Source organism: Streptomyces sp. NBC_01498, from assembly GCF_036327775.1.
GTDB lineage: Bacteria > Actinomycetota > Actinomycetes > Streptomycetales > Streptomycetaceae > Streptomyces.
Genome location: NZ_CP109598.1, coordinates 1,951,293 through 2,008,963, shown reverse-complemented (window position 1 = coordinate 2,008,963; position 57,671 = coordinate 1,951,293). Strand labels below are relative to the sequence as shown.

Sequence of the window (57,671 nt, the reverse complement as noted above, 5' to 3'; positions counted from 1 at the left end):
GCGGGTCGCCGGCCGCGGGTCGCCGGCCGCGGGTCGGGGGGCCTTGTTGCCCGCCGGGCTGTTACGGGGCCCGCCCCGCCGCCGGCACGCGGTGCCTGAACCTGTGTCCTGGGTGCTGCTCCGTCGCGCGCGGTGCGGGTGTCCTGTCGGCTGCCCGGCCTCCGGGGTTTCCCCGGCGCCGGTCGCGTGGCCGCGCGCCGCCCGTCGTATGGCCACCGGGCCCCGTTGCCCGCCGGGCCGCCGTTCGCGCCGCGTCCCGCCGCGTGGCCGCCGGGTTGCGGGTGTCCCGCCGCCCCGCCGCCGGCGCGGTGCCTGATCAGCCGCCCCGGGCGCTGCCCCGTCCCGCCCGGTGCGGGGTTTCTCGCCGACCACCCCGCCGCCCGGCCTCCGGTGTCTCCTGCCGTGAGGTCCGTACGCCCACCGGCGGCGCCGGTGCCGCCCGAGAGGCGGCCCACGGCCACCCGACCACGGCCACCCGCCCCCGGCCCGGCCCACCGGGCGGGGTTCCGGCTCTGGGTCGGCCCGGCCCCGCCGCGATCCGGCGTCACGTCCCGGGCGGCGGCCCCGCGCCCCGCCACCCTCCGCGCTGCCGCCGGGTCCCGCCACCCCCTGCCCGATTCCGCGTCAGATGCGCTCCCGTCGGGGTCTCTTCCCCCGCCCCTACCGCCACTCGCACGGCCGTCTCCAGTCGACACGCCGATGAATCTCCACTTTTCTGGGCATATCGACCTCGCTCATCGGCTGGAGGTACCGTGCGGCCCGAAGGCTACGACTACGACACCCACAGCTGCCTCGCCGGTCCGCTCACCGAGCCGGACCGGACGGGCGCCTACCGGGTGCGTTATCGGAGCCTGCTCGCCGAGGAGCCCCACCGGGTGCGGGCCGTCGTCCTGATGGTCATGGCGCCGCTCCTTTCCGCCGTCCTGATGGTCTATCTCGTCTGGCCGACCCACTGGACCGAGCGCGAGGGCGGCGCCCGCTGGCTCGTCGCCTTCGACACGGTGATGCTCGTGTCCATCGGGCTCATCGCCCTCTTCATGCTGGTCAACGTCGCGTCCATCGCGCACGCGACCCTCGTCGCCCGCGACCCCGTCCCCGTCGTCGCCGAGGCCGGCACCCGCGTCGCCTTCGTCACCACGTACGTCCCCGGCAAGGAACCCCTCGCCATGCTGCGGGCCACCCTCGAAGGAGCCGCGCGGCTGCGCCACCGGGGGCCCCTCGACCTCTGGCTCCTCGACGAGGGCGACGACCCGGCCGCCCGGCTGCTCTGCCGCGAACTGGGCGTCCGCCACTTCAGCCGCCTCGGCGTACCGGAGTGGAACCGCCGGTCGGGCGCCCACAAGGCCCGTACCAAACACGGCAACTACAACGCCTGGCTGGCGATGTACGGCGACGACTACGACTACTTCGCCTCCGTCGACACCGACCACGTGCCGCTGCCCAACTTCCTGGAGAGGATGCTGGGCTTCTTCCGCGACCCGGACGTCGCCTTCGTCGTCGGCCCGCAGGTCTACGGCAACTACGACACGGCCGTCACCAAGGCGGCGGAGTCGCAGCAGTTCCTCTTCCACGCGCTGATCCAGCGGGCCGGGAACCGCTACCACGCGCCCATGTTCGTCGGCACCAACAACGCCGTACGCGTCAGCGCCCTCAAGCAGGTCGGCGGCCTCTACGACTCCATCACCGAGGACATGGCCACCGGCTTCGAACTGCACCGGGCGCGGAACCCGCTCACCGGACGGTTCTGGCGGTCCGTCTACACCCCCGACGTGCTCGCCGTCGGCGAGGGCCCGTCGTCCTGGACCGACTTCTTCACCCAGCAGCTCCGCTGGTCGCGCGGCACGTACGAGACGATCATCAGGCAGTACGGCAAGGCGCTGTTCCGGGTGCCGCCCGGCCGGCTCCTCAGCTACACCCTCATGCTCGTCTACTACCCGATGACCGCGATCAACTGGCTCCTCGGCATCCTCAGCTGCGTCCTGTTCCTCTGGCTCGGCGCCTCCGGCACCCAGGTCTCGTCCTCGCTCTGGCTGATGCTCTACAGCGACGCCGCCGCCTTCCAGATCGGCCTCTACCTCTGGAACCGCCGCCACAACGTCTCCCCGCACGAGCCCCGCGGCTCCGGCGGGCTCGCCGGCATGGCCATGTCGGCGCTCTGCGCCCCCGTCTACCTCATGTCGCTGGGCGCGGCCGTGCTGCGCACCAGCGGCCGGTTCGTGGTCACCCCGAAAGGCGGCCAGACCAGCGCCGACCGGTTGCCGACCTTCCGGCTGCACCTGTTCTGGGCCGCCGTACTGACGGTCTCCCTCGCCGCGTCCGTGTACTTCGGCCACACGCACGCCGCGATGCGCACCTGGGCCGTCCTGGCCCTGCTCATCTCGCTCGCCCCGGTCGCCGTCTGGGGCTGGACCACCCTGCGCGGGCGCCGCCGCGCCGTCCGCCTCCCGGCGCCGCAGGTCCAGGACGGGCCGGAGCAGCCGGAGCCCGCGCTCGCCACGACGACAGGAGGGAACTGACCCATGGCCTACCGGCCCTCGCACAAGTTCAAGAAGACGCTGCTCGGCGGCGGCGCCGTCGTGGTGCTGATGTCGCTGAACGCGCCGGCCGCCATCTCCTTCGCCGAGGACAAGTACCACGCGTACCGGATCGCGCAGCCCGGCTACAAGGCGGCGTACGGCTCCTGGGAGGTGCTGGACGTCCCCGAGGAGTACCGCACCAACGCCATCCACGCCGCGCTGCTGCACACCGGCAAGGTGCTGCTCATCGCCGGGTCGGGCAACAACCAGAAGAAGTTCGACGCGGGTACCTTCGACACCGTCCTGTGGGACCCGGCGGACAACTCGTACCGGAAGATCCCCACCCCCGAGGACTTCTTCTGCGCGGGCCACTCCCAACTGCCCGACGGGCGGCTGCTGGTGGCGGGCGGCACCGCGCGCTACGAGGTGCTCGACGGGAAGGTCGACCGGGCCGGCGGCGGGATGCGGGTCAAGAACGAGAGCCCCGACAAGGCGCGCACCTTCAAGAAGGGCACCCGCTTCCGGTCGCCGTCGGGCGTGGAGTACGTCAGCAAGTTCGACGTCACGGTGCCCAAGGCGAAGCGGGACTTCAGCATCTCGTACGCCGCGGGCGGCCGGATGCTGCCCTGGAGGACGAAGGTCACGGCGGGCGAGGCGCGGGTCTTCGTGGAGGCCGTACGGAAGGGCCCGGAGGCGCTGACGACGCAGGCCGCGCAGTACGAGATCGTCGGCCTCAAGGGCAAGGACGCGGACAACACCTACGGCCTGGCGCAGAAGCTGACCACGGAGAAGCAGGACTTCCAGGGCATCAAGGCGGCGTACGAGTTCGACCCGGTCGCGGAGAGGTACATCCGGGTCGACCCGATGCGGGAGGCCCGCTGGTACCCGACGCTGGTCACCCTCCAGGACGGCAAGGTGCTCGCCGTGTCGGGACTGGACGACGTCGGCGCGGTGCTCACCGGGGACAACGAGCTGTACGACCCCGCGACCAAGAAGTGGTCCAAGGGCCCCACACGCTACTTCCCGACGTACCCCGCCCTCTTCCTCACCAAGGGCGGCAAGGTCTTCTACTCCGGCTCGAACGCGGGCTACGGCCCCGCCACGGCCGGGCGCCAGCCGGGTCTGTGGGACCTGCGGACGAACGTCTTCACCAAGGTCGGCGGGCTCTCCCAGCTCGACCGGACGGAGACCTCGGCCTCGCTGGTGCTGCCGCCCGCGCAGGACCAGAAGGTGATGCTCCTCGGCGGCGGCGGGGTCGGCGAGTCGTCCAAGTCGACGGCCCGCACCGCGATCGTGGACCTCAAGGCGGACAGCCCCGCCTTCCGGCCTGGGCCGGACCTGCCGCAGGGCACGCGCTATCTGAGCAGCGTGATCATGCCCGACGACACGGTCTTCACCAGCGGCGGCTCCTCCGACTACCGGGGGCGCGGCGCCAGCGACATCCTCAAGGCGCAGTTCTACGATCCGAGGACCAACACCTTCAGCAAGGCGGCCGACCCGACCGTGGGCCGCAACTACCACTCCGAGGCGCTGCTGCTGCCCGACGGGCGGGTGGCGACCTTCGGCTCCGACCCGCTCTTCGACGACCCGGACAACACCAAGCTCGGCACGTTCGAGCAGCGCGTGGAGGTCTTCACACCCCCGTCCCTCCAGGGCGACCGTGCCAAGGGGCGGCCGGTGCTGGGGGAGGGGCCGGCGGAGCTTGACCAGAACGGGCGGGCCACCTTCCGTACGGAGGACCCCGAGCGGATCGCGACGGCCCGGCTGATGCGGCCCAGCGCCGTCACGCACAGCACGGACGTGGAGCAGCGCTCGATCGACCTCGGGATCACGCGGCGGGACGGCTCGGTGACGGTGGACGTGCCGTCGGACCCGACGCTGGTGCCGCCGGGCTGGTACATGCTCTTCGTGACGGACGAGGACGGGGTGCCGTCCGAGGCGAAGTGGATCCAGGTACGGAACGACCTGAAGGCCCGGAACTGAAGGCCCGGAACCGACGGACCGAAGGCCCGGAACCGAAGGCCCGGAACTGAACGCCCGCGCCCGCCACGGCGCGCACCGTCGCGTCCCTGCGCGTCCGCCCGCCGAACCCGCCCGCCGAACCCGTACGCCGGGCCCGCCGCAAAGGCGTCAGGCGTCCGCCCGCCGGGCCAGGCCCAGCGCGTACTCCGGCCACCACGTACCGGCCGCAGGTCCGCCCCGGCAGGGACCGTCCGAGTCGCCCGGCCGCTTGATCCACAGATACGCGTCGACCAGGGCATCACCGGTCTCGGCGGTCGGCGGCGTACCGAGCGATCTGCCCGGCGGATTGCACCACGCCTCCTCCCGGTCACCCGGGAGGGGGCCCTCGCCGTTGCGGCTGGTGTCGACGGTGAAGTGGGCGCCGTCGAGGAGGCCCGACAGCCGGGTCCCGAAGTCCTTGACGGCCTCGTCCGTCTGGAAGTTGGAGACGTTGAGCGAGAAGCCGTCCGCGCCGCCGACCCCCGCCGCGCGCAGCGGCTCGGCGATCCGCGCCGGGTCCTTGATCCAGGCCGGGTTCCCGGCGTCCAGATAGACCTTGGTGTGCGGCTGCCGCTTCAGCCGGCCGATCGCCTCCCCCAGCAGCTGGTTGCGCTCCGCGTGATGCTCGGCGGGGGTGCAGCCGTCCACGAGGTGCGAGACGGCGTCCGGTTCCAGGACGACCAGGGCGCGGGCGTCGCCGATCGCCCCGGCGAAGGCGTCGATCCAGTCGAGATAGGCGCGCCCGTCGCGGGCGCCGCCCGCCGAGTAGAGACCGCAGTCCCGGTGCGGGATGTTGTACGCGACGAGGACCACCGTGCGCTTGCCGCCCGCGCCCCGTACCGCCCCGCGGATCTCGGGCACCGGGTCGTCCCCGGCGGGCCAGTCGGCGACCGGGCGCTCGGAGATCCGCCGGAGTACCCGGGCGTCGTCGGTACGGCCCTGGGCCTCCCACTCCTCGACCTGCCGGGCGGCGTCGCTCCGGGGGTCCACCCAGAACGGCGAACCGGCGGAGGGAGCGGCCTCGCCCCGGACGCCCCCGTCCCGCACGTCCCGCGCGGGGGTGCCGGACCCGTCACCGGACCCTCCCGAGCAGCCGGTGAGCGCGAGGGCGAGGGCGAGGGGGACGGCGGAGAGCGGGACGCGGCGCGGTGTGCGGCTGGACATCCAGCCCTCCTTGAACGACCGAAGAAGCACAGGACCGGGGCAATCGTGACACAGCGGTCACATTCGGTCGCGTTGCGACACCGACGGGCCGTCCCGGACACCCGGTGGCCCCCACGCCCCGGCCGGAGTACCCCGGTCCCCGCCCACCGCCCCCGCGAATCGGGAGGAGGGGCAGACCGTCCCTCCGTCACTCGATAGGGTCGACGGCGTGTCCAAGCCGCTCAGCCTCGCCTTCGATCCCATCGCCCGAGCCGACGAGCTGTGGCGGCGCCGCTGGGGGCCCGTGCCGTCCATGGGCGCGATCACCTCGATCATGCGGGCCCACCAGATCCTGCTCGCCGAGGTCGACGCGGTCGTCAAACCGTACGGACTGACCTTCGCCCGCTACGAGGCCCTCGTGCTGCTCACCTTCTCCAAGGCCGGTGAGCTGACCATGTCCAAGATCGGCGAGCGGCTGATGGTCCACCCGACGTCCGTCACCAACACCGTCGACCGGCTGGTCAGGTCCGGTCTGGTCGACAAGCGCCCCAACCCCAACGACGGCCGGGGCACCCTCGCCTCCATCACCGACAAGGGCCGCGAGGTCGTGGAGGCGGCGACCCGGGACCTGATGGAGATGGAGTTCGGCCTCGGGGCGTACGACGCCGAGGAGTGCGCGGAGATCTTCGCGATGCTGCGCCCGCTGCGGCTCTCCGCGAAGGACTTCGAGGAGAGCTGAGCGGAGAGCCGAGCCCCGGCCCGGCGGCCGTAGGGGCCCCTCGGCGCGGTGGCGTCGGCGCCGCGCGCGGGCCGGGGGCCGGTCGGCACCGGAGCCCCGCCGTCCGCCGGGGTGCCCCGGGTCGTTAGGCTCGTCGCCATGAAACAGAGCATCCTGACCCGCTACCGGGTCATGGCGTACATCACCGCCGTCTGGCTGCTGGTCTTCACCGTCGCCATCGTCCTGAAGTACGGCTTCGACACCGGCGACACCATGGTGATCTCGCAGATCCACGGTGTGCTCTTCATCGTCTACGTCGTCTTCGCCTTCGACCTGGGCTCCAAGGCGAAGTGGCCGTTCGGGAAGCTGCTGTGGGTGCTGGCCGCCGGCTGTATCCCGGTCGCCTCGTTCCTCGTCGAGCCGAAGATCACCCGCGAGGTCCAGCCGCTGATCGTCCGGGACGAGACCGCCCCCGTCGAAGCCTGAGGCCCCTGAGGTCCGCGGTTCGGACCGTGCCGGGCTCGCGTGCCCCGGCGCCACGCCCCGCCGCGTTGTCGGTGCGGGGGGAGCCAGGGCCTCCGCCCTGCCTCACTCCTCCGCCTTGCCTCACTTCTCCGCCTTGTGATTCACGGCACCGACGTCGCGGCAGCCGCTGTCGCGGCGGGCGCTCACCGATCCGGCCTGATCCGAATGACGGACCCCCGCCGCCCCCCGCCACCGCTCGCCGACGGCCGCCGCCCGGCGGTTCCCGGCGTCCGCCGTACGCCGCGAGGAAACTCGTGGCGTTCAGCGTTCGACTTTTACTAGGACGTCCTAGTAAATTCGACAGCATGGACCCTCACGCGCACGCCGACGCCGCAGCCATCGAGGAGGGCCGCCGGCGCTGGCAGGCCCGTTACGACAAGGCCCGCAAGCGGGACGCGGACTTCAGCACGCTCTCCGGCGACCCGGTCGACCCGGTCTACGGGCCGCGGCCCGGTGACACGTACGAGGGATTCGAGCGGATCGGCTGGCCGGGGGAGTACCCCTTCACACGCGGGCTGCACCCGACCGGCTACCGGGGCCGTACGTGGACGATCCGCCAGTTCGCGGGGTTCGGCAACGCGCGCCAGACGAACGAGCGCTACAAGACCATCCTCGCCAACGGCGGCGGCGGTCTCTCCGTCGCCTTCGACATGCCGACCCTGATGGGCCGCGACTCCGACGACCCGCGCTCCCTCGGCGAGGTCGGCCACTGCGGCGTCGCCATCGACTCCGCCGCCGACATGGAGATCCTCTTCGGCGACCTCCCGCTCGGCGACGTCACCACGTCCATGACCATCAGCGGCCCCGCCGTCCCGGTCTTCTGCATGTACCTCGTCGCCGCCGAGCGCCAGGGCATCGACCCCGCCGTCCTGAACGGCACGCTCCAGACCGACATCTTCAAGGAGTACATCGCCCAGAAGGAGTGGCTCTTCCAGCCCGAGCCCCATCTGCGGCTGATCGGCGACCTGATGGAGCACTGCGCGGCGTCCATCCCCGCGTACAAGCCCCTCTCCGTCTCCGGCTACCACATCCGCGAGGCCGGGGCCACGGCCGCGCAGGAGCTCGCCTACACCCTCGCCGACGGCTTCGGCTACGTGGAGCTGGGCCTCTCGCGCGGCATGGACGTCGACGTCTTCGCCCCCGGCCTGTCGTTCTTCTTCGACGCGCATCTCGACTTCTTCGAGGAGATCGCCAAGTTCCGCGCCGCGCGCCGGATCTGGGCCCGCTGGATGAAGGAGGTCTACGGGGCGCAGACCGACAAGGCGCAGTGGCTGCGCTTCCACACCCAGACGGCGGGCGTCTCGCTCACCGCCCAGCAGCCGTACAACAACGTCGTACGGACCGCCGTCGAGGCCCTGTCGGCGATCCTCGGCGGGACCAACTCCCTGCACACCAACGCCCTGGACGAGACCCTGGCGCTGCCCAGCGAGCAGGCCGCCGAGATCGCGCTGCGCACCCAGCAGGTGCTGATGGAGGAGACCGGCGTCGCCAACGTCGCCGACCCGCTGGGCGGTTCCTGGTACGTGGAGCAGCTGACCGACCGTATCGAGGCCGACGCGGAGAAGATCTTCGACCAGATCAGGGAGCGCGGTCTGCGGGCGCACCCCGACGGGCGGCACCCCATCGGGCCGATCACCTCCGGCATTCTGCGCGGCATAGAGGACGGCTGGTTCACCGGCGAGATCGCCGAGTCCGCCTTCCAGTACCAGCGCGCGCTGGAGAAGGGCGAGAAGCGGGTCGTCGGCGTCAACGTCCACCACGGCTCGGTCACCGGTGATCTGGAGATCCTGCGGGTCAGCCACGAGGTCGAGCGCGACCAGGTGCGGGAGCTGGCCGACCGCCGGGCGGCCCGTGACGACGCCAGGGTCCGTACGTCGCTGGACGCGATGCTGGCCGCCGCGCGCGACGGGTCGAACATGATCGGCCCGATGCTGGAGGCCGTACGCGCGGAGGCGACCCTGGGCGAGATCTGCGGGGTGCTGCGCGACGAGTGGGGCACCTACACGGAGCCGCCGGGCTTCTGACCCGGTAAGAGGGCCGGTCCGGGGCCGGGTCCCGGGCCGGACGGTGCACCGGCGGTCCGGGTGCCGGCCGTCCCGGGCCCCGCGCCCAGCCCCGCCACCAGCAGCAGCGTGAAGCCCCGCGCCCACTCCTCGTCCACCGGCTCCGCGCTCACCAGGGTCCGGTGCGTCACGGCCCCCGCGATCACGTCGAAGACCAGGTCGGCGTGGCGCGCGGACGCCGCCGGGTCGCTCTCGTACGGCAACTCGCCCCGTTCCTGGGCCCGTTCACGGCCCCGGAGCACCAGCCCCTTCTGCCGGTCGACGATCGCGGTACGGATCCGGGCCCGCAGCGCGTCGTCCCGCGTCGACTCGGCTACCACCGCCATGAGCGCCGTCTTGGTCTCCGGCCGCTCCAGCAGCGCGGCGAACTGGAGCACCACACCCTCGATGTCGGCCGTCAGGCTGCCCCGGTCATGGATCTCGATCTCGTCGAAGAGCACCGCGACCGCGTCCACGACCAGCTCGCTCTTGTTCGCCCACCGCCGGTAGAGCGTCGTCTTGGCGACGCCCGCGCGCGCGGCGACGTCCCCCATCGACAGCTTGGACCAGCCCAGTTCCACCAGGGCCGCCCGGGTGGCCAGCAGGATCGCGGCGTCGGCCGCGGCGCTGCGGGGGCGGCCGGAGCGAGGGGGAATTCGGTGGCGGCGGCTCAGCATGCGAGCGACCATACCCGTCGGTAGGGAAAACGCCGTGAGTCAGTTCACGGGCTGAAATCTCACCCGCACGGGGCCCCTTCCGGTTACGCTACGACCCGTAGCGAAAGGCCGTCCCCGAGGGGCGGTTCCGGAGCGACAGCCACTGACGCGGGGTGGGGACCCCGTGTCGAACCCCGGTCTCCCACGGGGGACTTGCCCCGCACGTGTTCAGGTCATGCGCGGGGCGCGTACCGGTCCGACGCCCCTGTCCGTCCGTACGCCCCGCTCCCTGCGGGGAACGCGGCGACGGGCGCCGTTCCGCGCGTCCGGCGCGGCGCCGGTCCCGACTGTCCGGTTGCTTTTCACTTGCGGGCGCCGAGAGGGGAGGATGTACGCATGCAGCCTAGGAACATGTCCATGAGCGGTGTCGTCGATCTCGCCGCGGTGAAGGCGGCCGGTGAGGCCAAGGCCAAGGCCGAGCAGGCCCGCGCGGAGGCGGCCCGCCGGGGCGACACCGGTGCCGTGTCCCCCTCCAGCCTGGTGATCGACGTCGACGAGGCGGGCTTCGAGCGCGATGTCCTCCAGCGTTCCACCGAGGTCCCGGTCGTCATCGACTTCTGGGCCGAGTGGTGCGAGCCGTGCAAACAGCTCAGCCCCGTGCTGGAGCGGCTGGCCCGGGAGTACGGCGGCCGGTTCGTTCTGGCCAAGATCGACGTCGACGCCAATCAGATGCTGATGCAGCAGTTCCAGATCCAGGGCATCCCGGCGGTCTTCGCCGTGGTGGCCGGTCAGGCACTGCCCCTCTTCCAGGGCGCCGCCCCCGAGAGCCAGATCCGGGAGACGCTGGACCAGCTGATCCAGGTCGGCGAGCAGCGCTTCGGGCTCACCGGCCTCACCGTCGACGCCGACGCGGAGGACGGCCCGGACGGCGAACGGCCCGAGCCGGTGGAGCAGGCGGGGCCGTACGACGCGCTGCTCGAAGCCGCTGTTCGCGCGCTGGACGCCAACGACTTCGACGGCGCCGCGCAGGCGTACCGGAACGTGCTGGCCGACGACCCCGGCAACACGGAGGCCAAGCTCGGGCTCGCCCAGGCCGAACTCCTCGCCCGGGTCACGGGGATGGACCCGCAGCGGGTCCGCGAGGACGCGGCGAAGCGGCCGGACGACGTGCCCGCGCAGATCGCCGCGGCCGACCTCGATCTGGTCGGCGGTCATGTGGAGGACGCCTTCGGCCGGCTGGTCGAGGCGGTACGGCGCACCGCGGGTGAGGACCGGGACGCGGCCCGGCTGCGGCTGCTCGAACTCTTCGAGGTGATCGGCTCGGACGACCCCCGGGTGACCGCCGCCCGTTCGGCACTTGCCAGGGTCCTTTTCTGATCCTTTCCGGCCCGCCGCGTGTCGGTCGGCGGGCCGGTCGCCGTGCCGGCCCCGCGTTCCGGGGCGGCGTACGGCGATGTGTCGACTCGGCGACAGCGACACCCCCGCTTTGCCAAAACTTGGCAAAGCGGGGATGCTGTTACTGCGAGTAAATCAACAGGCGTGGTCTGCCCGGTTGTTGGTGATATTCGTATTTTTGCCGGGGCGTTTTGAGGCACCCTGTGTGGCCGCCCGGCGCCGCCCCGCCGTGCCCGGACGAACCGCCCGTTACCAGCCAGTAACGAACCCCCTTGTGTCGGGGGCGTGAATACACCACGATCGTCCACGCTCGGTCCAACAACGCACCGGCTCGGCGATCCGGCCGTGACCACCGCCTGTTGGAACCCCACCGGGCGGGTCGGCGGAGCGGTGGCGCCGGCCCACGGGCAGGGGGGTTCCCGCCGACCGGCGGGGCCTGCCCGGCGGCCACGTGAGACGCGTGGTCCAGTGGTTGTCGCTCGGGGGTGATCGTCGGTGAATCCGGCGCGGCTCGTTCCGCGTGAACGCAACGACATTCTCCTTCCCGAGGACATAGCACTTCTCCCGTCCCGGAACGGGTCCACGCCCGGTCCGGAGATGTACGTCCGAGAAGGAGGAAACAATGGAGTCCCAAGCACGTGGCGGGACCAGATGGAAGCGGTTCGCCGTCGTCATGGTGCCGAGCGTGGCCGCGACGGCCGCGATAGGTGTCGCGCTGGCACAGGGCGCGCTCGCCGCGTCGTTCAGTGTGTCGGGGCAGAGCTTCAAGGTCTCGGCCGGTGAACTGGTCGGCCAGGACTTCGTGCAGTACGGAAGCCTCGCCGACGGCACCGACCTCAAGGGCAACAAGACCCTCAACCCGGTGGCCGTTTCCGGGTTCAGCTCCGCCACGATCACCAACATGTGCCAGTCGGTGGTCACTCCGGACGTCCCGGTCTTCGGCAGTATCAGCCTTGAGCTGCGCGCCGGCCGGGGCGACGGCAAACCGGTCCGGGCGACCAATCTGTATCTGGACATCGCCCAGCTCGAAGCCGACGCCAAGTTCAAGAACATCGACATCGGTGTGGCGGCCGGCGACACGAGGATCCAGCCGGGGACCGAGAAGAAGGTCAATCCGTTCGGCTTCGCCCAGCGTGCCGAAGAGGCGACGCTGACCGATGTGAAGCAGACGGCGTGGGCGACCACGGCCGGCACCTTCGAGCTCAGCGGTCTGAGTCTGAAGCTGCACAAGGGCGTCAAGGAGTGCTACTAGACCCTGACCGGGTCCTGAGCACTTCGCCCTCCGGGGCGGGCGCGCCACGTGCGACACGGTCGCGTCCGCCCACTTCCCCCTCTCTCACAGCAACACCGGTACCAGGGAGCTGTTGTCCATGAGCGCCGAGTCTTCGGAGCCGCGCGGCCGATTCACGTACTGGCGGCTGCGGTTCCGCGCCTGGCGGGGTACTCGGCCGTTCTGGGCGGGCCTGTTGACGCTCCTCAGCGGAGTCCCGATCGCCTACTTCCCTTACGCCGAACTGAGGCTGGGCCATCTCTCCCTGACGATGGCCACCACCGCGGGCGCGGGCTCGCTGATCATCGGGGTGCTGCTCGCCACGCTGGGTCTGACGATGTGGTACCAGAGCATCGTGCGGGTCTTCGCCGGTGTCGCCACGATCCTGCTGGCGCTCGTCTCCATCCCCGTGTCCAACCTCGGCGGGCTCGGGATCGGCGCGTTCCTCGCCCTGATAGGCGGCGGGCTCTCCATAGCCTGGGCGCCGGGACTGCCGCCGGCGCCGGAGGACACGCACCCGGACCACGGGCACACCGACCACGGACATCACACCGATCACGGCCACGACGCGGACCACGGACATCACGCCGACCACGGGCACGCCGCCGTACGGCAGCAGACGTTCGTGCCCGGCGACCCCGTCGGCCGGGGGATCCCGGACGGAGGCGGGGACGACCCTTTTCTCCCCGCCCCGCGTGACGGGGAAGCGGAACTGACCGACACGACTGCCCAGTCCAACGGCGGGAGGAACAGTGCGGGGTGACGACACGCGGCTGGACGAGGCCGGAGAGGGGCGGGCCCGCCGGAGAACCGGTCCGCGGCACGCCGCCCCGAGAAAGTCGCTGCTGACCAAGCTCCACATTCCGGCCGGGAAGGCGTTCGCGCTGGCCGCGATGCCGACGGCGGTGTTCGTCGGGATGGGCCTCACGCCCCGGCTCGCCCTCGCCGACGACAACAAGGACATCCCGTTCGCGCCGGGCCCCTGCGTCACCCGTTCCGACGAGCCGCCGGAGGAGTCGGCCTCGCCGTCACCGTCCCAGGAGCCGTCGGGCGGGCCCTCGGACGGCGCGCCCGGTGATCCCTCCGGGGAGCCCACGGACGGGCCGCGCCCGCCCACCGGTGGCGACGGCGGTACGGAACCCTCGCCCGGCGAGACGCCGCCCGCGTCCGACGTGCCCGGCAAGCCCGCGCCCGACAGGCCCGAGCCGGGCCCGTCGGAGACCAGGCATCCGCTGGACCCGCTGGGCCTCGGAGACGTGCTGGGCGGCCTGCTCGGCGTACCGGACAAGGAGACGGCCGAGCCGGCCGACCCGGAGCCCGAGCCGTCCGCGCCGGACACGCCCGCGCCGGACGACCCCGGTGCCGGGAAGCCGACCGGCCCGAAGCCGGAGACCGGCGGGACGGGCGGGACCGGTGGCGGTGACAGCACCGAGGACGCCATCAGGGACGCGGCGGACCAGGCCGGGGCGACCGTCGAGGAACTGGACGAGGACGCCAAGGGCCTGGAGGCGCGCGAGGACGACGACATCCCCGAGGGCGCCGGCGGCAAGCCCCGCTTCCCCTGCCCCGAGGCAGACCCGGAGGCGCTGGCCGCCGCCGAACTGGAGCCCGGTATCCCGCTGTTGCCGGACGACCCGTGGAAGCTGGAGAGCACAATGCTCACGCTGAACGGGCTGAAGTACCACGGCATCGTCGAGGTCAGGACCGCCGGCGGGAAGATCAAGAAGGCCCTGAAGTTCACCGCCTCGGAGGTGGACATCAAGGACCTGCACCAGAAAGTCGTCTACCCGGCGGACCGTACGGCGCACGTGGCCAGCCGTCCCGGCTCGACGTCGACCATCCGCGACGGCCAAGTCACCATGTACACCGAGAAACTGACGGGCAATCTGTTCGGGCTGATCCCGATCACGTTCAGCCCCGAGACCCCGCCGCCGCTCGACATCCCGTTCGCGTTCTTCACGGAGGTGGAGGTCATCCAGGCGGGCCAGTTCGGCGGCACCCTCACCGTCCCGGGACTTCACAACTACCTGACGGCGTAGGCCGTGCGGCGACGGTCCCCGCGCGCCTACGGGAACACGAAGCGGGCCGCACGAGTCGATCGTGCGGCCCGCTCCCCGTTCTCCGTACGGCTCCGGCGGCCCCGGTCCGGCGGATGTCCGCCGACCCGGGAGCCGGCGGGCTCAGCTCTCGTCGTCGGGCGCGGCGCCCAGGTGGTGCACCCGCACCATGTTCGTCGTGCCGGGCACACCCGGCGGGGAACCGGCCGTGATGACCATCGTGTCCGACTCGCCGTAGCGCTTCATCTTCAGCAGCTCCGCGTCCACCAGGTCGACCATGGCGTCCGTGGTGTTCACGTGCGGCACGACGAAGGACTCGACACCCCAGCTCAGCGAGAGCTGGTTGCGTGTCGCCTCGTCCGTCGTGAAGGCCAGGATGGGCTGACAGGCGCGGTAGCGCGACAGGCGGCGGGCCGTGTCGCCGGACTGGGTGAAGGCGATCAGCGCCTTGCCGCCCAGGAAGTCCGCGATCTCGCACGCCGCGCGGGCGACCGAACCACCCTGTGTACGGGGCTTCTTGCCCGGCACCAGCGGCTGGAGGCCCTTCGACAGCAGCTCCTCCTCGGCCGCGACGACGATCTTCGACATCGTCTTGACCGTCTCGATCGGATACGCGCCGACGGACGACTCCGCCGACAGCATGACCGCGTCGGCCCCGTCCAGGATCGCGTTCGCCACGTCCGACGCCTCGGCGCGCGTCGGGCGGGAGTTGGTGATCATCGACTCCATCATCTGGGTCGCCACGATCACCGGCTTGGCGTTGCGGCGGCACAGCTCGATGAGGCGCTTCTGCACCATCGGGACCTTTTCCAGCGGATACTCGACCGCCAGGTCGCCGCGGGCCACCATGACGCTGTCGAACGCCGCGACGACGGCCTCCATGTTGGCGACGGCCTGCGGCTTCTCGACCTTGGCGATGACGGGGACCCGGCGGCCCTCCTCGTCCATGATCTTGTGCACGTCGTTGATGTCGTCCGCGTCCCGCACGAAGGACAGCGCGATCATGTCGCAGCCCATCCGCAGGGCGAAGCGCAGGTCCTCGACGTCCTTCTCCGAGAGCGCGGGCACGTTGACCGCCGTACCCGGCAGGTTGATGCCCTTGTGGTCGGAGATCACGCCGCCCTCGATGACGAGCGTCTTGACCCGGGGGCCCTCGACGTCGGTCACCCGCAGCTCGACGTTGCCGTCGTTGATCAGGATCTGGTCGCCCTTGCCGACATCCCCCGGCAGGCCCTTGTAGGTGGTGCCGCAGATGCCCTTGTCCCCGGCGACATCCTCGGTGGTGATGACGAACTCGTCGCCCCGCACCAGTTCGACGGGGCCCTCGGCGAAGGTCTCCAGCCGGATCTTCGGGCCCTGGAGGTCGACCAGGACGCCCACGGCCCGGCCGGTGGCCTCGGCCGCCTTCCGGACGCGGTGGTACCGCTCCTCGTGCTCGGGGTGGGACCCGTGGCTCATATTCAGTCGGGCCACGTTCATGCCGGCCTCGATGAGCGACTTCAGCTGCTCGTACGAGTCGACCGCGGGGCCTAGGGTGCAGACAATTTTGGAACGGCGCATACGGCGGATCCTATCGGTTTGTTTCGCCTCGGAATATTCCGGCTGGTGGAAAATACAAATGGGCGGGGTGGCGCTCAGGCGTCGACCAACGCGAAGGTCTGGCGGGCGATCTCCATTTCCTCGTCGGTCGGTACGACGGCCACGGCGACCCGCGCGTGCGCCGGCGACACCAGACGCGGCTCCCGGGACCGTACGGCGTTCAGCTCCGGGTCCACGACCAGCCCCAACGCGTCGAGACCGGCCACCGCGGCCTCCCGGACCGGCGCCGCGTTCTCGCCGACACCCGCCGTGAAGACCACCGCGTCCACCCGGCCCAGCACCGCGTAATAGGCGCCGATGTACTTCTTCAGCCGGTGGACATAAATACCGAAGGCCAGTTCCGCCGAGGGATCACCCGCGTCGACCCGCCGCCGGATCTCCCGCATGTCGTTGTCACCGCACAGTCCGGTCAAACCGCTCTTCTTGTTGAGCAGATGGTCGATTTCGTCGGTGCCCATTCCGGCGACCCGTTCCAGATGGAACACCACCGCCGGATCGACGTCTCCCGAGCGCGTACCCATCACCAGCCCCTCCAAGGGGGTCAGCCCCATCGAGGTGTCCACGCACCGGCCGCCCGCGACGGCCGACGCGGACGCCCCGTTGCCCAGATGCAGCACGATCAGGTTCACGTCCTCCGGCGCCCGGCCGAGCAGTTCGGCGGCCCGCCGGGAGACGTACGCGTGCGAGGTGCCGTGGAAGCCGTAGCGCCGGATACGGTGCGCGTCCGCCGTCGCCACGTCGATCGCGTACCGCGCGGCGTGCTCCGGCATCGTCGTGTGGAACGCCGTGTCGAAGACCGCGACCTGCGGCAGATCGGGCCGCAGCGCCCGCGCCGTCCTGATGCCGGTGATGTTCGCCGGATTGTGCAGCGGTGCCAGCGGCACCAGCCGTTCGATCTCCGCCAGGACGTCGTCGTCGATCACCGTCGGCGCGGTGAACACCGGTCCGCCGTGCACGACCCGGTGCCCGATCGCCGCGAGCGCGGGGGAGTCCAACCCCACACCGTCCCGCGCCAGTTCCTCCGCGACGGCCCGCAGCGCCGCGTCGTGGTCGGCGATCCGCCCCGTACGCGACCGCTCCCCGCCGTCCGCCGGGGTGTGCGTCAGCCGGGACGCACTCTCGCCGACGCGTTCGACGAGACCGGCGGCGAGACGGGTGCCGTCCCGCATGTCGAGAAGCTGGTACTTCACCGACGAGGAACCGGAGTTGAGGACGAGGACTCGGGCGGCCTGCGAGGTCACGGGCGAAAAGCCTTTCACGGAAGGGAGGTTGACGGAGCCGCCGCGGAGCTTCCACGGAGCCCCCGCGGCGTCGCGCGCCGCCGCCGCCGCCCCACGGCGTACGGCCGTACGGCGGTGACGGCGACGGTCTTCACGATGTCCTGGACCAGGACTACGCGTCGTCGCCGCGCGCCTGAACAGCCGTGATCGCCACGGTGTTCACGATGTCCTGGACCAGCGCGCCGCGCGACAGGTCGTTCACCGGCTTGCGCAGCCCCTGCATCACCGGGCCCACCGCCACCGCGCCCGCCGAACGCTGCACCGCCTTGTACGTGTTGTTGCCGGTGTTCAGGTCGGGGAAGATCAGCACCGTCGCACGCCCCGCCACCTCCGAGTCCGGCAGCTTCGTCGCCGCGACGCTCGGCTCCACCGCCGCGTCGTACTGGATCGGGCCCTCGACGCTCAGCTCCGGCCGCGCCGCCCGCACCAGCTTCGTCGCCTCGCGCACCTTGTCGACGTCGGCGCCGGAGCCCGAGGTCCCCGTCGAGTACGACAGCATCGCGATCCTCGGCTCCACACCGAACCGGGCGGCGGTCGCCGCTGCCTGGATCGCGATGTCCGCGAGCTGCGCGGCGTCCGGATCCGGGATGACCGCGCAGTCGCCGTACACCAGCACCCGGTCGGCCAGGCACATGAAGAAGACCGACGAGACACTGGTCGACCCGCTCGTCCTGATGATCTCGAACGCCGGGCGGATCGTGGCCGCCGTCGAATGGACGGAGCCCGACACCATGCCGTCGGCCAGCCCCGCGTCGACCATCAGCGTGCCGAAGTAGTTCACGTCGGCCACCACGTCGTACGCCAGCTCCACCGTCACACCCCGGTGCGCGCGCAGTTCCGCGTAACGCTCGGCGAACCGGCGCCGCAGATCGTCCGTGGCCGGATCGATCACCTGGCTGCCCGCCAGGTCGATGCCGAGGTCGGCGGCCTTCTTCAGGATGGTGTCGACGTCCCCGAGCAGCGTCAGGTCGCACACGTCACGCCGGATCAGCACATCGGCCGCGCGCAGCACCCGCTCCTCCGTGCCCTCCGGCAGCACCACCCGGCGGCGTACGGCGCGGGCCTGCTCCAGCAGGTCGTGCTCGAACATCATCGGCGTCACCCGGCCGCTGCGTGCCACCGACATCCGCCGCAGCAGATCGCCGGTGTCCACGTACCGCTCGAAAAGGCCCAGCGCCGTCTCCGCCTTGCGCGGCGTGTCGGCGCCCAACTTCCCCTCCAGCGCGAAGAGTTCACCGGCGGTCGGGAAGGAGCCGGCGGCCACCGAGACGACCGGGGTGCCGGGCGCCAGCCGGTGGGCCAGGGTGAGGACCGAGTCCGCCGGCCGCTCGTCCAGCGTCAGCAGCACCCCCGCGATCGGCGGCGTACCGGCCGAGTGGGCGGCCAGCGCGCCCACCACCAGATCCGCCCGGTCGCCCGGCGTGACCAGCAGACAGCCCGGGGTCAGCGCGCCCAGCAGATTCGGCAGCATCGCGCCGCCGAAGACGAAGTCGAGCGCGTCGCGCGCCAGCCCCGCCTCGTCACCGAGCAGCACCGTGCCGTCCAGCGCGCGGGTGATCTGCGCGACGGTCGGGGCGGCCAGCGCCGCCTCGTCGGGGAGCGTGTAGCAGGGCACCGGCAGCTGCGCGCCGAGCTGCGCGTCGATGGTGTCGCGGTCCTCCGGGGCGACCCGGTTCACCACCGTGGCGAGGATGTCGCAGCCCAGCGCGGCGTAAGCGCGGTGCGCGTTACGGGCCTCGGCCTGGACGGACTCGGCGGGCTGCCCCTTGCCGCCGACCACCGCTATCACCGAGGCACCGAACTCGTTGGCGAGCCGCGCGTTGAGCGACAGCTCGTCGGGCAGCTGGGTGTCGGCGAAGTCGGTCCCGAGCACCAGGACCACCTCGTACTCCCGCGCCACCTCGTGGAAACGCCGGACCAGCCGCTGCACCAGCGCCTCGGTCCCGCCGTCGGCCTGGATGCCGGCGGCCTCCGCGTACCCGAGGCCGTAGACGGACTCCGGGGTCTGCGCGAGCCGGTAGCGGGCGCGCAGCAGGTCGAAGAGGCGGTCGGGGCCGTCGGCGTGCACCAGCGGGCGGAAGACACCGACGCGGTCGACCTGGCGGGTCAGAAGCTCCATGACGCCCAGCTCGACGACCTGGCGGCCGTCACCGCGTTCGATCCCGGTCACGTAGACGCTGCGTGTCACGCGTGCTCTCCTGTTCGACGTAAAGGGGGAGGAGGGGGTGGCGGGGGTCCCCCGGCAGGGTGGGGCGGGGAGAAAATTCCTGTTTCCGCCGGGACGCCCGTTAGGGTGGCAAAGCCCTCTTGACGATACCGGTGGGGGTGGATACGGCGCCTCCGCGACGGGTAGGCGGTACGGCCCCCGGACCACTCCCTTGAACGAGCAGGAGACACAGCGCGATGCGTATCGGAGTCCTCACCGCAGGCGGCGACTGCCCCGGCCTGAACGCCGTGATCCGCTCGGTCGTCCACCGCGCCGTGACCGGTCACGGCGACGAGGTCATCGGTTTCGAGGACGGCTTCAAGGGCCTGCTCGACGGCCACTTCCGCCCGCTGGACCTCGACTCCGTCAGCGGCATCCTGGCCCGCGGCGGCACGATCCTCGGCTCGGCCCGGCTGGAGCGCCGCCGGCTGCGCGAAGCGGCGGAGAGCGCCGACGAGTTGGGCCGTACGTACGGCATCGACGCGCTCATCCCGATCGGCGGCGAAGGCACACTCACGGCGGCCCGGATGCTCTCCGACGCGGGGATGCCGGTGGTCGGCGTACCGAAGACCATCGACAACGACATCTCCTCCACCGACCGCACCTTCGGCTTCGACACGGCCGTCATGGTCGCCACCGAGGCCATCGACCGGCTCAAGACGACGGCCGAGTCGCACCAGCGCGTCATGGTGGTCGAGGTCATGGGCCGGCACGCGGGCTGGATCGCGATGGAGTCCGGCATGGCGGGCGGCGCGCACGGCATCTGCCTGCCGGAGCGGCCGTTCGAGGTCGACAGCCTGGTGAAGATGGTCGAGGAACGGTTCGCGCGGGGCAAGAAGTTCGCGGTCATCTGCGTCGCGGAGGGCGCGCACCCGGCGGAGGGCTCGATGCACTACGCGAAGGGCGCGATCGACCAGTTCGGCCACGAACGCTTCGAGGGCATCGGCAACCGCCTCGCCGGCGAACTGGAACGCCGCCTCGGCAAGGAGGCCCGCCCGGTGATCCTCGGCCACGTCCAGCGCGGCGGCACCCCGACCGCGTACGACCGGGTGCTGGCCACCCGCTTCGGCTGGCACGCGGTGGAGGCGGTCCACAACGGCCGCTTCGGCCGGATGACGGCGCTGCACGGCACCCAGGTGGTGATGGTCCCCCTGGCGGACGCGGTGACCCGCCTCAAGACGGTCCCGGAGAACCGGATGTTCGAGGTGGAGTCGGTCTTCTAGCCCTCCGGCAGCACCTCGTGGTCCCGCGCCGACGGCGCGGGGGCGGGCCCGGTGCGGTGGAGCCCATATCCGGTCGCGTGAGGCGGTCGGACGCTGTCACCCTGCCCCCATGGACGACGTGGAAGTGCTGCTCATCGGGGGCCGGGCCGGGGTCGGGAAGACAACGGTGGGGTGGGAGGTCTCGGCGCAGCTGCGCACGGTGCCGGTCCCGCACGCCGTCATCGAGGGCGACTGCATGGGGCAGGTGCATCCGGCCCCGGAGGGCGACCCGGACCGGTCGGAGATCGCCGAGAGCAACCTGACGGCCGTGTGGGCGAACTTCGCCCGCCGTGGCTACCGTCGACTGATCTACACGAACACCGTGAGCGTGCTCCCCGAGGCGACGGGCATGTTCCGACGCGCCATGGGGACCGGGGTACGGATGACACGGGTCCTGCTCACCGCCACCGACGCCACCGCCCACGAGCGTCTGGTGGGCCGCGAACTGGGCTCCGAGCTGGAGCGGGAGCTGGAGGCCGGCATCCGCAAGGCACGGCTCCTGGACCGGCGAATCCCGGCGGGGACCGTACGCGTGGCGACCGACGGGCGGTCCGTCGCGGACATCGCCCGCGAGGTGGTGACCGCCACCGGCTGGGCCGGGCGGCGGTGAACCGGGGAGCGGCGAGCCGGGCACGACAACCCGGCTCTCCCGCGACCACGACCGGGTGGGTCCGGGCGTGGGCAGCTGCCCCCGCCCGGACCCGGTGGTCCGGCCGGCGTTACGCGGCTCCGGCGGTGGCTTCCAGGCGGGTGCGCAGCAGCTCCGGGTTCACGCCGTTCTCGGTGAGCAGGGCCGTCGTCGCGTCGTCGCCCGTGGCCAGCAGGGCCGTCAGGATGTGGGTGGTGCCGACCGTGCGGTCCTTGCGGTCGGCCGCGAGCAGGCGGGCCGCCGCCACCGTCTTGTCCGTCGCGACCGAGCGCTTCGGGCCGGACGGGACCGCGGCCTGCGGTGACGGGCCGGCCGCCGCCGCTGCCGCGCGGAACAGGTCGGACTCGTGGACACCCGCCGAACGCAGCGCGTCGGCCGCCGAGTTGACCGGGAGCAGGTCTTCCGGCAGGGAGAGACCGGCGACCGTCAGGCCCCGGTCCAGGGCCAGGACGGCGAGCAGCAGGTCCACCGGTTCGGTCTCGGTGCGGCCGTGGCGTACGGACTGGCGCTGGGCCTCGTTGCAGAGCACCAGCACGACCGGGGACCCGTCGCCCGACGTGCGCGCCAGCCACGTCATCATGCCCCGCGTCCACCACACGCCCCGCTCGCCCAGCAGCCCGGCGCTCCGCAGGACCCTGACCGCGCCGCGTGCCCCCGCCGCCTCGGCGGGCCAGGGCTCGCCGCCCGCGCGGACCGCCTCGGCCTGGGCGTCCAGCGCGGCGGCGGACGCCGCCATGTCGACCCGGCGCAGCGACAGCGCCTCCAGTGCCCGGCTCTCACGCACGTCCAGCAGGGCCCGAGCCAGATGCCGCTCATGGGCGTCGGGCGCGCCCTCCTCGCGGGCCAGCCGCAGGGCGCCGAGGAGCGTCCGCCGCAGAGCCTCGGAGGGCCGGGGCGCGGGCGCCGCGTCCTCGCGCCGGGAGCGGTTCGCGCTCCACAGCGCCTCCCGCCAGACGGCCGTCACCTCGACTTCGTCGTCCTCGGGTACGGCACCGACACCCTCGTCACCGGCGTCGTCGCGCGCCCAGTTCTGTTCGTCGCGGGCCCGGATCTGCCCGCGTATCGCGCCGGACTCCCGGCCGCCGGGCACCAGCGCGGCTCCCGGCTCCTCGGTGTCGCCGAGCAGCGCGACCAGCAGATGCTCCGTGCCGACCGCCGGGCTCGGGCGTTCGGCCGCGTGCCGTACCGCGTGGGCCAGCAACTCGACCGCGTCCCAGGCGAATTCGGTCGTCGTGACGGCGGTCCGGCGCTGTTCCATGGTGCTTCTCCCCTTGTTCGACTACGGCGAACTGTGTGGGGAAGGACGTGTTCCACCTGCCTCATGGTTCAGCCGCGTCCGAAATCGGCCCGCGCGCAGCTGAGTTGACTGCCTCAGCCCTTCACCGCACCGCCGAGCGCGAAGCCGCCGCCCAGCCGGCGCGAGATCAGGATGTAGAGCAGCAGTACCGGTGTGGAGTAGAGGATCGAGAACGCCGCGAGCTGGCCGTAGACCACCGACCCGTAGTTGCCGAAGAACGTGAAGATCGAGACGGACGCGGGCAGTTGGTCCGGGGTGAGCAGCAGCATGAAGGGGACGAAGAAGTTTCCCCAGAGCTGGATGAACGTGTAGATCATCACGACCGTCGTCCCCGGCCCCATCAGCGGCAGCACGATCCGGGCCAGCGTCTGGAGCATCGAGGCCCCGTCCGTCCACGCCGCCTCCTCCAGGACCGTCGGGACACCGTCCATGAAGTTCTTCATCAGCCAGATGGAGAAGGGCAGTTGGGACGTCGCGAGGAAGAGCGCCGTGCCGTGCATCGTGTCGACCAGATTGACCTGGACGAACAGCCCGTACACCGGGACCATGATCGCGGTGATCGGCAGACAGGTGGTGAAGAGGATCGTCAGCAGATACGGGCGGCTGAACCGTGAGCGGTAACGGGACAGCGGATACGCCGCCAGCGCCGCGCACGCCACCGTCAGCAGCGTCGCACTGCCGCACAGCAGAAGGCTGTTGAGCATCGGTGTGAACGTGATCTCGTCGGTGAGAACGGCACCGAAGTTCTCCGTCGTCGGCGACGACGGCAGCCGTACCCGCAGATCCGCCTCCGCGTCGAGCGACGACAGCAGCAGCCACAGCAACGGGAGCAGGAAGGCCGCGGCGACCGCGACGAGCGCGGCGTCCGAGGCGAGCCGGACGCGAGTGGCGCGCCTCATCACACCTCCACCTTGAGCAGACGCACATAGACCACCGAGAACAGCGCGCCCACGAGAAGCAGCAGCAGCGCGACCGCCGTGCCGTAACCGATCAGGCTCTTGAGAAACGCCGTGTCGTACATGAACACGGGCAGCGTCTGGCTGCGATTGCCCGGCCCGCCGCGCGTCATCGCCCAGATCAGCCCGAAGACGGACAGCGTGGAGAGCGTGTTGAGCATGAGGTTCGTACCGATGGAGCGCCGGATCATCGGCAGGGTGATGTGCCACAGCCGCCGTGCCCCGCTGGCGCCGTCGACCTCCGCCGCCTCCGTGATGTCCTTCGGGATCTCGGACAGCGCGGCGGAGTAGATCAGCATCGAGAACGCCGTGCCGCGCCACACGTTGGCGAACGACACGGCCAGGATCGGCAGGGTGAACAGCCAGTTCTGGGAGGGCAGTTGGAGCCAGTCCAGGATCGCGTTGAGCGTTCCCTCGCGGCGGAAGAACGCGTACAGCAGGAACGCCGCGACGATCTCCGGCAGGATCCACGCCGCGATCACGACGGCGCCCGTCAGGGTCCGCACCGGCCGTGACGCGGCCCGCATCAGACCGGCCAGGGCCAGCCCGATCGTGTTCTGGCCGAGGATGGACGAGACGACGGTGAAGACCAGCGTCAGCCAGACCGCGTTGCGGAAGTTGTCGTCCGCGAAGGCGCGCCGGAAGTTGTCCAGGCCGACGAAGTCCGACGTGGACGAGCCGGTCAACTGCGTGTTGGTGAAGGCGATCCAGACGCAGTAACCGATCGGCCCGGCGAGGAAGAGGAGCAGCAGGACGGTCGCCGGGGCCAGCGGCAGCCAGCGCAGCGCCCGCGCCCCACGCCCGTACGTCCCGGGTTCGGCCCTCGCCCGCCCGTTCTGTCCGTGCCCGTTCTCTCCGTGTCCGTTCCCCCCGCGGCCTTTCGTTCCGTCCCGGCCGGAGCGGGGCGAACGGCCGCCCACGCGACCGCCGTTGGGAGCCTTCTCCACCCCGCCACCGCCGTGCGCGCCGACCGCGCTCACGGCGTCACGACGCGCGGCGCCGCCGTCACCGCTTTCCCCGAGCCCACCCCGGCCGGGCTCATTTCTCGACCACCGCGCCCTCCGCGATCGTCTTCACCTGCTCGTCGTACGCCTTCGCCGCCTCCGCCGCCGACGCGTCCCCCGTCGTCACCGACTCCATCGCCTCACCGATGGCGGACGACACCTGCGGATACACCGGGAGCGCGGGACGGTAGTGCGTCACCTCGACCAACTGGGTGAAGAAGTCGATCCCGGGCATCGACTTCAGATACCCCGGGTCGGCCGCCACGTCCTTGCGGACGGCGATCTGCGCGCCGACGACGTCCCACTCGACGGCGTTCTCCTTCGTCTGCTGCGTCTTGATGAACTCGAAGGCGAGATCCGGGTTCTGGGACTTCTGCGGGATCGACCACGCCCAGCCGCCGGACATCGACACACTGCCGGGTGCCTGCCCGTTCTGTGTCGGCATCGGCGCCTGCGCCAGCTCGGTGGACCACTCGGGCCACTCCTTGGGGCCCTCGTTGATCCAGTTCTGACCCATCCAGGAACCGTCCAGCGAGATCGCCAGCTTGCCCTCGGGGAAGAACTCCGTCGCCACGCGCGTACCGATGTTGGGATCGAGCGCGTCGGAGACGTCGGGCCCCAACTTCTCGGCGTACACGGTTCGTACGAACTCCAGCGCGTCCTCGAAGCCCTTGCCGCCCGCGACCCACTTCTTCTCCGCCGGGTCGTACAGCGGGTCCGCGCCCGTGCCGTACAGCAGCATCTCGAAGCCCTGCATCACCGCGGCCTCGCCGGGGCCCTTGCCGGTGTAGACGTTGAGCGGGATCGCCTCCGGCACCTCGCGTTTGACGGTGCGCGCGGCGTCCAGGACCTCGGCCCAGTTCCGGGGCCGCCAGTCGGCCGGCAGACCCGCCTCGGCGAAGATCTTTTTGTTGAACCAGAGACCGCGGGTGTCGGTGCCGTCCGGGACGCCGTACGTCTTGCCGTCCTCCGCCTTCGCGGCCGACTTCGCCGTGTCCACGAACTGGTCCCAGGTGTCCCACTTCTCCAAGTACTCGTCCAGCGGCCGGAGATAGCCCGCCTTGATGTCGGAGTTGATCCGGAAGGTGTCCTCGTAGACCACGTCGGGCGCGGTCTTCGGGGAGCGCATCATCTGCTGCGCCTTGGTGGCGTAGTCGTTGTCCGGGGCCTGGATCGGGATCAGTTCGACCTTCTTGCCCGGATTGGCCTTCTCGAACTCCTTCTTCACGGACTCCAGATAGGTGTCCTTGAAGCGGATCTTGTTGTCCGTCGATCTGTTGTAGGCCACCTTGACGGTGTCCGGATCGCTGCCGGAACCGCCACCGCACGCGGTGAGAGCACCGGCGGCGAGGACCGTGACGAGGATCAGTGGGGCGGTGGGGCGCACGGGCACGACCTCCTCGGTTTGCCGCGAAGAGCTGCCCGGCGACCGTAGGACCGGGCCAATCGGAAGGTCAATCCCCGTGCACCGCCCACTCCTACGGGCCACGGCGGATCACTCCGGCGTGTGCTCCGCGCGCGGCACCAGCGGACGGACCTCGGCGGCAGTGAACCGTACGAAGCCCTCCGGGTCCGGTTCGTCGGCCGTCGGCTGGAGCACCACCGTGTCCGCGCCGGCCTCCGCCAAGTCCCGTACGACCCCGGCGATGTCGCCGGCCGAGCCCGCGACCCCGTGCGGACCGTCGGGGCCCCAGACATCGGTCCCCTCGCCCAGGGAGTCCAGTTCGGCGCGCAGCCGCGCGGCGGCGTCCGGGCCGGTCGCCGTGTGGAGATACACGACGACCGGATGGCTGCCGGTGCGTCCGGCCGACTCCCGCCCCTCGGCGATGAGTTGGCGGGCCCGGCGTACCTGGGCGGGCGACGTGCCGCCGGTGAGGATCGTGCCGTCGGCGGCCTCGCCCGTCAGCCGCATCGTGCGCGGCCCGGTGGCACCGGCGAACACGGCGGGAGGGGTGGGGGAGTTGGACGGCGGCCAGTCGAGCGCGACATCCCGCAGTGTCACGTACCGCCCGTCGGTGGTCACCCGCTCACCTGCCAACAGCGCGCGCAGCGCCACGAGATGCTCACGCAGCAACGTCAGGGGCGACTCGACACGGGTGCCGGTCTGCGCCATCCAGTCCTGTACGCCGTGGCCGACGCCGAGCAGGGCCCGCCCCGGGAACAGCCGGTGCAGGGTCGCGGCCTCCATGGCGGTCAGCGCGACGTTGCGCAGGGGTACGGGGAGCAGACCGACCCCGACGCGCAGCCGCTCCGTCCAGGCGAGGGCGGCGGAGGCGCTGGCGATACCGCTCTCCAGGAAGCAGTCCTCCCAGAGCCACAGCTCGTCGAGGCCCGCGTCGTCCGCGACGCGGGCGAGGTCGCGGAGTCGTTCGGGGGGCAGTTGGGGGCGGAAGACGGCGCCGAGAACAGTCATGACGGCATTGTTCACGGCGCGGGGGTCCCGCGCACCGCCGGGCGCCGTGGGCGCGGGTGGGTATGTGGACGGGGACGCGGGGTATGCGGGGGACGCGGGCGGGCGGCACCGTACGCCGGGACCCGTGCGTGGGCGAGACGGGGTCAACGCACTCCATCCGGGGCGTCGTTGACGGGCGTCGTCACCGGGGCGGCGACCGGTGCTCGGTGCCGGGCCGGCTGTCCGGTACCCGCTACCGGCCGGAGGCGATCCACCGGTACTGAAGCTCGGGGCGGCCGATCTGGCCGTACTGGGGGCTGCGGTCCGCCTGACCCGCGCCCACCAGATGCTCCAGGTAGCGGCGCGCGGTGATCCGGGAGATACCGAGACCGGCCGCCGCCGCGGTGGCGGTCAGCCCCTCCGGCGCGTCGCGCAGCGCCCGCGTCACCGACTCCAGCGTCGGGCCGCTGAGCCCCTTCGGCAGCGACGCGGGCTGGGGCGCCCGCAACGCGCCGAGCGCCCGGTCCACCTCGTCCTGCCCGCTGGCCTCACCGGCGGCGGCCCGGAACTCCGCGTAACGGCTGAGCCGGTCCCGGAGGGTCGCGAAGGCGAAGGGCTTCAGTACGTACTGCACGACGCCCAGCGACACCCCTTCGCGTACGACGGTCAGATCGCGCGCCGACGTGACCGCGATGACGTCCGCGTGGTGGCCGGCGGCCCGCAGACCGCGGAGCAGTTGGAGGCCGTGCCCGTCGGGGAGATACAGGTCGAGGAGGATCAGGTCGATGTCCGTGCGCTCCAGCACCCGGCCCGCCTCGACGCGGGAGTGCGCGACCCCGGCCACCTCGAAGCCGGGCACGCGGCCCACGTACAGCTGATGGGCGTCGGCGGCGACCGGGTCGTCCTCGACGACGAGCACACGGATAAGGCGCGGGGCACCGGCGTTCGGAGTGCGGGTCATGATCCGCCGTGCTCCCCACCGTCGGTCGCGGCACCGGTCGTTGTCGGCGGCGCCGGGTTCGCGGTGGCCGCTGTCCCGGCACCGGCCATCGGCGGCGTCGGGTTCGCCGGGGCGGCGTCCGCCTCCGGGGCCGGGTCCGTCGCGCGATCCGCAGCGGAACCGGCGCTCGTACGAGGAGCCGCACCCGTGCTGGTGCCCGCCCCCGTCTCCTTACGCGGATCGCTATCCACACCCGTACCCCTGCGCGTGTCCGTACGCGGGCCGGAACCCGCACCTCTGCCCGTGTCCGTACGAGGTCCGGGATCCACACCCGCCTCCTTGCGCGGGCCGGCCCCCGCCCCCGTCTCCTTACGCGGATCGCTATCCACACCCGCACCCCTGCCCGTGTCCGTACGCGGACCGGGTTCCGCCCCCGTACGCGAAGCCGCACCCGCACCGGTATCCGAGCCCACACCCGCACCGGCCCCCGCCCCCGCACCGGTATCCGTACGCGTACGCGCGCCCAGCGGCAGCCGTACGGTGAACACCGCACCGCCGTCCCGCCCCGGCGTCAGCTCCACCGTGCCGCGCGCCCGGTGCACCGCCTGGCGTACCAGGGCCAGGCCCAGTCCGCGCCCCGCGCCCCGGGTCGACCAGCCGCGCCGGAACACCTCCTCCATGTCACCGGGCGCGACCCCCGGCCCGGTGTCCCGTACCCGCAGCAGCAATTCGCTGTCCCGCACCCGCGCGGTGACCGTGACCCGCGACTCGTCGGTGCCCCGCGCGGCGTCCACCGCGTTGTCGATCAGATTGCCGAGGATCGTCACCAGGTCGCGGGCGGCCAGCGACGGCGGCAGCACCCCGTCGTCCATCCGGCTGTCCTCCGCCAGCACCAGCTCCACGCCCCGCTCGTTGGCCTGCGCCGCCTTTCCCAGCAGCAGCGCCGCCAGCACCGGCTCGGCGACCGCGCCGACGACCCGGTCCGTGAGCACCTGCGCCAGTTCCAGCTCCGCCGTCGCGAACTCCACCGCCTCGTCCACCCGCCCCATCTCGATCAGCGACACGACCGTGTGCAGCCGGTTCGCCGCCTCGTGCGCCTGCGAGCGGAGCGCCTGGGTGAACCCCCGCTCCGAGTCCAACTCGCCCGACAGTGCTTGGAGTTCGGTGTGGTCCCGGAGCGTCGCGACCGTGCCGCGCCGCTCGCCGCCGATCACCGGACGGGTGCTGACGACCACGATCCGGTCGGCCGTCATATGCACCTCGTCCACACGCGGCTCCGACGCGAGGAGCGCGCCGACGAGCGGCGCGGGCAGCCCGAGTTCGTCGATGGTGCGGCCCACGGCGCTGTCGTCCAGACCGAGGAGTTCCTGGCCGCCGTCGTTGATCAGCGCGATCCCGCCCCGCGCGTCCAGCATCAGCAGCCCCTCGCGCACGGCGTGCAGCGCCGCCTCGTGGTAGTCGTGCATCCGGCTCAGCTCGGCGGCGTTCATGCCGTGGGTGTGCCGGCGCAGCCGCGCGTTGATCACGTACGTGCCCACACCGCCCAGCACGAGCGCGCCCCCGGCGGCCAGCGCCAGGACCTGCACCTGCCCCTCCAACTGGCTGGAGATCCGGTCCACGGTGATGCCGACACTGATCAGACCCGTGATCCGCCCGCCGTCCACGATCGGCGTCACGGCGCGGGTGGAGGGCCCGAGGGTGCCGGTGTAGGTCTCGGTGAAGGTCTCGCCGCGCAGCGCGGGCGCCGTGGTGCCGATGAAGGGCAGCCCTATCAGTGCCGGATCGGGATGGGTCCAGCGCGTCCCGTCCGGCCGCATGATCGTCACGAAGTCCACGCCGGTGTCCACACGGACGCGCTCCGCGTACGGCTGGAGGGTGGCCGACGGGTCGGCGGACCTGATCGCCTCCCGTACGGAAGGGGAGTCCGCCATCGCCCGCGCCGTGGCCGTCACCTGGCGCTTCGCGGTCTCCTCGGCCTGCGCCCGGTCGGTGAAGTAGGCGAACAGCGCGCATCCGGCCACGACCGCGGCGACCAGCACGACCTGCATCGCGAAGAGCTGGCCCGCGAGGCTGCGGGGACGGGGTAGCTGCATGGCACAAGTCTGCCTGGCCGAAATCGTATGAACGAAATGCACGTAAGGGTGACCGGGGTCACAGGCTGGTGGATAGTCGCCGGGACCCCCTCGGGACGAGGACGGTCATGTAGGGACAAACGAGTCAAGGAGGACCCGTGGCCGCTACTCGGGACCGTACCCATTATCTGTATCTGGCCGTGATCGCCGCAGTGGTTCTCGGAATCGTGGTCGGATTCGCTGCCCCGGGGGTGGCCGTCGAGCTGAAGCCCATCGGAACGGGCTTCGTCAATCTCATCAAGATGATGATCTCCCCCATCATCTTCTGCACCATCGTGCTGGGCGTCGGATCGGTCCGCAAGGCCGCGAAGGTCGGCGCCGTCGGCGGTCTGGCCCTCGGCTACTTCATGGTCATGTCGACCGTCGCGCTGGCCATCGGCCTCGTCGTCGGCAACATCCTGGAGCCCGGCGCGGGCCTGCACATCACCCAGGCCACGGCCGACGTCGGCGCCGCGCAGGTCAACGGCGACGCCGAGACGACCGCGGAGTTCCTGGTCGGCATCATCCCGACCACGCTCGTCTCCGCCTTCACCGAGGGCGAGGTCCTCCAGACGCTGCTCGTCGCGCTGCTCGCGGGCTTCGCGCTCCAGGCCATGGGCTCCACCGGCGAGCCGATCCTCCGTGGCATCGGGCACATCCAGCGCCTGGTCTTCCGCATCCTCGCGATGATCATGTGGGCGGCCCCGGTCGGCGCGTTCGGCGCCATCGCGGCGGTGGTCGGCGAGACCGGCGTGGACGCGCTGAAGTCGCTCGCGGTCATCATGATCGGCTTCTATGTGACCTGCGCGCTGTTCGTCTTCGTGGTCCTCGGCGCGCTCCTGAAGTTCGTCACCGGCGTCAACCTCTTCGCGCTGCTGAAGTACCTGGGGCGCGAGTTCCTGCTGATCCTGTCCACCTCGTCGTCGGAGTCGGCGCTGCCGCGTCTGATCGCGAAGATGGAGCACCTGGGTGTCAGCAAGCCGGTCGTCGGCATCACCGTGCCGACCGGTTACTCCTTCAACCTCGACGGCACCGCCATCTACCTCACGATGGCCTCGCTCTTCATCGCCGAGGCGATGGGCGACCCGCTCTCCATCGGTGAGCAGATCGGCCTCCTGGTCTTCATGATCATCGCGTCGAAGGGCGCGGCGGGTGTCACCGGCGCCGGCCTGGCGACCCTGGCGGGCGGCCTCCAGTCGCACCGGCCCGAACTGGTCGACGGCGTCGGCCTGATCGTCGGCATCGACCGCTTCATGAGCGAGGCGCGCGCCCTGACGAACTTCGCGGGCAACGCGGTGGCCACGCTCCTCGTCGGTACGTGGACGAAGGAGATCGACCGGGCCAGGGTGGACGAGGTGCTGGCGGGCCGGATTCCGTTCGACGAGAAGACCCTGGTCGACGACCACCACGGGGCGGACGAGCGGCCGAGTCTCACGAAGGAGTCCGACGGGCCGTCGGAGGCCCCGGACCCGCGCGACGAGACACCCGCGAAGGTCTGAGGACCGGCACCACCACGTATCACCGCCCGACCAGGGCCGGGAGCAGATCCCCCTGCTCCCCGGGCCCACGATGACCGGCCCGTACGGAGACGTCCGTACGGGCCGGTCACTTGTGTCTCCTCGTCCCGGGTCCGGGCCTACCGGGCACCGTGGTCGGCGGCATCGAGGCCGGCCTCCGCGCGGTCCAGCCGCCGCAACGTGTCCCGTTGCGCGAAGGGCTGGGCGAACTGCCCCAGCGCGCCCAGCAGAAGCAGCGTTCCGGTCAGGAACTCGCCCTCCAGGAACCTCGGTACGGAATTGAGCAGGAAGACCGCGCCCAGCGCGACGAACATCCAGCGGAACCGCCACAGCCTGGCTGTCGCCGGGCGCTGTTTCGCCAGCAGCCGCCGCATCGCGGTCCGTTCCGACGGGTCCCGGGGGATGTCCCCCTTGCGTATGCGCCGCGACAGGGAAACGAAGCTCGCGTACGGCACCCCGCTCTCGCGTGCGGACCCGCGGTTCACGGCCCGCACCAGGAGGAAGCAGCAGCCGACGATCAGGGGTACCAGCACCCCGGCGACGACGACGGTGGTCGCACCCCCGTCCCCGACACCCAGACCCACTCCGCACAGCACCAGCAGAACCACGAGCAGAGCCCCCGGGAGCGCGGGCCGTTCCGACCACGAGGCCCCGCCCCGGCCGGTCGTGTCGTCGGTGCCGCCCGGGTCGTTGTCGCGGTTCACGGTGCCGCTCATGCCCGGTGCCTCATGTCGTCGTGCCGGGTGCCCGAGGTCGCGCCCAGCCGCTCCGTCAGCCGCGCGTACCGCGCGAAGAGGCGGCGGTTCCACAGCGCCACCAGGACCAACAGGGCGGCGACCACCACGACGACGGCTGCCGCGACCACCTCTCCCAGCAGCAGGAAGAGGACGATGAGCAGGACCGCTCCCACCCCCGTCACCGGGAGACCCCACCGGCCCGTCGGACGCAGCTGCTCCTCACGGCGCCGTACCAGGACCGCCATCTCCCGGCGTTCCTCCGGGTCTTCGGGCACGTCCTCCTTCTGGATGCGCCGGTCGAGGTCGGGCACCCGGTCCGGGTCCGCGCCGAGCGCACGGGCGTCCTTGCGCCGGCGCCAGATGGCTGTCGGCGTGAGCAGCGCCGTGTAGATCAAGGCGCCCATCGCCGCGTCGAACAGGCCGCCGTCCCGGTCGGTCAGCAGACGTATCCCCGTCATGAGGAGGAACGTCAGTGGGACCGCCACCCACCAACGGTCCAGCCACCAGCGCCACCCGTGCCGGTTCTCGTGCGAATGCGTCATCACGACTCCGCCCACCCCAGGTTCGGAGCACTTCTGCCGTCCGCGCTCCCGGACTTGGCGGGTACCCCCGTTTGTCCGGTACGCACGGCAGCGGGCCCCGCACGGAGTGTGCGGAGCCCGCGGCGTGGACCGGTCGGTCGTCTCAGCCGTACGGGATACGGACCACCGACTGGTTGCCGATGCCGAGCGTGCCCGCGCCGTTGCCGATGGCGTTCCAGACCTCGATCCGCACCTTCCCGTTGACCAGGTTCCCGTGCGAACCGGTCGACGCCTTCAGTCCGCCGGCCTGCGTGTAGTGCTCGAAGCCGGGCACCGGGTCCGTCGCGAAGTAGTGGTACGTCTCCGTACGGTCCCAGCTGCCGTCGCCCGTACGGTCGTAACTCACCCGCACCTGCTGGCCGTTGCCCACCGCCGTACCGGAGTCCGCGAAGAGGTCGAACTGGGTCGCCCCGCCGTTGTAGGCGCGGGTGATGCCGCCGGAGGTGAAGACCTGCGGGTTGTACGGCGTCCCGTCGCGGTTGACGCCGCCCGCCGAGACGACGGTGGCGTTCGCGCCGGACGCGGCGGCGTCACCGAGGCCGCCACCGGTGCGCGCGTACAACTGAGAGGAGCCGGACGGCGGGTCGGTGGGCGGGTCGGTCGGGCCGGAGCCGCCGCCACGGGTCCAGACGCCGACGTAGTCGACGAGCATCGGCCGCCCCGGCACGGTGGCCGCCGTCGGTGTCGGCCCGCCGAGCGCGTCGGGGAACGCCCCGCCGATCGCGACGTTGAGCAGGATGAAGTACCCCGCGTGATTGGTCATGTTGGTCCACGTCGTCGCGTCCAGCTGGTTCTGGGTGACGGTGTGGTAGAGCTGGTCGTCCACGTACCAGCGCAGCGCGTTGGGCGAGCTGGAACGGTCCCACTCGAAGCGGTACGTGTGGAAGGCCGACTGGCAACTCGATCCGGGGCAGGGGCGGTTGGCGCCGAGGCCGGTGGTCTCGTTGCACGGGCCGCCGGGGTTGACGCCGCAGTGCAGCACCGCCCAGACGGAGTTGATGCCGTTGACGTTCTCCATGATGTCGAACTCGCCGATGGCGGGCCAGTTCCAGTAGTTGCCCCGGTAGGGCGCGCCGAGGGCCCAGAAGGCGGGCCAGTAGCCGGAGGCGGCGGCGCCGGTCACGTTCGGCATCTGAATCCGGCCCTCGATGCGCAGGGTGCCGCCCGCCGGTGCCTTGAAGTCCGCGCGCTTCGTCTCGACCCGGGCGGACGTCCAGTTGCCCGCACCGTCCCGGAGCGGGGTGATCCGCAGGTTCCCGCCGCCGTCGAGACTCAGGTTCTGGGCGTTCGCGGTGTAGTTCTGGATCTCGCCGGTGCCCCAGTTGCCGGGGCCGCCGGGGTAACCGTGCCCGGTGTCGATCTGCCAGTTCGCGGCGGACGGGGGCGCGCCGCTGCTCCCGTTGAAGTCGTCGCTCCACTGAAGGTTCCAGCCGGGCGCGGGCGGTACGTCGCCCCGCGCCGTCCCGGCGCTGGACAGCCCGACGAGCCCGGCGACGGCGACGGTCATCGCGAGCAGGGCGGCGAGGAGAGGCGTACGGGGTCTTCTTCCGGTGCGGCTGCTGGTGCGGCTCGTTCTCAAGGAACACCTCCGGTGCGGATGGTGCCGAGATGTGTCCGGCTCTGGCTGCGGCGAGAGCCCTGCTGAGAGCGCTCTCACCTTCGTTGTTTAGATGAACCCCGACACCCCGTCAATGTCCCCGGCGCGTTGAATTCCCGAAGCCTCGAACCGGAACTCCCGGACCAGAAGCCCCGGCCGTAGGTCCCTCACCCGGGGCCGGGGCCGGGGCCGTGCCGCGCGGGAGTCTGTCGTCAGACCTCACCGAGCGCCGCCTCGACACGGCGGCGCAGGGCGACGGCACGCGGGTCGTCGTACCTCCGGACCAACTCCCGCGCGCCCGCCCAGTGCCGGGCGGCGGCCTCCGGGTCGTCCGCCGCGACGGCTCCGGCGAGCCCGTCGAGCGCGACGGCCTCCTGCCACCCGTCCCCCAACTCGCGGTGGACCACGGCGGCCCGCCGGTGGAACCGCCCGGCTTCCGCGTGCCGCCCGAGCCCGCGATACGTCAGCCCGGTCCCGTACCAGGCGAGCGCCTCCCGGCTGCGGTTGCCGAGCCTGCGGTGGAGCACGGCCGAGCGCTGGTAGGAGACGAGGGCGTCGTCGTACGTCCCGAGGGAGCGCTGGGCGTCGCCGAGGGCGAGGAGCCAGAAGCCCTCCAGCCGGTCGTCGCGGAGGGCGAGCGCGATGTCCATCGCCCGCTGGGCCGAGCGCAGGGCCTCTTGCGGCTGCCCGTCCTCCAGTTGGAGGCAGCTCACGACCCGCAGGATGTTCCCCTCACCTCGTGGATTGCCCAGTGCACGGTGCGCGGCCAGGGCTTCGCGGGCGACGGACGACGCCTCCACGAGGAGTCCGGCGCTGTTGTGGGCGGATGCCAGGTTGGACAGCGCGATCGCCTCCCACGACGGCGACCCCGCCTGCTGGAAGAGCCGCACTGCCCGTGTGAAGTGCTCAGCCGCCGAGGTGAGTTGGCGGGTGCGCAGGTGGACGAGGCCGATCAGGTTCAGCGCTGTCGCCTCGCCGGCGGCATCGCCCGTCTCATGGCGGATCCGGCGTGCGCGCCGGTGGAACTCCAGCGCCTCGGCCGGCCGGTCCACCCGCACATGGTCCTTGCCCAGCTGGGTGAGGAGCAGGGCTTCGGTGTTCCGGTCGCCCGACCGGCGGGCCGCGTTCAGCGCCAGGTCGCCCACCGTCAGCCACTCGCCGACCGGTGCCGACGAGGGACGGGCGTTCCACGAGGCCACCGCGAGCCGGCAGGTCCTCCGGTCGTCCGTTCCGGCTGCGGCGCGGATCGCCCGAAGGAGGTTGGTGTGTTCGCGTCCGGCCCAGTCGATCGCGGAGCCGTAGTCGGAGAACGCCACGGCGGGCACACCGTCCGACGGCGGGAGGGGCACGTGGCGTTCGTCCGGGTTGATCCAGCTCTGGGCGGCATCCGCGCCGTACAGATACCAGTCCAGCAGGCGGTGCAGCGCGGTCTCCCGCTCCCCGGCCGGGTCCTCGTGGTGGGCCTGGTCGCTCGCGTACGCGCGGAGGAGATCGTGGAACTCGTACCGGTCGGGCGCCCGCTGCTCCAGCAGATGGGCGTTGACCAGCGAGTCGAGCAACTGCCGCGTCCGCGGAACGGGAAGAGCGGCGAGGACGGCGGCGGCCTGGATCCCGAACTCCGGACCGGGATGCAGACCGAGCAGACGGAACAGCCTGGCTGCCTGCTCCGGCAGAGCCCGGTAGGACCAGGCGAAGACGCTGCGGACGGCCTCCGCCTCCTCGTCGTCACCCGTACTCAGCGCGTCCCAGAGGGCCGACTCGTCCCGCAGGTCGTTGATCAGGTCGTCCAGGCGCAGATGTGGCCGACTTGCCGCGCGCTCGGCCGCTATCCGCAGCGCCAGTGGCAACCGGGCGCAGAGATCGGCCAGTTCGGTGAGCTTCTCCAGGTCGTCCGCCGGGCGGTAGCCGGCGGTGACAGTGCGCAGCAGTGCCACCGCCTCCTCCTGGGGGAGTGTCCCGAGCGTGATCCTGCGGGCGCCGTCGCGGACGGCCGGCCCGGAGAGCCGGCTCCTGCTGGTGACGAGGACCAGACAGCCCGCCCCGCCCGGGAGCAGCGGACGGACCTGCCGGACCGTCGCCGCGTTGTCCAGGACCACGAGCATCCGGCGGTCCGCCAGCAGCGAGCGGTAGAGAGCCGCCGCCGCGTCGAGACTCTGCGGCACCGACCCGGCCCGGACACCGAGGGCGGTCAGGAACCGGTGCAGCGCCTCCTGGGCGATCACCGGCTCCCCGGGGTCGTACCCGCGCAGGTTGACGTAGAGCTGCCCGTCCGGAAAACGCTGTCGCACCTGGTGCGCCCAGCGCAGCGCGAGCGAGGTCTTGCCCGCTCCGGCGGTGCCCGCGATGACGCAGACGGAGATGACGAGCGGGGCACCGTCCTCGCCCGGGACGACCGCGTTCAGCTGGTCGAGTTCCTGAACCCGGTTGACGAAACCGGATGCGTCGGCGGGGAGTTGACGGGGGCCCGGGGCCGGAGTTCCGTCGTCCCCGTGGGAGGCCCGATGGAAGTGGATGCCGCCGCTGACGCTCCCGGCCTGTACGACATCGCGCGACGACCCCGACAGTTCGTTCGCCGGCCGGCCGGGGCGCTCCTCGTTCTCATGGGCGCTGATCGTCTACTCCGTCCGGCTGGTCGGCGCGGGGAGGTGGGCGACGGACCGGGCGAAGTACGACGCGATGTCCTCGCCCGACGCGTACAGAGAGGCGACGAAGTGCTCCCACGCGGCGACCACGTCGGGCCGCGTGAAGCGGATCGCCCCTTGCGGATGCCCCGTGCCCGAGTACAGAACGTTGAAGAGGGTCCGGCCGCCGAGGATCACCACTTCCGGAAGTGGCCGCGGCCCCTCCGCCGCCGCGACGGATTCGGCGCTCACCACACGCACGCGCGTGCCGAATCCGGCCTGTTGCCGCAGGGAGTGCAATTCCCACTGGACATAGGGAGTCAGCGGCGCTTCGACCACGCGAACACGGTGGAAGACGTGCCCGCGCGCCGCTTCCTGCCGGGCCGCCGCCGCGAGGCTGTCACCACGCTCCCGCATGAGCCGCAGGGACTCCTCCCATTCGCCGCGCCGCAGGGCGTCGCGGCTCGGGCTGCCCTGCTCCTCGAAGTGCTGCCGTCGCTCCAGCTTCCAGGAGTTGACGTGACGGAGCGCGGCGCTGCGTTCGCGGAAGTCCGCGCGGTACTCCTCGCGGACGAGTCGTTCGCCCTGTTCCGGCAGGAGAACGGGGACATGCGGCTCAGACATCGGCGATGTCCGCCGTCGCCGCGCGGAGGGTGCTTCCCGGAATCACGACCAGACGCTCGTCGGCGGCAAGCGTGACGCCTTGTGGCAGAAGCGGAGCGTAATGGCTGGTCAAGTCTCGTCCGATGACGGCGACATCACCGTTGTCGAGTCGCCAGATGTCGGGGCACTCGTCGTTCCCGTCCGAATTCCCCAGCTCCTCCGGCGACTTGCCGAGCCGCCTCTCGAACAGGGCGGACGGATCCGCCTCCCAGGCACGGGCCATGCCTACCTCCGCACAGTGTGGGTCAGAGCGCCGGCACACCACATTTTACGCCCAGTTAACTACGGAGAGCAACCGCCGGCGAGGTCCGGCCCCTCACGTCCCCACCGTTGCCTCCGCGACCACCACGTACAGCGTCACCGTCGCGAGGAAGGGCCCCGAGGCGAGGTGGTCGAGCCATTCCCGGGCCGACTCCGGGGACAGATAGCCGGCGGCCACGGCTCGTTCGGTGTTGCGCTGGAGGCCGAGGACCTGGTCCGCCGACCGGACGTCGCGGAAGACGGATGTCATCGGGGCGACCGTCGGTACCGAGAAGCCCGCCTCCGCGGCGAGGCGCGGGAGTTGGCGGCCGAGGACGCCGTTGCGGACGACCTTGTCCGTCACATGGCGGGTGTACGCGCGGGCGGTTTCGATGTCCGGGTGGTCGACGCACAGCGAGTCCCAGTCCGGTTCGCCCATCACGAGCCTGCCGCCCGGACGCAGGACGCGCCGGATCTCGGCCAGTGCCCGTGCCGGGTCATCGACGTGCTGGAGTACGCGGTCGGTCCGGGCGCGGTCGACGCTGCCGTCCGCGAGCGGAAGTGCGTGGATGTCGCCCAACCACACGTCGACGGCGGGCAGTTCCTCGGTACGGGTACGTGCCCGCGTGACCATCTCCGGGTTGGAGTCGATGCCGATCACCCTGCCCGACGGGCCGGCCGCCGTGGCCAGGGTGGTGAGGTCGGTGCCCGGTCCGCAGCCCAGGTCGAGAACGGTGTGGCCGGGCCGGGTGGCCAGCGCGTCCAGCATGACGGTCTTGTACGAGCGCCCCGCCTCCGAGGCGGCGACCCGGTCGAGGTAGCCGATCTCGTCGGGGACCGCGCTCTCGAACACCCGCCCGGACAGGCGGGCCATGGAGTGTGCCTCCCGGTCCAGCAACTCCCGCCCGGCGGCGGTGAGACCGACGGGCCGTTGGCGGCCGGTGCCTTCCAGGGGCTCCACCAGCCGGTGTGCCTCCAGCCGGGCCAGGGCGCCGTAGAGGCTCCCGGGTCCCAGTCGCCGGCCGGACAGCTTCTCGATGGCCGTGTTGATGGCGTACCCGTGCAGTGGCCCGTCCGTCAGTGCGCACAGCACAAGCATCTGGGCGTCGTTGGTACGCATGAGGTCTCCAGCCGTGGGGATCGGTCCCGGTGGTCCGTCCCGGTGGTCTCTCCCCGGGATGCGCGCCCATCATGCTACGTGTCGCGTAGTACGCGCAACGTAGTACGTGCGATGTAGTACGCCCCGGCTGCAACGACGCCCGGCTTCGGCCTGAGTGACGGTCCGGGCGGCGGTCCGGGCGGCGGTCCGGGCGGCGGACCCGCGAACCCCGCCGTTGCCTTGACGTCGGCGTCAAGGATTACCGTCGGGGACATGCGCATCGGTGAGCTGGCGGAGCGGGCGGGGACCAGTACCCGCGCCCTGCGTTACTACGAGTCGCGCGGGCTGCTGCCCGCCCGGCGTGCGGGGAACGGGTACCGCACGTACGACGAGGACGATCTGCGGCTGATCCGGCAGATCCGGACCCTTCAGGACTTCGGGTTCGGTCTGGAGGAGACGCGGCCGTTCGTCGAGTGTCTGCGGGCCGGGCATCCCGCCGGGGACTCCTGCGCCGCCTCGCTCGACGTCTACCGGGCCAAGCTCGCCGAGCTGGACGAGCTGATCGGGCGGCTCGGTTCGGTACGGGACCTGGTCGGCGAGCAGCTCGCCCGCGCCGAGGCGGTCCGGGCCGCCGGGCCCGTACCGGAGCCGATGTGCGAACTGACCGGACCCCACGGGGTGGACGAGGGAGACGACGGATGATCCAGGCAGAGGGCGTCGCCGCGGTGACGGACGAGAGCTTCGGCGGCGAGGTGCTGGAGGCCGGCCTTCCGGTGCTGGTGGAATTCACCGCGGACTGGTGCCCACCGTGCCGGCAGCTCGCGCCGGTGCTCAGTGCCGTGGCCGCGGAGACCGCGGGGCGCCTCAAGGTCGTCCAGCTGGACGTGGACACCAACCCGGGGACGACGAACCGCTACGGCGTCCTCGCCATGCCCACCCTGCTCGTCTTCCGCGACGGTGAGCCCGTCGCGTCCATGGTCGGCGCCCGGCCCCGGCGCCGGCTCCTCCAGGAACTCGAAGACGTGCTCTGACCCCGCGCCCCCGGCCCCGCCCCTATAAACGCGCACAAAAATACCCCGGTACCGAATTGACGGCCGGGGTATTGCTCTGCGTATATTTGGTGTTTCGCGTTTCGACTGTTTCGCGTTTCGGCTTTCTCACTCTGAAAGTCGAAGAAGTCAACAAGGCAGAGACTATCGGACAGGGGCCGAATTGTCAACCGAGGAATTGCAGAACGAACAGCAATTCGTCACGCTCCTCCATGAGCGTCTCGACGCGCTCAGGGAAGAGGCCGAAGCCGCCGTGCGCGCCTCCGCCGGGCAGGTCGGTACGGGTCGGCAGGCCATGGTGGAACGGGACGTACGGGTCGCCGAGCACACGGGCAGCGTGAGCACGCTCAATGCCGTGGAATCCGGGCTCTGTTTCGGCCGGATCGATCTCAAGGACGGCGCCACCCATCACATCGGGCGCATCGGAATACGGCAGGACGACATCGAACGCACCCCGCTGCTCATCGACTGGCGCGCCCCCGTCGCCCGGCCCTTCTATCTCGCCACCGGTCATTCCACGATGGGGCTGCGCCGCCGCCGGCACCTCACCACCGAGGGCCGGCGGGTCACCGCGCTGCACGACGAGATCATGGATCTCGGCGACACCACCCGTACCGGTCACGAGGACCCCGACGGTGACGCCGTGCTGCTCGCCGCCCTCGACTCCGCGCGCACCGGGCGGATGGCCGACATCGTGCGGACCATCCAGGCCGAACAGGACCGGATCATCCGCGCCCCGCACCGGGGAATCCTCGTCGTGGAGGGCGGCCCCGGCACCGGGAAGACCGCCGTCGCGCTGCACCGTGCCGCGTATCTGCTCTACGCGCACCGCGAGCAGCTCGCCCGTCGCGCCGTGCTGATTGTCGGCCCCAACCCGGCGTTCCTCGCGTACATCGGCGAGGTGCTGCCCTCCCTCGGCGAGACCGGCGTGCTGCTGGCGACCCCCGGTGAGCTGTTCCCCGGTGTACGGGCGACCGCGACCGACACTCCCGCCGCCGCGGCCGTCAAGGGCCGTGCCCGGATGGCGGACGCGCTGGCCGCCGCGCTCCGCGACCGGCAGCGGGTGCCCGATCCGCACATCGAGATCGCGCACGACGACGGCACGCTGTACCTGGACCGCGCGATGGCCGAGGACGCCCGCGCCCGTGCCCGCGACGCCGGTCTCCCGCACAATCTCGCCCGGCCGCACTTCGCGTTCTCCGTCATCGACTCCCTCACCGAACAGCTCACCGAGCGGCTCGGCGCCGACCCCTACGGCGGCCCGAACCTCCTCGACGCCGCCGACATCGCGCAGTTGGGCAAGGCCATCGCCACCAGCCCGGCCGTGCACGCCGCGATCGACGAGCTGTGGCCCACCCTCACCCCGCAGCGGTTCCTCACCGACTATCTGGCCGAGCCCACCCATCTCCCGGACGGCGACGGCGAGTTGATCCGCCGACCGGCCGGTGGCGGCGACCCGCGCTGGACCGACGCCGACGTCCCCCTCCTGGACGAGGCCGCCGAACTGCTGGGCGAGGACGACGCCGCCGCGCGCGCCGCCGCCGAGGCGGAGCGCCGCGAACAGATCGAATACGCGCAAGGGGTACTGGAGTTGAGCTACGGCTCCCGTACCTACGAGTTCGAGGACAAGGACGAGGAGGACGCCGAGGTCCTCCTCGCGCACGACCTCATCGACGCCGAACGCCTCGCCGACCGCCAGGAGGAGACCGACACCCGCAGCGCCGCCGAACGTGCCGCCGCCGACCGCACCTGGGCCTTCGGTCACATCGTGGTCGACGAGGCGCAGGAACTGTCCGCGATGGCCTGGCGGTTGCTGATGCGCCGCTGCCCGGCCCGCTCGATGACCCTGGTCGGCGATCCGGCCCAGACGGGCGACGCGGCGGGCTGCGACTCCTGGCGGCAGATCCTTCGGCCGTACGTCGGTGAGCGCTGGGAGCACACGCGGCTCGGCGTCAACTACCGTACGCCCGCCGAGATCATGGCCGTCGCCGCCGAGGTCCGGCGGCTCGCGGACCCGGCCTTCCAGCCGCCGCGCTCCGTCCGCTCGACCGGGACCGGCCCCTGGGTACGGGAGGCCAAGCCGGACGACATGGTCCGTACGGCCGCCGCGAGTGCCGTCGAACACGCGGCCTCGTACGCGGCGGAACACGGCGGCGGCGGACGGCTCGCGGTGATCGCGCCCGGCCCGCTGCTGCCCGCGCTCGCCGCCGAACTCCCCGACGCCTCCTGGGGTGTCGCCCCCGATCTCACCCGGCCCGTCGTGCTGCTCGACCCCCGGCAGGCGAAGGGGCTGGAGTTCGACACGGTGATCGTCGTGGACCCGGAGGCCGTACTGGACGGCTCCCCGCGCGGGATCAACGACCTGTACGTGGCGCTGACCCGGGCGACGCAGCGACTCGGCATCGTACGGAATGTCACCGTTCCGCCCCGGCTCGCGTACGAGAGCGCCACCACCGGCGCCATCGGGGGGTGAACCCCGCCCCCGGACGGGCACGGTCGTCATGTCCACACCGGGGGGAGCCGACGGGGGAGACATGCGCCGTACGAGAAGCAGCGGGCCGCGCGCCCACCGGACCGTCGCCGGGATCCTGGTGGCGCTCCTCGCCGTCCTGGTGACGGTCGTCGCACTGGCGCTGTCCGTCCACCACGGGGCGGACCCGTGCGACACCGCCCCGGGTCCCCGGCCGAGCATGCGCTGCTGAGCCGGGAACCCGGGGCGTGTCCGGTGGGCCGTGCCTCGGCGGGATCGGTCCTGCGGGCCGGGCCCGGTGGACCCGGGTCCGGTCCGCCCGGACCGGCCCGGGGATCACACCGGCCCACCCCGCACACGGGCCTCCCGGTCGGGTCACACCGGCTTCAGCCAGAGCGTCGCCAGCGGCGGCAGGGTCAGCTGGACGCTCGACGGACGGCCGTGCGCCGGGACCGCCTCCGGCTTGAGGGTGTCCACGTTGAACACGTCCCCGCCGCCGTACCGGCCCGCGTCCGTGTTGAGGACCTCCGTCCAGCCCGAGACGCCGTCCGGCACCCCGACGCGGTACTGGTGCCGTACCACCGGCGAGAAGTGGGAGACGGCGAGCAGCGGCGAGCCCTCGGCGTCGAAGCGCAGGAACGCGAACACGTTGTCCTCGGCCGCGTCCCCCGCCACCCAGGCGAAGCCCTCGGGCACCGTGTCGCGCTGCCAGAGCGCCGGGGTCCCGCCGTAGACCGTGTTCAGGTCGCGCACCAGGTCCCGTACGCCCCGGTGGTCGGACTCCGCCCCGTACGACGGGTCAAGGAGCCACCAGTCCGGGCCGTGGCTCTCCGACCACTCCGCGCCCTGCGCGAACTCCTGCCCCATGAACAGGAGTTGCTTGCCCGGATGCGCCCACATGAAGGCGAGATAGGCCCGCAGGCCGGCCCGCTGCTGCCACCAGTCGCCGGGCATCTTGGAGACCAGCGACCGTTTGCCGTGGACGACCTCGTCGTGCGAGATCGGCAGGACGTAGTTCTCGCTGTACGCGTACACCATCGAGAACGTCATCTCGCCGTGGTGGTACTTGCGGTGCACCGGCTCCTTGGAGACGTAGTCCAGGGAGTCGTGCATCCAGCCCATGTTCCACTTCAGGCCGAAGCCCAGCCCGCCGAAGCCGCCCGCCCCGGCCAGGTGCGTGGCCCGGGTGACCCCGTCCCAGGCCGTGGACTCCTCGGCGATCGTGACGATCCCGGGGCAGCGGCGGTAGACCGTCGCGTTCATCTCCTGGAGGAAGGCGACGGCGTCCAGATCCTCCCGGCCGCCGTGCTCGTTCGGCGTCCACTGGCCGGCCTCGCGCGAATAGTCGAGGTAGAGCATCGAGGCGACGGCGTCGACCCGCAGCCCGTCGATGTGGAACTCCTGGCACCAGTACACGGCGTTGGCGACCAGGAAGTTGCGCACCTCGGTGCGGCCGAAGTCGAACTCCAGCGTGCCCCAGTCCGGATGCTCGGCGCGGGACGGGTCCGCGTGCTCGTACAGCGGCCTGCCGTCGAACCGCGCCAGCGCCCACTCGTCCTTCGGGAAGTGCGCCGGCACCCAGTCCACGATCACGCCGATGCCCGCGCGGTGCAGCGCGTCCACCAGGAAGCGGAAGTCGTCGGGCGTGCCCATGCGGGAGGTCGGGGCGTAGAAGCCGGTCACCTGGTAGCCCCAGGAACCGCCGAAGGGGTGTTCGGCGACCGGCATCAGCTCGACGTGGGTGAAGCCGAGGTCCTTCACGTACGCCGGGAGCTGGACGGCCAGCTGACGGTACGTCAGCCCCGGCCGCCAGGAGGCGAGATGCAGCTCGTACACGGAGAACGGCGCCTCGTGCACGGGCAGTTCGGCGCGGCGGGCCATCCACTCCTCGTCGCGCCACACGTGGTGCGCCTCGGTGACGATCGACGCGGTCGCGGGCGGGACCTCGGTGCGGCGGGCCATCGGGTCGGCGCGCAGCGTGTGCGATCCGTCGGGCCGGGTGATGTCGAACTTGTAGAGCGCGCCCTCGCCGACACCGGGCAGGAACAGCTCCCACACACCGGTCGAGCCGAGCGAACGCATCGGATAGACCGTGCCGTCCCAGTAGTTGAAGTCCCCGGAGATCCGCACCCCCTGCGCGTTCGGCGCCCAGACGGTGAAGCGGGTGCCCGTGACGCCCTGGTGGACCATCGGGTGGGCGCCGAGCGCGCGCCACAGCTCCTCGTGCCGGCCCTCGCCGATGAGATGCAGGTCGAGATCGCCGAGCGTGGGCAGGAAGCGGTACGGGTCCCGCGTCTCGACCTCGTCGGCGTCCGCCCCGTCCGCGCCGTACCGCACGAGCAGCGAGTACGCCGGCACCTCGCGCCACGGCAGCAGTCCGGAGAAGAAACCGTCGCCGTCGTCGTGCAGCGGGACGCGCAGGTCGGTGCCGACGACCGTCACGGCCGTCGCGTACGGGCGCAGCGCGCGGACGACCACGCCGCCCCGGGCGGGGTGGGCGCCGAGGACACCGTGCGGGTCGTGGTGCGTCCCGCCGAGCAGCCGGTACCGGTCGGCGTCCGCGAGCGGCGGCGCGGGCTGTACGACGGGGCGGCCGGCACCTTCGCGGGACCCCGGGGCTCCGGTGGAGTCGGTACGCCCGGCGGCGCTCGGCTCCGGCCCGTCGGCGGCGCCCGTCGCGGACCCGGCCGCCCGCACGGACTTCGCGGGGCTCTCCGAGGGCGCCGGGCTCGCCGAGCGCGCCGGTGCCGATCCCTGCGGCTGCCGCGGCTCCTTCCGCGCCTTCGGAGCCTTCCCGGAGCCCCCCGGCTTCGCCGCTCCGCCGGCCTTGGCGGGTTTGCCGGACTTCGCGGCCTTGCCGGGCTTGCCCGGCTCGGTCCCCGGCGTCCGCTTCCCCGGCGGCTCGTCGCGGGTACGGCGCGCGTCGGCAGGTCCGGTCTCGCCGGCCGGGGCCGGGACGCCGTCGGCGGGGCGCCGGGGCTGTGGCTCTGAGGGGTTCTCGGACGGCGGGCGGGGGGTCACGGGGCTGCCTCCTCGGCGGGACGACGGGGAACGGGTGAGCCGGTGGGCCGACGGGTCGGCCCACCGGGCTCCGGTTGCGGGCGGGGCGGCCGGTACGCGGTGGTACCGGGCCGTGCCGGGCGGCACGGACGTGGATCGTGGGCGGGCGGTGGCCGACGGCCGCCGGTCTCGGCGAGGCCGGTGTCAGGGGCGGTGGGCGGCCAGACGCTGGATCGCCGCCATCGGGACGGCCAGCCAGTCGGGGCGGTTCCTGGCCTCGTACAGCACCTCGTACACCGCCTTGTCCGTCTCGTACGCCCGCATCAGCGCCGCGTCCTCGCGCGGGTCGACGCCCGCCGCCTCGGCGTAGCCGTCGCAGTACGCGGACCGGCAGCGTTCCGCCCAGCCGGGGTTCCACGGCTCGTGGGAGCGGGCCGCGTAGTCGAACGAGCGCAGCATGCCCGCCACGTCCCGCACCGCGGGCTGGGGGCGGCGGCGCTCGGTGAGCGGCCTGGCCGGTTCGCCCTCGAAGTCGATCAGCGACCACTCGCCGTCCGGGGTGCGCAGTGTCTGCCCCAGGTGCAGGTCCCCGTGGACCCGCTGGGCGCGGGTGATGCGCGCGACCCCGGAGCCGGGGCCGCCGCCGTGCCCGTGGCCCAGCCCGGCCAGCGCGTCGAAGGCGGTACGCAGCCCGGCGACGTACGGCAGGAGCGCCGGCACCGCCTGCGCGGTGGCCTCCAGCCGCCCGGACATGGCCTCGGCCAGATTCGCCGTCTGCTGCGGCCCGAGGGTGACGGTCGGCAGCGCGGCGGCGAGCGCGAGGTGCACCTCGGCGGTGGCCCGCCCCAGCGCCCGCGCCTCGTCGGTGAAGGGGCTGCCTGCGGCCAGCGCCCGCAGGGCCAGCTGCCAGCCGTCCTCGGACCCCTTGAGGAACGGCTGGAGCACCCCGAGCGTCAGCGGTTCACGCCCGCTGTCGTCGCCCACGGCCTCGAACCAGGCCACCGGCGACGGGACCCGGCGGCAGCCCTCGCCCGCCAGGGCCAGCGGCAGCTCCAGATCGGGGTTGGCCCCGGGGTAGACCCGGCGCAGGATCTTGAGGATGTACTCCTCGCCGTAGACGAGGGACGAGTTCGACTGCTCCGCGCCGAGCGGGCGGGGCGCCAGCCCGGCGGGGATCTCGACGGCCCGCTCGAAGCGCAGCGGTCCGAGTACGGAGGGTGTGCGCAAACGTTCCAGCAGCAGGTCGGCGAGGTCCGGGTCGTGCAGTGCCTCGTAGATGACGCGGCCGGTCAGCGGCCCTTTGGCGGCGACGCCGACGCGGGCGGCGGCGAGCCGGGGCGGCAGGGTGGACCGTACGCCCAGCAGGAGCTGGTAGCAGTCGTCGGTGGGCGGTGCGGGGACGGACGGCGCGTCCGGCTCGGGGGTGGAGCGCTGTTCGACCCGCACCAGCAGATGGAGCAGGCTCGGCCCTTCCCCGGCACCGGGCCCTTCTCCGGCGGGGGCACCGGAAGCGACGGTCCCGGGGGGCGTCAGCTCGGTGGCGGAGACCGCCGAGAAGCCCGTGATGGGGCGGCCCTTCCCGGCGAACCAGCGCTGTCGCGGCAGCCACTCGTGCAGCAGGGGTGCGAGGGAGCCGACCAGTCTTTCGGCCCCGGCGGGCGGGAACGCGGCTCCGGGACGTGGTGAGCTCCGGGTGGATGCAGCCTTCGACATGGCATCGCGTCCTTTCCCCGGGGCACACCACAGGATGCGCAGAGTGTCCCGGATTACGGCAACGGAGTCCGGCTGTGCGGGACGTGTCGGGTCAGGATGGTCCGTACGGACCGACGGCCCGCCCGGCGTGGGAAGTCCTTCGTCGGACTCGATGTCGTGGAGGGTGCCCCGTGCGGGGCGGCAGTAACCGACCGCCCCGCACTTGTTCGTCATCAGGCCGGTGAGGGGTCCTGACGGAGCCGGAACCAGTAGAAGCCGTGGCCCGCCAGGGTCAGCAGATACGGCCAGTCCCCGATCGCCGGGAAGCGCACCCCGCCGATCAGCTCGACCGGGTGGCGCCCGCTGAAGGCCCGCAGATCCAGCTCCGTGGGCTGTGCGAAGCGTGAGAAGTTGTGCACGCAGAGCACCAGGTCGTCACCGTTGCCGTCCTGCGACGGCGCCTCGCGCAGGAACGCGAGCACCGCCGGATTCGTCGACGGCAGTTCGGTGTACGAGCCGAGACCGAAGGCCGGGTTCTGCTTCCGGATCTCGATCATGCGGCGGGTCCAGTGCAGCAGCGACGACGGCGACGCCATCGACGCCTCGACGTTGGTGACCTGGTAGCCGTAGACCGGGTCCATGATCGTCGGGAGGTAGAGCCGGCCGGGGTCGCAGGACGAGAAGCCCGCGTTCCGGTCCGGGGTCCACTGCATCGGGGTCCGTACCGCGTCGCGGTCGCCGAGCCAGATGTTGTCGCCCATCCCGATCTCGTCCCCGTAGTAGAGGATCGGGGAGCCGGGCAGCGACAGCAGCAGGGCGGTGAACAGCTCGATCTGGTTGCGGTCGTTGTCCAGCAGCGACGCCAGACGGCGCCGGATGCCGATGTTGGCGCGCATCCGCGGGTCCTTGGCGTACTCCGCGTACATGTAGTCGCGTTCTTCGTCCGTGACCATTTCGAGGGTCAGCTCGTCGTGGTTGCGCAGGAAGATGCCCCACTGGCAGCCGGTCGGGATGGCCGGGGTCTTGGAGAGGATCTCGGAGACCGGGTAGCGGGACTCGCGCCGTACGGCCATGAAGATCCGCGGCATCACCGGGAAGTGGAACGCCATGTGGCACTCGTCGCCGCCCTTGGCGTAGTCGCCGAAGTAGTCGACGACGTCCTCCGGCCACTGGTTGGCCTCGGCGAGGAGCACGGTGTCCGGGTAGTGCGTGTCGATGATCTCCCGGACCTCGCGCAGCAGCGCGTGCGTCGCCGGCAGGTTCTCGCAGTCGGTGCCCTCCTCCTGGTAGAGGTACGGCACGGCGTCGAGGCGGAAGCCGTCGATGCCCAGGTCCAGCCAGAAGCGCAGCGCGGAGATGATCTCCTCGCGGACGGCCGGGTTCTCGTAGTTGAGGTCCGGCTGGTGCGAGAAGAAGCGGTGCCAGTAGTACTGCTTGCGGACCGGGTCGAAGGTCCAGTTGGACGTCTCGGTGTCGACGAAGATGATCCGCGCGTCCGGGAACTGCTTGTCGTCGTCGGCCCAGACGTAGTAGTCGCCGTACGGCCCGTCGGGGTCCTTGCGGGACTCCTGGAACCAGTCGTGCTGGTCGCTGGTGTGATTCATGACGAAGTCGATGATCACGCGCATGCCGCGCTGGTGGGCGGCGTCGACGAACTCCACGAAGTCGGCGAGGTCACCGAACTCGGGCAGCACGGAGGTGTAGTCGGACACGTCGTAACCGCCGTCGCGCAACGGTGACTTGAAGAACGGCGGCAGCCAGAGACAGTCGACACCCAGCCACTGGAGGTAGTCCAGTTTGGCGGTGATGCCCTTGAGGTCTCCGATGCCGTCGCCGTTGCTGTCCTGGAACGAGCGCACCAGGACCTCGTAGAAGACGGCTCGTTTGAACCAGTCGGGGTCACGGTCCTTCGCGGGAGTGTCCTCGAACAAGTCGTGGACGGGCTCATTGATGATCATGTTGTGGGTGACCCTCCGATCGGCGGGGACGGTCGCAGAACGACGATGTGCGCGGGTGTCACACCCGGCTCCAGGCGCACGTAGTTGGCCCTGCCCCAGTGGTAGATCTCTCCGGTGAGCTCGTCGCGCACCGGCACGGTCTCGTGCCAGTCGAGGCCGAGTCGCGGCATGTCCAACGAGACCGTTGCCTCCTGGGTGTGGTGAGGGTCGAGGTTCACGACGACCAGTACGACGTCCGACCCCGGACCCGACCGCTTGCTGTAGGCGATGACGGAGTCGTTGTCGGCGTCGTGGAAATGGATGTTCCGCAGCTGCTGGAGCGCCGGATGGCGGCGCCGGATCCGGTTGAGCGTGGTGATGAGGGGGGCGATGGTGCGCCCCTCGCGCTCCGCCGCGTCCCAGTTCCGGGGGCGCAGCTCGTACTTCTCCGAATGCAGATACTCCTCGCTCCCGGGTTTTGCCGGGGCGTTCTCCAGGAGTTCGTATCCCGCGTAGACGCCCCAGGACGGCACCATCGTCGCGGCGAGTACCGCGCGTACCTCGAATGCCGGACGGCCGCCGTCCTGAAGATAGGCGTGCAGGATGTCGGGCGTGTTGACGAAGAAGTTCGGGCGCATGTACGACGCGGCCTCGCCCGACAGTTCGGTGACGTAGTCGGTGAGTTCCCGCTTGCCCGTACGCCAGGTGAAGTAGGTGTACGACTGCTGGAACCCGATCGCGCCCAGGGTGTGCATCATGGCGGGCCGGGTGAACGCCTCGGCCAGGAAGATCACATCGGGGTCGGTGGCGTTGATGCCGTCGATCACCCGCTCCCAGAAGACCACCGGCTTGGTGTGCGGGTTGTCGACGCGGAAGATCCGTACGCCGTGGTCCATCCAGTACCGCAGCACCCGCAGGGTCTCCGCGACCAGACCGTCCATGTCGCTGTCGAAGGCGATCGGATAGATGTCCTGGTACTTCTTGGGCGGATTCTCCGCGTACGCGATCGTGCCGTCCGCGCGGTGGTGGAACCACTCCGGGTGTTCCTTCACCCAGGGGTGGTCGGGCGAGCACTGGAGGGCGAAGTCCAGCGCGATCTCCATGCGCAGCGACGCGGCCTTCGCCACGAAGGCGTCGAAGTCCTCGATCGTGCCGAGGTCGGGGTGGATCGCGTCGTGGCCGCCGTCGGCCGAGCCGATCGCCCAGGGGACACCGACATCGTGCGGGCCGGGGGTGAGGGTGTTGTCCGGGCCCTTGCGGTGCGTGGTGCCGATGGGATGGATCGGCGGCAGATAGACCACGTCGAAGCCCATCGCGGCGACGGCCGGCAGCCGCTCGGCGGCGGTCCGGAACGTGCCGCTGACGGGGGCCTCGCCCGGGGTGACGACGGCGCCCTCGGAGCGCGGGAACAGCTCGTACCAGGAGCCGTACAGCGCCCGCTCCCGCTCCACCTGGAGCTTGACCGGCTTCGACGCCGAGACCAGCTCGCGCAGCGGGTGACGGGAGAGGACCTCGTAGGTCTCCGCGGTGAGGGCGGCGGCGAGGCGGTCGGCGGGGGAGCGTCGCGCGTCGCGCAGGGCGTCGGCGGCGGCCAGGACCGTCTCCCGGCCCTCGCGCTTGGGGACACCGGCGGCGGCGCGTTCGTGGAGGGCGGCGCCCTCGGTCAGGACCAGATCGATGTCGATGCCGGCCGGGATCTTGATCTCGGCGGCGTGCCGCCAGGTCGCGAGGGGGTCGCTCCACGCCTCCACCCGGTACGTCCACCGGCCCTCGGACGTCGGTGTGACGTCGGCGCCCCAGCGGTCGGTGCCGGGGGCCAGTTCGCGCATGGGGGTCCAGGGGCCGGGCCGGCCGTCCGGGCCCCGCAGGACGACATTGGCGCCGACGGCGTCGTGGCCCTCGCGGAAGACGGTCGCGGTGACCTGGAACGTCTCTCCGCTCACCGCCTTGGCCGGGCGTTTGCCACAGCTGACGAGAGGGCGTACGTCCAGGACGGGAATGCGACCGATCATGTGATCACCTGGGGGCTGGGCGGACGAGGCAGGCAGGGCAGGACGAACGGACGGGGGACTTTTGCCATGGTGTGATGTTATTTGTAGCTGTTCTGTTGGTGACTGGCGGGCTGCGGGCATGGCCGCTCCTGTCCGCGTTCACTCCAATAGTGGTAGAAAGCCATGGAATCGGATGAAACGCTCGCGCTTGCCGTGCTTACCGCTTGAGCCTTCCCACGATTTTCCGGTCCACAATCGGTGGTTCGTTAAGACCTGGGCAACTCTGGGGGCGTGGCCGGAAACGGTCGGAACGCACGGGGGCGCGGGAGCGCCGTGCGGGCGCCGTGAAGGGCGCCGGGGGAACGGGAGCGCCCCGCCTCCGCGCGGCACGGGCGGCCGATGCGCGGGGACGGGGCGGGAGCGGGGCGCACGCCGGGGTGCGGGGCGCGGTCGGTGGACGGGACCGGACCGGGGCGGGTCGGTCGCGTCTCGTCGGTGGGGCCGGTCGAGCCGGGTGGTGTTGGGCCAGGTCGGTCGGGCCGGGTGGTGTTGGGCCAGGTCGGTCGCGCCGGGTCAGCTCACGTCCGCCGTCGACCACACCTGCCACGGCTGCCGCGTCACCCACTCGTCCACCGGTGCCGGCTTCAGGGCCAGCGCGTTCGCCGCCCGCCCCCCGTCGCTCCCCATCAGCAGCGGGTCGGTGCCCGTCGCCATGTAGTGGTAGATGCCCGCGACCCCGGCCGCCGCCTCCGGCCCGGCGACCTGGGACAGCGCCTGCTCGAACACGGTGGGCGGCAGCGGCAGATAGCGCACCTCGCGGCCGAGCCCGGTGGCGAACGCCGACGCCAGCTCGTCACCGGTCAGCGACTCGTCGCCGCCGATGTCGAAGGTCTCGCCCTCCACCCCGTCCACGGTGAGCGCCGCGTGGACGGCCTCCGCCAGATCCCGGTGCGAGATCCACGCGGTGGGCGTGGCCCCGGGCAGCGGATAGGCCAGGACCCCCTCGCTGACCAGCGCCGGGCCGTTCCACGGGCTGAACAGGTTGTCCAGATAGACCGGCGGCCGGAGCACCACCAACGGCACGCCGCTGGCCCGCAGTTCCTCCTCGGCGACCCGGCGCGTCTCGAACGCGGCCACATTCGTGGACACGTCGGGGATACGCGTGTTGGAGTTGAAGACCAGGCGCCGGACCCCCGCCTCCCGCGCGGCCTCGCCGACATTGCGGGCGTACCGCCGTACCTGCTCCGTCCCGTACACCAGCGGCATCACCACCGAGGCGTGCGTCGCGCCCTCCATCAGCCGCCGTACGGCGGGAAGATCGGCCAGGTCACCGCCGACGAAGGAGGTTCCGGGCAGCGGTGGGCGGTCCGGTTCGGCGGCCCGGGTGAGGGTACGGACCCCGTGTCCGCGCTCGGTCAGCAGGCGGGCCACGGCACCGCCCTGGAACCCGGTGGCCCCCACGACGGCGACGCGCATCGGAATCTGATCGGACATGTGTCTGAAGGCCCTTCGATAAGGTGTGTCCGCTGTCGATGACGGCTCTTTCACAAGGCTGGCGGCGGCGGGTTCGGCCGATCAATTAACAAACCGGGGCGGGGGTTGAAGGATCGTCCATGGAACCGATGGAGCCCATCAAGACCGAGAGTGACGATCTCCTGAGCGAGCTGCTGAAGCCGCTCCGGCTCACGGGGGTCTTCGACAGCCGGTGGCACGTCAGCGCGCCCTGGGCGATCGAGGGCGACGCCGAGCAGAGCTGCGCGATCCTCCACTACATCGTCGAGGGCGGCTGCTGGGTGACCGGCGAGGGCCAGACACCCCTGGAGATCCGGGAGGGTGATCTCGCCGTCTTCCCGACCGGCGCCGCCCACCGCATCGCCGACCGGCCGGACCGGGAGGGCGGACTGCGGCTCGGCGCCGTCCTGCCCGAGCGACTGCCCGGCACCTCGGGCGAGTTGAAGATCACCGGCGGCGGGCCCGAGAGCCGGCTGCTCTGCGCCGGACTGCACTACGACGCGAGCGCCGCCACCGGCCTCTACACGGCGCTGCCGTGGGCCCTGGTGCTGGACCGCACCCAGGTCGACAACGAACCGCTGCTGCGCGACACGCTGCGGCTCCTCGCCTCGCCGACCCGCCCCGTCGGCCCCGGCGACCGCCTCATCACGCTACGCGCGTTCGAGATGGCGCTGGTCCTGGCGCTGCGTCCGCTGCTGCGGGAGATCGCGGACAATCCGTCGTCGCTGCCGGTGCTCAGCCATCCGGGGATCAGCAGGGCGATGGTGATCATCGCCACACGGTTCGCCGAGCCGTGGACGATCGAGTCCCTGGCGCGGGAGGTCGGCATGTCCCGCTCGGCCTTCACGGCCGCGTTCCGCGAACTCGTCGGGGAGGCCCCCGCGCGGCATCTGACGGGCCGTCGGATGCAGGAGGCGGCGCGGCTGCTCGGGGAGACGACCCTGCCGCAGTCGGCGGTGCCGCAGCGGGTGGGATACCGCAGCGCGGTCGGTTTCCATCTTGCGTTTCGCAAGTGGTTCGAAAAGACGCCGGGGGAGTACCGCAGCGGTACGGTGCCGGTCGCCCCGTAGCCGCCGAGGTCGTGGTCTGGCCGGTTATTAAGGACCGCTGGACGGTCGTTCATTGCTGACGGAGCTTGCGCCGGGAAAGGCTCTCCCAGGAAGTGGAACGGCGTTTCCCGCGTTCCCGGTGCGCCGGGTGCGTCGGAGGCGTTGGATGTGCCGGGTGCGTCAGGGGTGTTGGATGTGCCGGGTGTTTCGCGCGTGCCGCATGAATCGTTTTGATCCGGACGAGGAGAGGCGAGGAGAAGCTGTGACCAGATCGGGCCAGGAGTACCTGGAGTCGTTGCGCGACGGCCGTACGATCTGGCTGGACGGCGAACGGGTCGAGGACATCACGCTCCATCCGGCGTTCCGCAACACCGCGCGCTCCTTCGCCGGGCTCTACGACCTGGCGCACGACTCCGCGCACACACCGGTGCTCACCCGGGACGGCGCGCACCTCGCGTACACGGTGCCGCGAAGCTACGAGGACCTGGTGGCGCGCCGCCGGGCGTACAAGGTGTGGGCCGAGGCGAGCTTCGGCTTCCTGGGGCGTACCCCGGACTACATGGCGAGCGGCGCGGCCGGATTCGCGGCGGCGCCGGGCGTGTTCACCACCGACACCTTCGACGGCGCGGCGAACGCGCTGGCGTTCCACCGCCGGCTCGCCGGCGGCGACCTGTTCCCCACCTTCACGATCACCAACCCGCAGGGCGCGCCCAGCCCGTACGACGCGGCGGGCGGCACGGCGCAGGACGACCCGGTGGTGCGGGTCGTCGCCGAGAAGGACGGCGGGATCGTCGTGCGCGGCGCGAAGATGATCGGCACGGCGGCGGTCTTCGGCAACGAGGTCGTCGTCGGCACCATCGAACCGCTCGCGCCGCGCGACGTCGACCGCGCCGTCTGCTTCTCGATCCCCCTGGACACCCCCGGGCTCAGCCTGATCTCCCGGGTCTCGTACGAGGGGGCGGCGCGGAGCGTCTTCGACAACCCGCTGTCGTCGCGGTTCGACGAGAACGACACGCTGCTCGTCTGCGACGACGTCTTCGTCCCGTGGGAGTCCGTGCTCACCTACCGGAACGTCGACGCGAGTTTCGGCATGTGGTGGCGGACCCCGGCGTACGTGAACTTCGTCCACCAGGCCGCGACCCGCTTCTGGACCAAGCTCGAATTCCTCTCCGGACTCGCGATCCTGCTGACGAAGTCGAACGGGACCCATCAACTGCCGCCCGTCACCCAGGCCGTCGGACGGCTGCTGGGCATGGTCGCCCAGGCGAAGGCGTTCGTCCTGGCGGCGGAGGCGTCGTACGAGGAGGTCGACGAAGGGCGCGGCGGGGTGATGCCCGGCAAGGACATCTCGCTCGCACAGCGCATCATGGCGGGCGAGCTGTATCCCCGGGCCGTTCAGGAGATCAAGCTCCTCGCGGGCGGCGGGGTGATCCAACTGCCCGCGTCCGGGGAGGACTTGCTGCACCCGGAACTGGGCCCGCTGGTGCGGCGCTACACCGGGGCGGCGGGCCGGCCGGCCGAGGACCGGGTCAAGCTGCTGAAACTGGCCTGGGACGCGCTGGGTTCGGAGTTCGCCTCCCGCCACGACCAGTACGAACGCTTCTACCACGGCGCCCCGCACGTCTACTTGACACAGCAGGCGTGGGAGGGCGACACGGCGTCCTGCGAGCGACTGGCCCAGTCGTGCCTCGACGGCTACGCGCTCGGCGGTGATCCCGAGGGAACGGGTCCCCGGTGACCGGCACGGGGGGAACAGAGGGGAACGGGCGGACGGGGGAGCCGTCGCGGCGGCGGTCCGACGCGGTTCCGGCCGAGGGTGGTTCGGTGGCCGGTGCGGCGCATTTGAACTCGGGCCCCGTCGAAGGGGTTTCGGGGATTTCCCCGGCCGGTTCGGTCGGGCCTTCGCCCATGGGGCGTGGACCCCGGACCACCAGCGGTACGGAACGGTTCGGCCTCGCGAAGCCCGACGACGAACCGCCGGTCCCGGGCGGGCAGGAGGCGGCGACGGTCCGTGCCGCCGCCGCCCCCGGGAGCGACCGGGCCGACGGCGGTCGTGGACCGGGGCGACGGCCGGACCTCGACACGGCTCGCAGCGAGGGTGGTTCGCGTGGCGGCCCTGCCGCCGTGCCCGGCGGTCGCGGCTCGCGCGCGGCCGGCGGCGCCGACCCCGTCGGCCGGGCGGACGGCAACTCCGGCACCGTGGAGGGTGGTTCGGGAGTCGCTCGTGCCGGTTCGTCCGGTGGTCGTGGCTCCCGTACGGCCGAGGGAGCGGGCCCGGTCGGCCGGGCGGACCTCGACCCCCGCTCCGTCAGCGGTGGTTCGGCCCCCGACCCCGCACGTTCGTCCGACGGCCCGCGCGCCGGCCGTACCGAGGCGGGTCGCCTGGTCAAGCCCGGTGATCCGCTTCCGACTTCGGATCACGGGCCCGGACACGGGGCGATACGTGCCGCCGACGGCCGTGGGGGGACCGACCCGGTGGGCGGCGGTGCCGGATCCGGCCGGCGGCCGGGGCTCAACGGGCGTCCCTACCACGGCGATCCCACGCACCCGGCGCCGCCCGCCGCCCACGGCTCCGGCCTTTCCCGTACCTCCGGCCCATCCCGTACCTCCGATCCCGCTCCGACCTCCGGCCCCGCACCGGCCGGACCCTCAACTCCCGGCGCCACGGGGTTTCGCGCCCCCGGCCCCGTGGCGCCGGGACCCAGCCATCCAGGACGGCGGAGCCCCAAGGCCGCGCTCGCCCTGCTCGCCTCCACCCAGTTGCTGCTCATCATGGACACCGCGATCATCAACGTCGCGCTGCCGTCCGTCGGGCGGGACCTCGGTGCCGGGTCCGCCGGGCTCTCCTGGGTGGCCAACGCCTTTCTGATCACCTTCGGCGGACTGCTGCTCCTCGGCGGGCGCGCCGCCGATCTGCTCGGCCACCGCCGGGTCTTCCTCACCGGCCTCGGCCTGCTCGGCGCCGCCTCCGCCGCGGGCGGCATCGCCGGGTCCGCCGGGATGCTCGTCGGGGCCCGCGCCGTCCAGGGCGCGGGCGCCGCCCTCGCCGCGTCGGCGGCGTTCGCCCTGCTGCTGAACCTCTTCCCGGACGGCCCCGACCGGCACAAGGCACTCGGCGCCTTCGCCGCGATGGGCGGTCTCGGCGGCGTACTCGGCACCGTCCTCGGCGGCGTGCTCACCGACCTGCTCAGCTGGCGCGCCACCTTCTGGCTGAACGTCGCCGGCGCGCTCGTCCTCGCCGTTCTCGCCGTCCGGCTCCTCGACGGCGGCACCCGGGGCGCGGCGCACGGCTTCGACATCGGCGGCGCGGTCACCGCCACGGGCGGGCTCGGGCTCCTCGCGTACGGACTCGTCGGCGCCGGCGAGGCGGGCTGGACCGGCGTGAGGACGCTGGGCGCGTTCGCCGGCGCGGCCGTTCTCCTGCTGGCGTTCGCCGCCGTGGAGAAACGAATGTCCCGCCCGCTCGTGCCCCCCGCCGTCCTGCGGCGCCGCACCCTGCGGCTCGCCAACTGTCTCGCCGCGCTCGCCCAGACGGCGCTCTTCCCGATGTTCTTCGTCGTCAGCCTCCACCTCCAGAGCGTCCTCGGCCATCCCCCGCTGCTCGGCGGGCTCGGCCTGCTGCCGCTCTCCCTCGCCGTCGTCGCCACCGCCCCGCAGACCGGCCGGCTCATCCGCCGCCTCGGTGCGCGCCCCACCATGACCCTCGGCTTCACGCTGCTCCTCGCCGGCCTGCTCTGGCTGGCCCTCGGGCTCTCCGCCGACGGCACGTTCCTCTCCACCGTCCTCGCGCCCAGCCTCGTGCTGGGCGTCGCGCTGCCGCTCGTCGTCGTCACCACCAACGTCGCCGCGACCGCCGACGCCGCGCCCGGGGAGACCGGGCTCGCCTCCGGACTCGTC

The 57,671-nt window shown here is 71.8% G+C and carries 43 protein-coding genes (1 of these 43 only partly in view); 19 read left to right on the top strand and 24 right to left on the bottom strand.

What is annotated here, in order from left to right; all coding sequences use genetic code 11:
• The first annotated feature begins 752 nt into the window (after positions 1-752).
• The gene (locus tag OG875_RS08260; protein WP_330173568.1) at positions 753-2,516 is read left to right on the top strand and encodes a glycosyltransferase family 2 protein; all 1,764 of its coding nucleotides are present in this window, start codon (positions 753-755) and stop codon (positions 2,514-2,516) included.
• A gap of 3 nt (positions 2,517-2,519) precedes the next feature.
• Positions 2,520-4,499: a galactose oxidase-like domain-containing protein gene (locus tag OG875_RS08255; RefSeq protein WP_330173567.1), complete on the top strand. Its 1,980-nt coding sequence runs from the start codon at positions 2,520-2,522 to the stop codon at positions 4,497-4,499.
• A gap of 147 nt (positions 4,500-4,646) precedes the next feature.
• Here OG875_RS08255 and OG875_RS08250 read toward each other — a convergent pair whose 3' ends face one another.
• Positions 4,647-5,681, bottom strand: a complete 1,035-nt coding sequence (locus tag OG875_RS08250) for a glycoside hydrolase family 6 protein (RefSeq protein WP_330173566.1) — start codon at positions 5,679-5,681, stop codon at positions 4,647-4,649.
• Between the two features lie 208 nt (positions 5,682-5,889).
• Here OG875_RS08250 and OG875_RS08245 point away from each other — a divergent pair, with 208 nt between their 5' ends.
• The 3 genes from OG875_RS08245 (at position 5,890) to OG875_RS08235 (ending at position 8,927) form a co-directional block, all read left to right on the top strand.
• Positions 5,890-6,399 (top strand): MarR family winged helix-turn-helix transcriptional regulator, encoded by a 510-nt coding sequence (locus OG875_RS08245; RefSeq protein WP_330173565.1) that lies wholly within the window; start codon positions 5,890-5,892, stop codon positions 6,397-6,399.
• 138 nt (positions 6,400-6,537) lie between these two features.
• A complete protein-coding gene (locus OG875_RS08240; protein WP_330173564.1) occupies positions 6,538-6,864 on the top strand; it encodes a DUF3817 domain-containing protein in 327 nt (108 codons plus the stop codon).
• Between the two features lie 344 nt (positions 6,865-7,208).
• Positions 7,209-8,927: an acyl-CoA mutase large subunit family protein gene (locus OG875_RS08235; RefSeq protein WP_330173563.1), complete on the top strand. Its 1,719-nt coding sequence runs from the start codon at positions 7,209-7,211 to the stop codon at positions 8,925-8,927.
• Here the strand turns inward: OG875_RS08235 and OG875_RS08230 are convergent.
• Positions 8,903-9,622 (bottom strand): TetR/AcrR family transcriptional regulator, encoded by a 720-nt coding sequence (locus OG875_RS08230; RefSeq protein ID WP_330173562.1) that lies wholly within the window; start codon positions 9,620-9,622, stop codon positions 8,903-8,905. The genes OG875_RS08235 and OG875_RS08230 overlap by 25 nt on opposite strands.
• 375 nt (positions 9,623-9,997) lie before the next feature.
• Here OG875_RS08230 and OG875_RS08225 point away from each other — a divergent pair, with 375 nt between their 5' ends.
• The 4 genes from OG875_RS08225 (at position 9,998) to OG875_RS08210 (ending at position 14,305) form a co-directional block, all read left to right on the top strand.
• The gene (locus OG875_RS08225; protein ID WP_330173561.1) at positions 9,998-10,978 is read left to right on the top strand and encodes a tetratricopeptide repeat protein; all 981 of its coding nucleotides are present in this window, start codon (positions 9,998-10,000) and stop codon (positions 10,976-10,978) included.
• Positions 10,979-11,618: 640 nt separating this feature from the next.
• Positions 11,619-12,248 carry a DUF6230 family protein gene (locus OG875_RS08220; protein ID WP_330173560.1) on the top strand — a complete coding sequence of 210 codons (630 nt, stop codon included), beginning with the start codon at positions 11,619-11,621 and terminating at the stop codon, positions 12,246-12,248.
• 118 nt (positions 12,249-12,366) lie between these two features.
• Complete coding sequence (locus OG875_RS08215) at positions 12,367-13,029, top strand: DUF6114 domain-containing protein (protein WP_330173559.1); 663 nt, start codon at positions 12,367-12,369, stop codon at positions 13,027-13,029.
• Complete coding sequence (locus tag OG875_RS08210) at positions 13,019-14,305, top strand: hypothetical protein (RefSeq protein ID WP_330173558.1); 1,287 nt, start codon at positions 13,019-13,021, stop codon at positions 14,303-14,305. The genes OG875_RS08215 and OG875_RS08210 overlap by 11 nt, the downstream gene beginning before the upstream one ends.
• A gap of 141 nt (positions 14,306-14,446) precedes the next feature.
• Here OG875_RS08210 and pyk read toward each other — a convergent pair whose 3' ends face one another.
• The 3 genes from pyk to pta form a co-directional block, all read right to left on the bottom strand.
• Entirely contained in the window at positions 14,447-15,883 is a 1,437-nt protein-coding gene (pyk, locus tag OG875_RS08205; protein WP_330173557.1) for a pyruvate kinase, read from the bottom strand.
• 74 nt (positions 15,884-15,957) lie between these two features.
• Complete coding sequence (locus OG875_RS08200; protein WP_330173556.1) at positions 15,958-17,163, bottom strand: acetate kinase; 1,206 nt, start codon at positions 17,161-17,163, stop codon at positions 15,958-15,960.
• A 151-nt stretch (positions 17,164-17,314) separates the two neighbouring features.
• Positions 17,315-19,390 (bottom strand): phosphate acetyltransferase, encoded by a 2,076-nt coding sequence (gene pta / locus OG875_RS08195; protein WP_330173555.1) that lies wholly within the window; start codon positions 19,388-19,390, stop codon positions 17,315-17,317.
• Between the two features lie 215 nt (positions 19,391-19,605).
• Between pta and OG875_RS08190 the strand changes: the two genes are divergently transcribed.
• Together OG875_RS08190 and OG875_RS08185 are read left to right on the top strand one after the other, a co-directional pair.
• Entirely contained in the window at positions 19,606-20,631 is a 1,026-nt protein-coding gene (locus tag OG875_RS08190) for an ATP-dependent 6-phosphofructokinase (protein WP_330173554.1), read from the top strand.
• A gap of 109 nt (positions 20,632-20,740) precedes the next feature.
• The gene (locus OG875_RS08185; RefSeq protein WP_330173553.1) at positions 20,741-21,280 is read left to right on the top strand and encodes an AAA family ATPase; all 540 of its coding nucleotides are present in this window, start codon (positions 20,741-20,743) and stop codon (positions 21,278-21,280) included.
• Positions 21,281-21,389: 109 nt separating this feature from the next.
• On the opposite strand, the gene OG875_RS08180 is transcribed toward OG875_RS08185, so the two are convergent.
• The 7 genes from OG875_RS08180 to OG875_RS08150 form a co-directional block, all read right to left on the bottom strand.
• Positions 21,390-22,577: a Clp protease N-terminal domain-containing protein gene (locus OG875_RS08180; RefSeq protein WP_330173552.1), complete on the bottom strand. Its 1,188-nt coding sequence runs from the start codon at positions 22,575-22,577 to the stop codon at positions 21,390-21,392.
• Positions 22,578-22,690: 113 nt separating this feature from the next.
• The gene (locus tag OG875_RS08175; RefSeq protein ID WP_330173551.1) at positions 22,691-23,515 is read right to left on the bottom strand and encodes a carbohydrate ABC transporter permease; all 825 of its coding nucleotides are present in this window, start codon (positions 23,513-23,515) and stop codon (positions 22,691-22,693) included.
• Positions 23,515-24,357, bottom strand: coding sequence for a carbohydrate ABC transporter permease (locus OG875_RS08170; RefSeq protein WP_330177652.1), 843 nt, complete (start codon positions 24,355-24,357; stop codon positions 23,515-23,517). The genes OG875_RS08175 and OG875_RS08170 overlap by 1 nt, the downstream gene beginning before the upstream one ends.
• A gap of 253 nt (positions 24,358-24,610) precedes the next feature.
• On the bottom strand, positions 24,611-25,963 hold the full coding sequence (locus tag OG875_RS08165) for an extracellular solute-binding protein (RefSeq protein WP_330173550.1): 1,353 nt from the start codon (positions 25,961-25,963) through the stop codon (positions 24,611-24,613).
• A gap of 108 nt (positions 25,964-26,071) precedes the next feature.
• Positions 26,072-26,989, bottom strand: coding sequence for an LLM class flavin-dependent oxidoreductase (locus tag OG875_RS08160; RefSeq protein ID WP_330173549.1), 918 nt, complete (start codon positions 26,987-26,989; stop codon positions 26,072-26,074).
• Positions 26,990-27,221: 232 nt separating this feature from the next.
• Positions 27,222-27,929, bottom strand: a complete 708-nt coding sequence (locus OG875_RS08155; RefSeq protein ID WP_330173548.1) for a response regulator — start codon at positions 27,927-27,929, stop codon at positions 27,222-27,224.
• Positions 27,926-30,001, bottom strand: a complete 2,076-nt coding sequence (locus OG875_RS08150) for a sensor histidine kinase (RefSeq protein ID WP_330173547.1) — start codon at positions 29,999-30,001, stop codon at positions 27,926-27,928. Before OG875_RS08150 ends, OG875_RS08155 begins: the two co-directional genes overlap by 4 nt.
• Positions 30,002-30,138: 137 nt before the next feature.
• Here OG875_RS08150 and OG875_RS08145 point away from each other — a divergent pair, with 137 nt between their 5' ends.
• Positions 30,139-31,518, top strand: a complete 1,380-nt coding sequence (locus OG875_RS08145) for a cation:dicarboxylate symporter family transporter (RefSeq protein ID WP_330173546.1) — start codon at positions 30,139-30,141, stop codon at positions 31,516-31,518.
• 137 nt (positions 31,519-31,655) lie between these two features.
• Here the strand turns inward: OG875_RS08145 and OG875_RS08140 are convergent, their stop codons facing one another.
• From OG875_RS08140 to OG875_RS08110, 7 genes are all read right to left on the bottom strand, one after another.
• On the bottom strand, positions 31,656-32,252 hold the full coding sequence (locus OG875_RS08140) for a hypothetical protein (protein ID WP_330173545.1): 597 nt from the start codon (positions 32,250-32,252) through the stop codon (positions 31,656-31,658).
• A complete protein-coding gene (locus OG875_RS08135; protein WP_330173544.1) occupies positions 32,249-32,815 on the bottom strand; it encodes a hypothetical protein in 567 nt (188 codons plus the stop codon). The genes OG875_RS08140 and OG875_RS08135 overlap by 4 nt, the downstream gene beginning before the upstream one ends.
• A 142-nt stretch (positions 32,816-32,957) precedes the next feature.
• Positions 32,958-34,361 (bottom strand): glycoside hydrolase family 16 protein, encoded by a 1,404-nt coding sequence (locus OG875_RS08130; RefSeq protein WP_330177651.1) that lies wholly within the window; start codon positions 34,359-34,361, stop codon positions 32,958-32,960.
• A 302-nt stretch (positions 34,362-34,663) separates the two neighbouring features.
• A complete protein-coding gene (locus OG875_RS08125) occupies positions 34,664-36,757 on the bottom strand; it encodes an ATP-binding protein (protein ID WP_443079249.1) in 2,094 nt (697 codons plus the stop codon).
• Positions 36,758-37,066: 309 nt separating this feature from the next.
• Positions 37,067-37,696 carry a DUF6879 family protein gene (locus OG875_RS08120; protein ID WP_330173543.1) on the bottom strand — a complete coding sequence of 210 codons (630 nt, stop codon included), beginning with the start codon at positions 37,694-37,696 and terminating at the stop codon, positions 37,067-37,069.
• Positions 37,689-37,958, bottom strand: a complete 270-nt coding sequence (locus OG875_RS08115) for a hypothetical protein (RefSeq protein ID WP_330173542.1) — start codon at positions 37,956-37,958, stop codon at positions 37,689-37,691. Before OG875_RS08115 ends, OG875_RS08120 begins: the two co-directional genes overlap by 8 nt.
• Positions 37,959-38,051: 93 nt before the next feature.
• Positions 38,052-39,095, bottom strand: a complete 1,044-nt coding sequence (locus OG875_RS08110; RefSeq protein WP_330173541.1) for a methyltransferase domain-containing protein — start codon at positions 39,093-39,095, stop codon at positions 38,052-38,054.
• Between the two features lie 252 nt (positions 39,096-39,347).
• Between OG875_RS08110 and OG875_RS08105 the strand changes: the two genes are divergently transcribed.
• The 4 genes from OG875_RS08105 to OG875_RS08090 all read left to right on the top strand — a co-directional run bounded on the left by OG875_RS08105 (position 39,348) and on the right by OG875_RS08090 (position 42,825).
• On the top strand, positions 39,348-39,776 hold the full coding sequence (locus OG875_RS08105) for a MerR family transcriptional regulator (RefSeq protein WP_330173540.1): 429 nt from the start codon (positions 39,348-39,350) through the stop codon (positions 39,774-39,776).
• The gene (locus OG875_RS08100; protein WP_330173539.1) at positions 39,773-40,105 is read left to right on the top strand and encodes a thioredoxin family protein; all 333 of its coding nucleotides are present in this window, start codon (positions 39,773-39,775) and stop codon (positions 40,103-40,105) included. The genes OG875_RS08105 and OG875_RS08100 overlap by 4 nt, the downstream gene beginning before the upstream one ends.
• Before the next feature lie 181 nt (positions 40,106-40,286).
• Entirely contained in the window at positions 40,287-42,596 is a 2,310-nt protein-coding gene (locus OG875_RS08095) for a HelD family protein (protein ID WP_330173538.1), read from the top strand.
• Between the two features lie 61 nt (positions 42,597-42,657).
• On the top strand, positions 42,658-42,825 hold the full coding sequence (locus OG875_RS08090) for a hypothetical protein (protein WP_330173537.1): 168 nt from the start codon (positions 42,658-42,660) through the stop codon (positions 42,823-42,825).
• A gap of 143 nt (positions 42,826-42,968) precedes the next feature.
• On the opposite strand, the gene glgB is transcribed toward OG875_RS08090, so the two are convergent.
• The 5 genes from glgB to OG875_RS08065 form a co-directional block, all read right to left on the bottom strand.
• The gene (glgB, locus tag OG875_RS08085) at positions 42,969-45,614 is read right to left on the bottom strand and encodes a 1,4-alpha-glucan branching enzyme (protein WP_330173536.1); all 2,646 of its coding nucleotides are present in this window, start codon (positions 45,612-45,614) and stop codon (positions 42,969-42,971) included.
• Positions 45,615-45,797: 183 nt separating this feature from the next.
• Entirely contained in the window at positions 45,798-47,306 is a 1,509-nt protein-coding gene (locus OG875_RS08080) for a maltokinase N-terminal cap-like domain-containing protein (protein ID WP_330173535.1), read from the bottom strand.
• Between the two features lie 212 nt (positions 47,307-47,518).
• Positions 47,519-49,243, bottom strand: coding sequence for a maltose alpha-D-glucosyltransferase (gene treS, locus OG875_RS08075; RefSeq protein ID WP_330173534.1), 1,725 nt, complete (start codon positions 49,241-49,243; stop codon positions 47,519-47,521).
• Entirely contained in the window at positions 49,240-51,234 is a 1,995-nt protein-coding gene (locus OG875_RS08070; protein WP_330173533.1) for an alpha-1,4-glucan--maltose-1-phosphate maltosyltransferase, read from the bottom strand. Before OG875_RS08070 ends, treS begins: the two co-directional genes overlap by 4 nt.
• 552 nt (positions 51,235-51,786) lie before the next feature.
• A complete protein-coding gene (locus OG875_RS08065; RefSeq protein ID WP_330173532.1) occupies positions 51,787-52,707 on the bottom strand; it encodes an SDR family oxidoreductase in 921 nt (306 codons plus the stop codon).
• A gap of 119 nt (positions 52,708-52,826) precedes the next feature.
• Between OG875_RS08065 and OG875_RS08060 the strand changes: the two genes are divergently transcribed.
• The 3 genes from OG875_RS08060 to OG875_RS08050 form a co-directional block, all read left to right on the top strand.
• Entirely contained in the window at positions 52,827-53,795 is a 969-nt protein-coding gene (locus OG875_RS08060; RefSeq protein ID WP_330173531.1) for an AraC family transcriptional regulator, read from the top strand.
• A gap of 241 nt (positions 53,796-54,036) precedes the next feature.
• Positions 54,037-55,512: a 4-hydroxyphenylacetate 3-hydroxylase family protein gene (locus OG875_RS08055; RefSeq protein WP_330173530.1), complete on the top strand. Its 1,476-nt coding sequence runs from the start codon at positions 54,037-54,039 to the stop codon at positions 55,510-55,512.
• A 950-nt stretch (positions 55,513-56,462) separates the two neighbouring features.
• Positions 56,463-57,671, top strand: the 5' portion of a protein-coding gene (locus tag OG875_RS08050) for an MFS transporter (protein ID WP_330173529.1). It continues 249 nt past the right edge of the window; the window shows 1,209 of its 1,458 coding nt (coding positions 1-1,209); the start codon lies at positions 56,463-56,465; its stop codon lies beyond the right edge, outside the window.

What these genes read in the sequence shown, in the direction of transcription:
- OG875_RS08255 (WP_330173567.1), top strand. Translation starts at nt 2,520, where the DNA reads ATGGCCTACCGGCCCTCGCACAAGTTCAAGAAGACGCTGCTCGGCGGC.
- OG875_RS08250 (WP_330173566.1), bottom strand. Translation starts at nt 5,681, where the DNA reads ATGTCCAGCCGCACACCGCGCCGCGTCCCGCTCTCCGCCGTCCCCCTC.
- OG875_RS08240 (WP_330173564.1), top strand. Translation starts at nt 6,538, where the DNA reads ATGAAACAGAGCATCCTGACCCGCTACCGGGTCATGGCGTACATCACC.
- OG875_RS08235 (WP_330173563.1), top strand. Translation starts at nt 7,209, where the DNA reads ATGGACCCTCACGCGCACGCCGACGCCGCAGCCATCGAGGAGGGCCGC.
- OG875_RS08230 (WP_330173562.1), bottom strand. Translation starts at nt 9,622, where the DNA reads ATGCTGAGCCGCCGCCACCGAATTCCCCCTCGCTCCGGCCGCCCCCGC.
- OG875_RS08225 (WP_330173561.1), top strand. Translation starts at nt 9,998, where the DNA reads ATGCAGCCTAGGAACATGTCCATGAGCGGTGTCGTCGATCTCGCCGCG.
- OG875_RS08220 (WP_330173560.1), top strand. Translation starts at nt 11,619, where the DNA reads ATGGAGTCCCAAGCACGTGGCGGGACCAGATGGAAGCGGTTCGCCGTC.
- OG875_RS08215 (WP_330173559.1), top strand. Translation starts at nt 12,367, where the DNA reads ATGAGCGCCGAGTCTTCGGAGCCGCGCGGCCGATTCACGTACTGGCGG.
- pyk (WP_330173557.1), bottom strand. Translation starts at nt 15,883, where the DNA reads ATGCGCCGTTCCAAAATTGTCTGCACCCTAGGCCCCGCGGTCGACTCG.
- OG875_RS08190 (WP_330173554.1), top strand. Translation starts at nt 19,606, where the DNA reads ATGCGTATCGGAGTCCTCACCGCAGGCGGCGACTGCCCCGGCCTGAAC.
- OG875_RS08185 (WP_330173553.1), top strand. Translation starts at nt 20,741, where the DNA reads ATGGACGACGTGGAAGTGCTGCTCATCGGGGGCCGGGCCGGGGTCGGG.
- OG875_RS08180 (WP_330173552.1), bottom strand. Translation starts at nt 22,577, where the DNA reads ATGGAACAGCGCCGGACCGCCGTCACGACGACCGAATTCGCCTGGGAC.
- OG875_RS08175 (WP_330173551.1), bottom strand. Translation starts at nt 23,515, where the DNA reads ATGAGGCGCGCCACTCGCGTCCGGCTCGCCTCGGACGCCGCGCTCGTC.
- OG875_RS08160 (WP_330173549.1), bottom strand. Translation starts at nt 26,989, where the DNA reads ATGACTGTTCTCGGCGCCGTCTTCCGCCCCCAACTGCCCCCCGAACGA.
- OG875_RS08155 (WP_330173548.1), bottom strand. Translation starts at nt 27,929, where the DNA reads ATGACCCGCACTCCGAACGCCGGTGCCCCGCGCCTTATCCGTGTGCTC.
- OG875_RS08150 (WP_330173547.1), bottom strand. Translation starts at nt 30,001, where the DNA reads ATGCAGCTACCCCGTCCCCGCAGCCTCGCGGGCCAGCTCTTCGCGATG.
- OG875_RS08140 (WP_330173545.1), bottom strand. Translation starts at nt 32,252, where the DNA reads ATGAGCGGCACCGTGAACCGCGACAACGACCCGGGCGGCACCGACGAC.
- OG875_RS08135 (WP_330173544.1), bottom strand. Translation starts at nt 32,815, where the DNA reads ATGACGCATTCGCACGAGAACCGGCACGGGTGGCGCTGGTGGCTGGAC.
- OG875_RS08130 (WP_330177651.1), bottom strand. Translation starts at nt 34,361, where the DNA reads ATGACCGTCGCCGTCGCCGGGCTCGTCGGGCTGTCCAGCGCCGGGACG.
- OG875_RS08120 (WP_330173543.1), bottom strand. Translation starts at nt 37,696, where the DNA reads ATGTCTGAGCCGCATGTCCCCGTTCTCCTGCCGGAACAGGGCGAACGA.
- OG875_RS08115 (WP_330173542.1), bottom strand. Translation starts at nt 37,958, where the DNA reads ATGGCCCGTGCCTGGGAGGCGGATCCGTCCGCCCTGTTCGAGAGGCGG.
- OG875_RS08110 (WP_330173541.1), bottom strand. Translation starts at nt 39,095, where the DNA reads ATGCGTACCAACGACGCCCAGATGCTTGTGCTGTGCGCACTGACGGAC.
- OG875_RS08105 (WP_330173540.1), top strand. Translation starts at nt 39,348, where the DNA reads ATGCGCATCGGTGAGCTGGCGGAGCGGGCGGGGACCAGTACCCGCGCC.
- OG875_RS08100 (WP_330173539.1), top strand. Translation starts at nt 39,773, where the DNA reads ATGATCCAGGCAGAGGGCGTCGCCGCGGTGACGGACGAGAGCTTCGGC.
- OG875_RS08090 (WP_330173537.1), top strand. Translation starts at nt 42,658, where the DNA reads ATGCGCCGTACGAGAAGCAGCGGGCCGCGCGCCCACCGGACCGTCGCC.
- OG875_RS08080 (WP_330173535.1), bottom strand. Translation starts at nt 47,306, where the DNA reads ATGTCGAAGGCTGCATCCACCCGGAGCTCACCACGTCCCGGAGCCGCG.
- treS (WP_330173534.1), bottom strand. Translation starts at nt 49,243, where the DNA reads ATGATCATCAATGAGCCCGTCCACGACTTGTTCGAGGACACTCCCGCG.
- OG875_RS08070 (WP_330173533.1), bottom strand. Translation starts at nt 51,234, where the DNA reads ATGATCGGTCGCATTCCCGTCCTGGACGTACGCCCTCTCGTCAGCTGT.
- OG875_RS08065 (WP_330173532.1), bottom strand. Translation starts at nt 52,707, where the DNA reads ATGTCCGATCAGATTCCGATGCGCGTCGCCGTCGTGGGGGCCACCGGG.
- OG875_RS08060 (WP_330173531.1), top strand. Translation starts at nt 52,827, where the DNA reads ATGGAACCGATGGAGCCCATCAAGACCGAGAGTGACGATCTCCTGAGC.